Annotated in this window: 47 protein-coding genes, 1 pseudogene and 1 riboswitch (1 of these 49 running past the window's edge); of the genes and pseudogenes, 29 read left to right on the top strand and 19 right to left on the bottom strand. The window is 59.8% G+C overall.

The window, feature by feature from the left end:
- Nucleotides 1-994: the end of a transcription-repair coupling factor gene (mfd, locus tag DCC25_RS06765; RefSeq protein ID WP_233487939.1), read on the top strand. Its footprint begins 2,723 nt before the window's first position; 994 of the gene's 3,717 nt are visible here — the last part of the coding sequence; the start codon falls outside the window, past its left edge; it ends in the stop codon at nucleotides 992-994.
- Here the strand turns inward: mfd and DCC25_RS06760 are convergent.
- The 6 genes from DCC25_RS06760 to DCC25_RS06735 form a co-directional block, all read right to left on the bottom strand.
- Complete coding sequence (locus DCC25_RS06760) at nucleotides 991-2,103, bottom strand: acyltransferase (protein ID WP_110101118.1); 1,113 nt, start codon at nucleotides 2,101-2,103, stop codon at nucleotides 991-993. The two genes, mfd and DCC25_RS06760, sit on opposite strands and share 4 nt — an antisense overlap.
- 75 nt (nucleotides 2,104-2,178) lie before the next feature.
- Nucleotides 2,179-3,327 (bottom strand): acyltransferase family protein, encoded by a 1,149-nt coding sequence (locus tag DCC25_RS06755; RefSeq protein ID WP_110101117.1) that lies wholly within the window; start codon nucleotides 3,325-3,327, stop codon nucleotides 2,179-2,181.
- A gap of 39 nt (nucleotides 3,328-3,366) precedes the next feature.
- A complete protein-coding gene (locus tag DCC25_RS06750) occupies nucleotides 3,367-3,657 on the bottom strand; it encodes a hypothetical protein (protein WP_110101116.1) in 291 nt (96 codons plus the stop codon).
- Between the two features lie 67 nt (nucleotides 3,658-3,724).
- On the bottom strand, nucleotides 3,725-4,465 hold the full coding sequence (deoC, locus tag DCC25_RS06745; RefSeq protein WP_110101115.1) for a deoxyribose-phosphate aldolase: 741 nt from the start codon (nucleotides 4,463-4,465) through the stop codon (nucleotides 3,725-3,727).
- A gap of 11 nt (nucleotides 4,466-4,476) precedes the next feature.
- Complete coding sequence (locus tag DCC25_RS06740; protein ID WP_110101114.1) at nucleotides 4,477-6,318, bottom strand: phospho-sugar mutase; 1,842 nt, start codon at nucleotides 6,316-6,318, stop codon at nucleotides 4,477-4,479.
- Nucleotides 6,315-7,190, bottom strand: a complete 876-nt coding sequence (locus DCC25_RS06735; RefSeq protein ID WP_110101113.1) for a purine-nucleoside phosphorylase — start codon at nucleotides 7,188-7,190, stop codon at nucleotides 6,315-6,317. The genes DCC25_RS06740 and DCC25_RS06735 overlap by 4 nt, the downstream gene beginning before the upstream one ends.
- Nucleotides 7,191-7,281: 91 nt before the next feature.
- Between DCC25_RS06735 and DCC25_RS06730 the strand changes: the two genes are divergently transcribed.
- Entirely contained in the window at nucleotides 7,282-8,721 is a 1,440-nt protein-coding gene (locus DCC25_RS06730) for an NAD(P)H-quinone dehydrogenase (RefSeq protein WP_122548877.1), read from the top strand.
- Between the two features lie 96 nt (nucleotides 8,722-8,817).
- Here the strand turns inward: DCC25_RS06730 and DCC25_RS06725 are convergent, their stop codons facing one another.
- From DCC25_RS06725 to DCC25_RS06705, 5 genes are all read right to left on the bottom strand, one after another.
- The gene (locus DCC25_RS06725) at nucleotides 8,818-10,254 is read right to left on the bottom strand and encodes an MFS transporter (RefSeq protein ID WP_233487938.1); all 1,437 of its coding nucleotides are present in this window, start codon (nucleotides 10,252-10,254) and stop codon (nucleotides 8,818-8,820) included.
- A gap of 177 nt (nucleotides 10,255-10,431) precedes the next feature.
- Nucleotides 10,432-12,267, bottom strand: coding sequence for a biotin carboxylase N-terminal domain-containing protein (locus DCC25_RS06720; RefSeq protein ID WP_110101110.1), 1,836 nt, complete (start codon nucleotides 12,265-12,267; stop codon nucleotides 10,432-10,434).
- 204 nt (nucleotides 12,268-12,471) lie between these two features.
- Nucleotides 12,472-13,119 (bottom strand): nucleoside triphosphate pyrophosphatase, encoded by a 648-nt coding sequence (locus DCC25_RS06715; RefSeq protein ID WP_110101109.1) that lies wholly within the window; start codon nucleotides 13,117-13,119, stop codon nucleotides 12,472-12,474.
- Nucleotides 13,119-13,352, bottom strand: a complete 234-nt coding sequence (locus DCC25_RS06710; RefSeq protein WP_158278482.1) for an acyl-CoA carboxylase epsilon subunit — start codon at nucleotides 13,350-13,352, stop codon at nucleotides 13,119-13,121. The genes DCC25_RS06715 and DCC25_RS06710 overlap by 1 nt, the downstream gene beginning before the upstream one ends.
- Nucleotides 13,353-13,391: 39 nt before the next feature.
- Entirely contained in the window at nucleotides 13,392-15,005 is a 1,614-nt protein-coding gene (locus tag DCC25_RS06705) for an acyl-CoA carboxylase subunit beta (protein WP_233487937.1), read from the bottom strand.
- Nucleotides 15,006-15,165: 160 nt separating this feature from the next.
- On the opposite strand from DCC25_RS06705, the gene DCC25_RS06700 reads away from it, so the two are divergent.
- The 10 genes from DCC25_RS06700 (at nucleotide 15,166) to gatB (ending at nucleotide 25,991) form a co-directional block, all read left to right on the top strand.
- Complete coding sequence (locus DCC25_RS06700; RefSeq protein ID WP_110101108.1) at nucleotides 15,166-16,083, top strand: biotin--[acetyl-CoA-carboxylase] ligase; 918 nt, start codon at nucleotides 15,166-15,168, stop codon at nucleotides 16,081-16,083.
- A gap of 178 nt (nucleotides 16,084-16,261) precedes the next feature.
- Complete coding sequence (locus tag DCC25_RS06695) at nucleotides 16,262-16,861, top strand: PH domain-containing protein (protein ID WP_110098783.1); 600 nt, start codon at nucleotides 16,262-16,264, stop codon at nucleotides 16,859-16,861.
- Entirely contained in the window at nucleotides 16,861-18,078 is a 1,218-nt protein-coding gene (locus tag DCC25_RS06690) for an adenylate/guanylate cyclase domain-containing protein (protein WP_183145586.1), read from the top strand. Before DCC25_RS06695 ends, DCC25_RS06690 begins: the two co-directional genes overlap by 1 nt.
- A complete protein-coding gene (locus DCC25_RS06685) occupies nucleotides 18,078-18,866 on the top strand; it encodes a PP2C family serine/threonine-protein phosphatase (RefSeq protein WP_110101107.1) in 789 nt (262 codons plus the stop codon). The genes DCC25_RS06690 and DCC25_RS06685 overlap by 1 nt, the downstream gene beginning before the upstream one ends.
- Nucleotides 18,863-21,160, top strand: coding sequence for an NAD-dependent DNA ligase LigA (ligA, locus tag DCC25_RS06680; RefSeq protein ID WP_110101106.1), 2,298 nt, complete (start codon nucleotides 18,863-18,865; stop codon nucleotides 21,158-21,160). Before DCC25_RS06685 ends, ligA begins: the two co-directional genes overlap by 4 nt.
- A gap of 5 nt (nucleotides 21,161-21,165) precedes the next feature.
- Nucleotides 21,166-22,068, top strand: coding sequence for an inositol monophosphatase family protein (locus DCC25_RS06675; RefSeq protein ID WP_110101105.1), 903 nt, complete (start codon nucleotides 21,166-21,168; stop codon nucleotides 22,066-22,068).
- Nucleotides 22,069-22,080: 12 nt separating this feature from the next.
- Entirely contained in the window at nucleotides 22,081-22,617 is a 537-nt protein-coding gene (locus DCC25_RS06670) for a GNAT family N-acetyltransferase (RefSeq protein WP_199445893.1), read from the top strand.
- Between the two features lie 55 nt (nucleotides 22,618-22,672).
- Nucleotides 22,673-22,969 carry an Asp-tRNA(Asn)/Glu-tRNA(Gln) amidotransferase subunit GatC gene (gatC, locus tag DCC25_RS06665; protein ID WP_110101103.1) on the top strand — a complete coding sequence of 99 codons (297 nt, stop codon included), beginning with the start codon at nucleotides 22,673-22,675 and terminating at the stop codon, nucleotides 22,967-22,969.
- On the top strand, nucleotides 22,969-24,498 hold the full coding sequence (gene gatA, locus DCC25_RS06660) for an Asp-tRNA(Asn)/Glu-tRNA(Gln) amidotransferase subunit GatA (RefSeq protein WP_110101102.1): 1,530 nt from the start codon (nucleotides 22,969-22,971) through the stop codon (nucleotides 24,496-24,498). The genes gatC and gatA overlap by 1 nt, the downstream gene beginning before the upstream one ends.
- Nucleotides 24,495-25,991 carry an Asp-tRNA(Asn)/Glu-tRNA(Gln) amidotransferase subunit GatB gene (gene gatB, locus DCC25_RS06655; protein WP_110101101.1) on the top strand — a complete coding sequence of 499 codons (1,497 nt, stop codon included), beginning with the start codon at nucleotides 24,495-24,497 and terminating at the stop codon, nucleotides 25,989-25,991. The genes gatA and gatB overlap by 4 nt, the downstream gene beginning before the upstream one ends.
- 114 nt (nucleotides 25,992-26,105) lie before the next feature.
- Here the strand turns inward: gatB and DCC25_RS06650 are convergent, their stop codons facing one another.
- On the bottom strand, nucleotides 26,106-27,710 hold the full coding sequence (locus DCC25_RS06650) for an ABC-ATPase domain-containing protein (RefSeq protein WP_110101100.1): 1,605 nt from the start codon (nucleotides 27,708-27,710) through the stop codon (nucleotides 26,106-26,108).
- Nucleotides 27,711-27,858: 148 nt separating this feature from the next.
- Here DCC25_RS06650 and DCC25_RS06645 point away from each other — a divergent pair, with 148 nt between their 5' ends.
- Nucleotides 27,859-28,959, top strand: a complete 1,101-nt coding sequence (locus DCC25_RS06645) for an FAD-binding oxidoreductase (RefSeq protein WP_110101099.1) — start codon at nucleotides 27,859-27,861, stop codon at nucleotides 28,957-28,959.
- A 10-nt stretch (nucleotides 28,960-28,969) separates the two neighbouring features.
- Here DCC25_RS06645 and DCC25_RS06640 read toward each other — a convergent pair whose 3' ends face one another.
- A complete protein-coding gene (locus DCC25_RS06640; RefSeq protein ID WP_110101098.1) occupies nucleotides 28,970-29,851 on the bottom strand; it encodes a phosphotransferase family protein in 882 nt (293 codons plus the stop codon).
- Between the two features lie 65 nt (nucleotides 29,852-29,916).
- On the opposite strand from DCC25_RS06640, the gene DCC25_RS06635 reads away from it, so the two are divergent.
- Both DCC25_RS06635 and DCC25_RS06630 read left to right on the top strand, forming a co-directional pair.
- Nucleotides 29,917-30,708 carry a CPBP family intramembrane glutamic endopeptidase gene (locus DCC25_RS06635; protein ID WP_233487936.1) on the top strand — a complete coding sequence of 264 codons (792 nt, stop codon included), beginning with the start codon at nucleotides 29,917-29,919 and terminating at the stop codon, nucleotides 30,706-30,708.
- A gap of 84 nt (nucleotides 30,709-30,792) precedes the next feature.
- Complete coding sequence (locus tag DCC25_RS06630; protein WP_110098772.1) at nucleotides 30,793-31,047, top strand: hypothetical protein; 255 nt, start codon at nucleotides 30,793-30,795, stop codon at nucleotides 31,045-31,047.
- Nucleotides 31,048-31,098: 51 nt separating this feature from the next.
- Here DCC25_RS06630 and DCC25_RS06625 read toward each other — a convergent pair whose 3' ends face one another.
- Complete coding sequence (locus tag DCC25_RS06625; RefSeq protein ID WP_110101097.1) at nucleotides 31,099-33,501, bottom strand: ATP-dependent RNA helicase; 2,403 nt, start codon at nucleotides 33,499-33,501, stop codon at nucleotides 31,099-31,101.
- A gap of 108 nt (nucleotides 33,502-33,609) precedes the next feature.
- Nucleotides 33,610-33,725: riboswitch (SAM riboswitch) on the top strand.
- Between the two features lie 79 nt (nucleotides 33,726-33,804).
- On the opposite strand from DCC25_RS06625, the gene DCC25_RS06620 reads away from it, so the two are divergent.
- From DCC25_RS06620 to DCC25_RS06605, 4 genes are all read left to right on the top strand, one after another.
- Nucleotides 33,805-35,145 carry an O-acetylhomoserine aminocarboxypropyltransferase/cysteine synthase family protein gene (locus tag DCC25_RS06620; RefSeq protein ID WP_110101096.1) on the top strand — a complete coding sequence of 447 codons (1,341 nt, stop codon included), beginning with the start codon at nucleotides 33,805-33,807 and terminating at the stop codon, nucleotides 35,143-35,145.
- A 72-nt stretch (nucleotides 35,146-35,217) separates the two neighbouring features.
- Nucleotides 35,218-36,381, top strand: coding sequence for a homoserine O-acetyltransferase (locus tag DCC25_RS06615; RefSeq protein ID WP_110101095.1), 1,164 nt, complete (start codon nucleotides 35,218-35,220; stop codon nucleotides 36,379-36,381).
- A gap of 46 nt (nucleotides 36,382-36,427) precedes the next feature.
- Nucleotides 36,428-37,111 (top strand): alpha/beta hydrolase, encoded by a 684-nt coding sequence (locus tag DCC25_RS06610; protein WP_110101094.1) that lies wholly within the window; start codon nucleotides 36,428-36,430, stop codon nucleotides 37,109-37,111.
- Nucleotides 37,112-37,247: 136 nt separating this feature from the next.
- Nucleotides 37,248-39,851, top strand: coding sequence for a 5'-nucleotidase C-terminal domain-containing protein (locus DCC25_RS06605; protein WP_110101093.1), 2,604 nt, complete (start codon nucleotides 37,248-37,250; stop codon nucleotides 39,849-39,851).
- 130 nt (nucleotides 39,852-39,981) lie between these two features.
- Here DCC25_RS06605 and DCC25_RS06600 read toward each other — a convergent pair whose 3' ends face one another.
- Nucleotides 39,982-40,242, bottom strand: a complete 261-nt coding sequence (locus tag DCC25_RS06600) for an RNA-binding S4 domain-containing protein (protein ID WP_110101092.1) — start codon at nucleotides 40,240-40,242, stop codon at nucleotides 39,982-39,984.
- Nucleotides 40,243-40,438: 196 nt separating this feature from the next.
- On the opposite strand from DCC25_RS06600, the gene DCC25_RS06595 reads away from it, so the two are divergent.
- The 7 genes from DCC25_RS06595 (at nucleotide 40,439) to DCC25_RS06565 (ending at nucleotide 48,590) form a co-directional block, all read left to right on the top strand.
- Nucleotides 40,439-41,821 (top strand): glycine--tRNA ligase, encoded by a 1,383-nt coding sequence (locus tag DCC25_RS06595; protein WP_110098766.1) that lies wholly within the window; start codon nucleotides 40,439-40,441, stop codon nucleotides 41,819-41,821.
- Nucleotides 41,822-42,763, top strand: a complete 942-nt coding sequence (locus DCC25_RS06590) for a GNAT family N-acetyltransferase (protein WP_110101091.1) — start codon at nucleotides 41,822-41,824, stop codon at nucleotides 42,761-42,763.
- Nucleotides 42,756-44,111 (top strand): YibE/F family protein, encoded by a 1,356-nt coding sequence (locus tag DCC25_RS06585; protein ID WP_110101090.1) that lies wholly within the window; start codon nucleotides 42,756-42,758, stop codon nucleotides 44,109-44,111. The genes DCC25_RS06590 and DCC25_RS06585 overlap by 8 nt, the downstream gene beginning before the upstream one ends.
- Nucleotides 44,112-44,245: 134 nt before the next feature.
- Nucleotides 44,246-45,745, top strand: coding sequence for a CoA-acylating methylmalonate-semialdehyde dehydrogenase (locus tag DCC25_RS06580; RefSeq protein ID WP_110101089.1), 1,500 nt, complete (start codon nucleotides 44,246-44,248; stop codon nucleotides 45,743-45,745).
- A 26-nt stretch (nucleotides 45,746-45,771) separates the two neighbouring features.
- On the top strand, nucleotides 45,772-46,848 hold the full coding sequence (locus DCC25_RS06575) for an enoyl-CoA hydratase/isomerase family protein (protein WP_110098763.1): 1,077 nt from the start codon (nucleotides 45,772-45,774) through the stop codon (nucleotides 46,846-46,848).
- Nucleotides 46,849-46,853: 5 nt separating this feature from the next.
- Entirely contained in the window at nucleotides 46,854-47,786 is a 933-nt protein-coding gene (gene mmsB, locus DCC25_RS06570; RefSeq protein WP_110101169.1) for a 3-hydroxyisobutyrate dehydrogenase, read from the top strand.
- 18 nt (nucleotides 47,787-47,804) lie between these two features.
- Nucleotides 47,805-48,590 (top strand): enoyl-CoA hydratase-related protein, encoded by a 786-nt coding sequence (locus tag DCC25_RS06565; protein ID WP_110101088.1) that lies wholly within the window; start codon nucleotides 47,805-47,807, stop codon nucleotides 48,588-48,590.
- A 91-nt stretch (nucleotides 48,591-48,681) separates the two neighbouring features.
- Here DCC25_RS06565 and DCC25_RS06560 read toward each other — a convergent pair whose 3' ends face one another.
- A complete protein-coding gene (locus DCC25_RS06560; RefSeq protein ID WP_110101087.1) occupies nucleotides 48,682-50,454 on the bottom strand; it encodes an AMP-binding protein in 1,773 nt (590 codons plus the stop codon).
- A gap of 116 nt (nucleotides 50,455-50,570) precedes the next feature.
- Between DCC25_RS06560 and DCC25_RS06555 the strand changes: the two genes are divergently transcribed.
- The gene (locus tag DCC25_RS06555; protein ID WP_233242954.1) at nucleotides 50,571-51,764 is read left to right on the top strand and encodes an acyl-CoA dehydrogenase family protein; all 1,194 of its coding nucleotides are present in this window, start codon (nucleotides 50,571-50,573) and stop codon (nucleotides 51,762-51,764) included.
- A gap of 66 nt (nucleotides 51,765-51,830) precedes the next feature.
- Nucleotides 51,831-53,405, top strand: coding sequence for an AMP-binding protein (locus tag DCC25_RS06550; protein ID WP_199445892.1), 1,575 nt, complete (start codon nucleotides 51,831-51,833; stop codon nucleotides 53,403-53,405).
- Here DCC25_RS06550 and DCC25_RS06545 read toward each other — a convergent pair.
- The 3 genes from DCC25_RS06545 to DCC25_RS06535 form a co-directional block, all read right to left on the bottom strand.
- A complete protein-coding gene (locus DCC25_RS06545; RefSeq protein ID WP_110101085.1) occupies nucleotides 53,394-55,121 on the bottom strand; it encodes an AMP-binding protein in 1,728 nt (575 codons plus the stop codon). The two genes, DCC25_RS06550 and DCC25_RS06545, sit on opposite strands and share 12 nt — an antisense overlap.
- A 41-nt stretch (nucleotides 55,122-55,162) precedes the next feature.
- Nucleotides 55,163-56,131, bottom strand: a complete 969-nt coding sequence (locus DCC25_RS06540) for a LapA family protein (RefSeq protein WP_146206431.1) — start codon at nucleotides 56,129-56,131, stop codon at nucleotides 55,163-55,165.
- Nucleotides 56,132-56,200: 69 nt separating this feature from the next.
- Complete coding sequence (locus DCC25_RS06535; protein WP_233242819.1) at nucleotides 56,201-56,980, bottom strand: LLM class flavin-dependent oxidoreductase; 780 nt, start codon at nucleotides 56,978-56,980, stop codon at nucleotides 56,201-56,203.
- A gap of 20 nt (nucleotides 56,981-57,000) precedes the next feature.
- On the opposite strand from DCC25_RS06535, the pseudogene DCC25_RS06530 reads away from it, so the two are divergent.
- A pseudogene (locus tag DCC25_RS06530) lies at nucleotides 57,001-57,518 on the top strand (recombinase family protein); the annotation flags it as partial.
- Nucleotides 57,519-57,671: the final 153 nt, after the last annotated feature.

Below are 57,671 nucleotides of genomic sequence, written 5' to 3'. Positions count from 1 at the left end.
CGCGGTGGCTCACGGCAAAATGGCTGAGTCCACCTTGGAAGAGATCATGGTTAAATTCTGGGAGAAAGAGTTCGACGTGCTGGTCTCGACCACCATCATTGAAACCGGGCTCGACATTGCCAACGCCAACACGTTGATCATTGAAGATGCCCACCGCTACGGGCTCTCCCAGCTGCACCAGTTGCGCGGACGCGTGGGACGTGGTCGAGAGCGGGCCTACGCTTATTTCCTCTACGATCCACATAAACCACTGACCGAGACTGCCCTGGAACGACTGCGGGCGGTGGCCACCCATAACGAGTTGGGATCGGGTCTGAAGCTGGCCCAGAAAGACCTGGAAATTCGTGGGGCCGGCAACCTGTTGGGTGGGGAACAGTCCGGCCACATCGCCGGGGTGGGATTCGACCTCTATATCCGCATGGTCGGGGAAGCTGTGGCCGATTTCAAGGGCGAAGACGATCCTTCGCCGGTGGAGGTCAAGGTCGAGCTACCGGTCAACGCGCACCTGCCGCATGATTATGTCCCCGGCGAACGGCTACGTTTGGAGGCGTATCGAAACCTGGCCCAGGCCCACGATGACCAGGCTATCGAGGCGGTGATCGACGAACTCAAGGACCGCTACGGGGACCTACCAGAACCGGCTGAGAACTTGGTCGCGGTGGCTCGATTGCGCAATGTGGCGCGTGGACACGGGATCTCCGAGATCATGTCGATGGGCAGGAACATCAAGTTCGGGCCTGTGGAAGAGCTCCCCGAGTCACGTGTGATGCGCCTGAACAGGATGTATCCAGGTTCGAGTCTCAAACCGGCTTTGAAAGCCGTAATGGTGCCCCGGCCCAAGGACGCTCAGACGGTGGTCGGTAAGGACCTCACCGACCAACCACTGTTGCAGTGGGCCAGTGAGCTGGTGCGCAATATCTTCCCTCAGGTGGCCAAGAACTCACCGGAAGAAGGTGGATCATCGCAGGAGTCCGGTGTGACTGAGGGTAGTTAGTGTTGGTACTCGCCACGCTGGAGGATGCGACGCCAGAAAGGTTTCATCGGAACCCCAGCTAAGGGGCGGGACAGTGGTGAATAGATGATCAGCAAGCCGAGTGCCCAGCTGGTAAGTACGGTGAGGATAAAGCGCTGATGCAGGTTATCGACACCCAGCCGGGCGAACTCCATGATCAGCCAGCCATGGGCCAGCACCACCACGGTCCCGGTTCGGACTAGTTGCTGTATCACCGGGCGGGCGGGTTGGACCAGAGCGTTGACCCAGGTGCCGAAGATCATCACCATGCCACAGACCATCAGCACCCCGACCACCGGGGTCACCAGGAACAGACCGAATCCAGCGAATTTGATGTTGTGCGGTGGCACACCCATCAGCACCGCGGCCATGCCGATCAGCACGAGGCCAAGACCGAGGAAACCCAGCGTGGTGGAGTCGAAGGGCGTGGTCGTTGATTTGGCTTTGATCCCCGGAAAATCGCTGAGTCGCGGCAGGATGTGATAGCGGAAGGCTTCACCGCACAGGATGTAGAACATACACGGTATAGCGAGTCCGATGCCCAAGGGCAAGATCACGCCCAACTGGTAGTCCTCGGGCAAGACCGCAGCGGCGACAAAGCCCAGGATGGCCACCGTCCAGGCCACCCAGGTGGGGAATCGTTCGAGGAACCGACGGATAAGTACGGCAAAAAAGAGCACCGAGATAAACCAGAAGGCCCACCACGGCGGGTCTTGCTGCGACCCGCCATACCAGCCGTAGAAGAGTGCTTCGAGGAATTCTTCCCAGGTGTCGTTGAACAGCCATGCCACGACCGACATCAGCACCGCCCAGATCAAATAGGGCACGCCCAGAGTGAGCCACCGGTTTTTCAGTTCGGTGGTGAAGGGCCGGCCGGGGGTGAAGAAGAAACCGGACAGGAAGAAGAACAGCGGCATCCGCCAGATTTCCAGATAACTTTTGAAGGTGAAAGCATCCCCGTAGATGTGTCCGACGACCACCGCGACGATCGAGACGATTCTTAACAGGTCGATCCCCACATTGCGACCGATGGTCCCGGTGAGATGGCGCCGAGTGGCGACGTCACCGGCGGGGTAGGTGGGAGTGGCCATGGTGCGCTGAAGGGGCTTCTCTTCTCGGTCGTGGAACAGCTGTTGGCTGATCGGCTGGCTGGTGTCCGTCCCAGTCTAGCTAACCGAAGACCTCGGTGACGAGGTCTTCGGTGTGCGCATTCCGGTCAACAGACGGGCCCACCAGTAGCGGGGTGCCAGGCGGCACAGCAGAGTTCCGACAGCGAAACAGATCACCACAGTCAGCAGGAAACGCAGGTGGAGGTTGCCCAGGTCCCAGCGGTCTAGTTGCAACAGCACGATCCCGTGCAGGAGCACGACAACGGTTCCGGCACGGGCGAGCTGATATACCCAGTGGCGCATGGGCGGTATAGCTCGGATGAGACGGTCTCCCCAGGTGGCGCTGAGCAAGATGAAACCGGCAGAGATGGTGATCCCGGTAAGCGGGGTGACCAGAAACAAACCGAAGTCTGAGGACTGGATGGAATGGGCGGGAACCCCCAGGGCGGTGGCGATGAAGCCGGCGACGACCAGGCCCGACCCGATCAGCGCATAGGGCGTACTTGGGCGCTCAGTGCCGATGGTTGCTTGCAAGCGGGTGTGCACCAGCATGTGCAAGGCACGTCCGCAGAGGATGTAGAACAAGACCGGCAAACACAATCCCACCGAGAATGGGGTACGCGCTAGGAGCTCGTCGTCGAGAATGTCAGACAGCACGAGTCCGCTCAGTGCCACGGCCCAGGGAACCCAGGCTGGGAGATGTTGCAGGCACCGGTAGAGCAGCACGGTGGCGGTCAACACCGACAGAAACCAGAATGCCATCCAGATAATGGTCTGGTCGACTCCGCCATACCAGCCCATGATGAGTAGCTCCGTGAGATGTTTGGGGTCGTGATACCACCAGATCACGGTCACCACCGAGCAGATGACTGACCACCAAAAATAGGGGACGAGAAGAGTGGTGAATCGTGTATTTGTTTCCGCGCGCAGTGACTTTCCCGGGGTCAAGAAATATCCGGAGAGCACGAAGAACAGCGGCATGCGCCACATCGACAAAAACTCGCGGTGCTCTATGGTAGCACCATAGGTGTGGCCGAAGATTACCGCGATCAGGCACAGCACTCTCAGAGCATCGACGCCGACGATCCGCGGTCGCTTCACAGTCGCGGTGTTGGTGTTCGGGGGTGCTGTTGTCATCATGGTGGGGGTCAGACGGCGGTGGGTAAACAATAGCCCGGGCCGTTGTGGGCCCGGGCATGCAGTCATTGAAAACGAAGGTCGCCACCGTCGGAACGGTGCGCGTGGTTAGTACTGCTCGGGGTCGTGACGAAGGTTCTTGGGATCGTGAATGTGATCGTGATCAACCGTATCGGAGCGACCGACAATGGCCTTGGGGATCAGGAAGGTGATCACCATCAGCACCAGCGCGGTGATGCCCGGGAGCCACACAGCGTTGACGTAGTCGGTGCTGTGCTCCCAGAAACTCAGGGCGAACATGGTTCCCAGCAGGAGTACGAACACCACGGCGAACAGGATAATATTGCCGGTGCCGAATCCGCGACCAGAGTGGTCGGTTGGTTTGCCGTTACGAATCACGGGTCTACCTCATCTTTCACAGCTACAGAAGCCTCTGTAGCCAAGCGTGGGTGCGAGTCGAATATGCTTAGTTACGTTCTAGGATAGCAAGAGTTGCGGAACAGCCCAGCCTGTTAGCCCCTGCATGAAGCATCTGAAGGGCAGATTGCCGGGTTTTAATGCCACCGGAGGCCTTCACCCCCAGCCGGTCGGAGACTGCCTGCCGCATCACGGTGACAGCTTGGCGGGTGGCTGGACCGTAGCCGAATCCGGTGGAGGTTTTGACAAAATCGGCGTGGGCTTCCTCGACGGCCTGGCAGGCCCGGGTGAGCAGGTTGGTGGAGAGGTTGCCGTCGGGGCCGGTCAGCGCCCCGATTTCGACAATGACTTTCACCAGCGCAGAATCGTTGATGGACTTGGTGGCCTCGACCACCTGGGCAATATCGGCGATGACGGTGTGATCGTCCCCGGCATGCAACGCGCCCAGATTGATGACCATATCGATCTCTGTGGCCCCGGCAGCGACAGCTTGTTGAGCTTCGGTGGCTTTCGCCCAGGTCGTGGTGGCGCCCAAGGGAAACCCGACCACGCTACACACCGCGACCGGTGAGTCCTCGAGCTGGGTCACCGCGGTCGGGACCCAGAATGGATTCACGCACACCGAGGCGGTGCGGTGGGCGGCAGCCTGGTCACACAGGGCGGCAATGTGTTCGGCGGTGGCGGTGGCCGTCAACAACGTATGATCGATCAACCCCGCCAACTCGGCGGTGGAGAGGGTGTCAATCTGTTCGGTGGTCAGGGCGGCGGTGGGGGATTCAACAACAGTCATCGTTTGGGTGCTTACCGTTCGGGGTTTAGGGGTTGGGTCAAAAACGTTTCGGCATCCGCTTCAAGCCGTGCTAACAGGTCCGCAAGCCGTGAGGCGGCAGCGGTCTTGTCGGGGGTCTCGGTGGGCCGTTGTGGTGGCAGGTGAACTTCCAGATAGCACTTCAGCTTCGGTTCGGTCCCGGAGGGACGGACCTGGACCGACAGGTGTGCAGCCGGAACCTCGGGGTGGGCGGGGTCGGCTTCGGCGCTGAGAGACACCAACTCGGTGGGGTGTAATCCTTGGGCGGAAGCGGTGGCCGGATCGGCGTAGTCAACCAGCGTGGTGGGGCCGATACCGGCTAAGGAGGCTGGTGGGTGCTGGCGCAGGTGCGCCATGATCTGAGGGATCACGCTGAGATCATCCAGCCGCAACGACAGCTGGCTACTGAGCCCGGACCCCACGAGGGTCTGCAACTGCTCACGATACTCCCACAGGCTCGATCCTTGGGATTTCAGTGCCGCGGCTAGTTCGCAGATTAACAGTCCGGCGCTGAGTCCGTCTTTATCGCGGACCACCTCGGGGGCAACACAGTAGCCCAGGGCTTCTTCGAAACCGAAGCTCAGATGGGGCACGCGCGAGATCCATTTGAAACCGGTCAGTGTTGGAATGCATTCAGCCCCCGGGTAGTGGCCGGCCAGCCGGGCTAACGCGGGGCTGGAGACCACCGAGCGGGCCAGCACCTGCGGGTTGGTGGTTGTCGCGTGGGAGCCTGAACGAGCTAAGAACAACGACCCGAGGATTAAACCGAGATCATTGCCGGAGAGTCGTTGCCAAGTGCCGTTCGGGGAACTCGGGCTCGGGATGGCAACGGCCAGTCGGTCCGCGTCGGGATCGTGGGCGATGATCAGATCGGTCTCCGGTTCCCGATTGGCGGTGCTCAGCGCCAGATCCAGAGCACCGTGTTCTTCCGGATTGGGGAAGACCACCGTGGGGAAGTCGGGGTCGGGATCGATCTGTTCGGCTACCGGCCGGAGTGGCCCGTACCCGAAACGGCGCATCATCTCCGGGAACACCACCCCGCCCACTCCGTGCATCGGCGTATACACCACCCGCAGTGACGCCCGAGCCCCGATGGCCTGGTCTGCGGTGAATTCCGTGAGTGGAGACCGCGGTTGCAACGAGTCGGCGAGCGCGAGCCGGTAGCGTTCAGCCACCTCGTCGACGTCCAGAGACTCCACGCCAGCGGCTTGCATGACCGGGATCTGGTCGGCAGTGTGCCAGTGGTTGATGCGCTCGGCGATCTCGGTATCGACCGGGGCAATGATCTGGGCTCCGGTGCCCCATTGGTCACTGAGCCGTCCGCCGAGGTAGACCTTATAGCCGTTATCGGTGGCCGGGTTGTGGCTGGCGGTGACCATAATGCCCACATCGGTGGCCAGCTCCCGGACGGCGAAGGCGAGCAGCGGGGTGGGACACCACGTTCTGAAAAGGTAGGTTTGGCACCCAGCGGCTTGGAACACGGCTGCAGAATCTTCGGCAAAGCTCAACGACCCGTAACGGGCGTCGAAACCGATCACCACCCGCGGCGAGCGAGAGTCCTCGGTCAGCCAGGATTGTGCCCAATCGCTGATGCCGGCTGCGCTACGCCGGACGACGACACGGTTCATACGGTTCAGGCCCGGACCTTCGGCAGCCCGCAGACCAGCGGTGCCGAAACGAAGGGGCCCGGCAAAACGGTCGGCCAGGGTGGCATAGTCGTGGCGGTTGAGTTCTTCGTGCAGGATCTCGTGGTGTCGCGGGTCGGGGTCGATCTGGCACCAATCCTCGACCAGGCGAACGAGTTGGTCGGGGTCAACGGGGTTATGTGTGGTCATAGCTTGTCGATGATCGAGGCGAGTAAGTGGGAAATGCGTGTCTGGGCGGCACGGCCGGCCTCAATCACTTCGTGATGGGAGAGCGGGTGCTGGCTGATGCCGGCAGCCTGGTTGGTTACCAATGACATCCCGAAGACTTCAAGCCCGGCATGCCGGGCTGCAATGGCGTCTAATGCAGTCGACATACCCACCAGGTCTCCACCGAGGAGCTTGGCCATGCGTACCTCGGCGGGAGTTTCGTACTGCGGTCCGGGGAACTGGACATAAACTCCCTGTGGCAAGGAGGGATCCACGCTGCGGGCGATCTTACGGATGCGAGGCGAGTACAGATCGGTGAGATCAACGAACTCCGGGCCCAGGAGGGGAGTAGCGCCGGTGAGGTTTAGATGGTCGCTGATCAGCACCGGCTCTCCGGGCGGCAACGCCTCGTTGACGCTGCCAGATCCGTTGGTGAGCACCACCAGCTCAGCTCCGGTAGCGGCAGCGGTGCGCACCGTGTGTGCTACCGCGTTCACATCGCGGTGTTCGTAGTAATGGGTGCGAGATCCGAACACCAGCACGTGGTCCGTGACCGTACCCTCGGCGGAGCTCCGGGCAATGGAAGACACGGTGGAGCCGTGTCCGGCCACAGACGGAGAAGTGAAACCCGGAATATCACCGGTGGGCAACTCGGTCTGACGGTCACCGAGCAGATCGGTCGCCCCGGACCAGCCAGAGCCCAGTACGACCGCGATGCGGTGCTGTGCTACCCCGGTCGTCTCGGCGATATAGCGCCCGGCATGGCGGGCTAAATCGAACCCCGGATGGTCCCCGGACAACCCCATGGACTCCGCAGTAGGCTCAGAAATGTTCTTGTCAGTCACGTCTGTCATCCTAGCGAGAACGGCCCCAGCCAGCCTAGCTGTGAGGTTCAGCTGTCATCTGCACTACATCTATGGGCCTTGGCAGGGTTTGTACGACAGAATAGGACTCGTGTCTTCTTCAGCATTGATTCCTCACCCCTCATTGACCATTATCGGTGCCGGACCCGGAGGCTACGAAGCAGCGCTGGTGGCTGCTAACCAAGGATCCGAGGTCACCATTGTCGAACGTGACGGTATCGGCGGGTCAGCGGTGCTGACCGACGTGGTGCCGTCGAAGACGCTGATCGCGGCAGCCGACGGCCGTCGGCGCGTGATGAAATCGACCAGTCTGGGTATTGAGCTGGATTCGAACGCAGTGTTCTCCAACCTCAACGAGGTGGACCAGCGTATTATCCAGCTGGCCTCGGAACAGTCCGAAGATATCCGCCATAAGTTACAGAAGGCCGGCGTCAGGATTGTCATTGGTCAGGCTCGCTTCCGGGAGCCTCGCGTGCTGGAAGTGGAAACCATCTCGGGCAAGACCGAAACCATCACTTCCGATGCGGTGCTCATCGCCACCGGGGCCTCACCTCGAGAACTCCCAACCGCCCAGCCCGACGGGGAGCGCATTTTCAACTGGAAGCAACTCTACCGGCTCCGTGAACTGCCCGAACACATGATTGTGGTCGGCTCGGGTGTCACCGGTGCGGAATTCGCCTCGGCTTATAACCTGCTGGGCGCGAAGGTATCGCTGGTATCCTCACGTGACCAGGTGTTGCCCAATGAAGACCCTGATGCGGCGCGAGTGCTGGAAAACGTCTTTATAGAAAACGGTGTCAACGTCGTATCCCGAACCCGCGCCAATGCCGTGACCCGCACCGAGCACGGGGTTGCGGTCGAGTTGTCCACCGGCGAGGTGCTGGAGGGCTCCCACTGCCTGTTGGCGGTTGGCGGGATCCCCAACACCCAGCACCTGGGACTGGACGAGGTCGGGGTGGCCACCACTGAATCCGGACACATTCGGGTTGATGCGGTCTCGCGCACCTCCGTGGAAGGCATCTACGCTGCCGGGGACTGCACCGGTCGGCTGGCGTTGGCCTCCGTGGCGGCGATGCAGGGCCGGATCGCGGTCAACCACCTTATCGGTGATGAGGTTAAGCCCTTCAACCCGTTCCGGGTCTCGTCTAATATTTTCACCTCTCCGGAGATTGCCACCGTCGGTGTGGCTGCCCAGCAGGCCGATCGTACCAAGTATCAGTATGACGAGGTGATCCTGGATCTGACCACGAACCCGCGGGCCAAGATGATGAACGTCGAGCACGGTTTCGTCAAACTCTTTGCGCGCAAAGGCTCCAATAGTGTGGTCGGTGGCATCGTGGTGGCTCCCCGTGCCTCGGAGCTGATCTACCCGATCTCGTTGGCGGTGGCCAAACGACTGCAGGTCGATGATCTGGCCAATACCTTTACCGTCTACCCCTCACTGTCGGGCTCCCTGGCCGAGGCTGCCCGACTGTTGCACGTGCGTAGCAGTGATTTGAACCCGGTCCCCGAAGACGTCTAAATACACCAGAATGCTCGCCCAAGGCCTTTAAAGAGATTCAGGGCTGTCAGGATCGCGATGAGTCCTGACAGCCCTGAACCGTATGTCGGGTTAGCCTCAGGTGCGCTGGACTTCGTCGACAGTGAAGTCATACAGCGAGCGGTACTTGGTTTCCGGGGCCACAACGAGGGCCACCAGTGAGATCGCTGAAGCGATCGAGAGATAATAGCCGACCCAGGCCACTGACATATTTTGCACCAGAGCGGTGGCAATAAAAGGGGTCAGGGCGGCGCCGAGGATCGAGGAGACGTTATAGGCAACGCCCGAACCGGTGTAGCGGGTTTCGGTGGGGAACAGTTCCGGAAGTACCGCCGACATGGGCCCAAAGGTCAAGCCCATCAGCATCATGCCGACGATTAAGAAGGCAGCCATCTGCCAGACCTTCAGCGATCCATCGTCGTGGAGCACTGAATGCGGTGACAGCCAGGGGCCAAAGGTCATCCCGAATAGCACCATCAGCACCGTGATGACGATCAGGGTGGGTCTGCGGCCGAATCTATCGGCGAGGTATCCCGCGACCGGAATGAACAGCGCGAAAAAGACAATGCCGATCAGTTGCAAGACCAAAAACTCCGAGTAGTTTTCGCCCAGACCCTGCCCCTGCTTGGGGCTCCCAATGGCATAAGAGAGGATCCAGGTGGTCATCAAATAGAACATCACGTAGGTGGCGTACATGATGAACGTTCCCAGAAGTAACTCCCACCAGTTGCGCTTGAAGACCTGACCCAGGGGAGCCTTGGCCCGTTTGTCCTGGGCAATGACGCGCTGGAAAACCGGGGTTTCTTCCAGGCTGACGCGGATCCACAAGCCGATGATGACCATCACGGCCGAGAGCAGGAAGGGAAGCCGCCAGACCCAGTCGATGAACACGTGATCGACACCGTGTTCCACCGAGTTGTAGCCGACCGCAACAGTCAGGACCAAGAAAAAGCCATTGGCCAGCAAGAACCCAATTGGAGCACCCAGTTGTGGCCACATGGCCGCCCCAGCACGCTTGCCCTTTTGGGCGGTTTCGGTCGCGAGCAAGGCGGCCCCGGACCATTCACCGCCCAGGCCGAGTCCCTGGCAGAAGCGCAGAATGGTCAGCATCGCCGGCGCCCAGATCCCAATCTGGTGGTATGTAGGCAACAGACCAATCAAGAACGTGGCAATGCCCATGGTGAGCAAGGCGCCGATCAACGTGGCTTTGCGTCCGATGCGGTCGCCCATGTGGCCGAAAATGATCGAACCGATCGGCCGGGCCACGAAAGCAGCACCAAAGGTCGCCATCGAGGCCAGTAGTGCGGCCGACTCGTCGCCTTCGGCGAAGAAGATGAGCGGGAACACCGACACCGCGGCGGTGGCATAGATATAGAAGTCGTAGAACTCAATGGAGGTACCCACCAGGGAGGCGATAATAATCCGCCAGCGCGGGACACCGAGTTCTGTAGCGGTGTGGTCATAAGAATCTGACGTGATTTCGTCAGTGACACCAGGCATAGGCTGTCCTGCCATGATGCTCCTCAACAGGTAGTCAGTGAATAAGCGAATGTGGAACTTTTTCAGGCTACTACCGCGCTGAGGTCAACGCTGCAGAAACAGCAAAAACCGAGGTGATCGTCTCACATCTTGAGATTCTGTGAGAGGGTCACCCCGGTTGAGGCTATAAAAGACGAGATGGTGGCGGGATTTTTAGGAATCGGAGATGGTGGCCAGAACGCCACCGGCGGCGATGGTTTCCCCCTGGGCTACTGTCAAGGAGGTCACGGTGCCGGACTTGTGGGCGGTGATGGGCTGTTCCATCTTCATCGCTTCCAGTACCACGATCAGATCTCCTTCAGAGACGTGCTCGCCTTCGGCGACGGCGATTTTGACCAGCGTGCCCTGCATCGGGGAGGTTAAGTCATCGCCAGAGGCTTTCTTCGGTCCGGTCGCTCCGGCGGCTTTACGCAAACTGCGACGGGGCTTGCCGGTCGCTCGACCGCCCGATTGTTGCACCGAGGGCAACCCCGGCATGGTTTCCGGTAGCGTGACTTCGACACGCTTGGTGTTGACCTCGATGGTGACGCTACGACGTTCGGTCGCCTCGGTCTCGAGAGCGGTGGGGCCATCGTAAGGGGTGATGGTGTTATTGAACTCGGTTTCGATCCAACGGGTGTGGACATCGAAGGACCGAGCGTCAGGCTCGTTGAGCTCCGGGGCGAAGGCGGGATCGCGGACGACGAAACGATGGAAGGGGAGTACCGTTGGCATTCCCACGATCTGCATCTCAGTCAGGGCGCGGTAGGAGCGTTCCAGGGCCTCACGACGCGTTGCGCCGGTGACGATGAGTTTGGCCACCATAGAATCGAACGCGCCCGAGATGGTCTCGCCTTCTTCCACCCCGGTGTCGATGCGCACTCCGGGGCCACCCGGCAGACGCAACCGGGTTAGGGTACCCGGTGCTGGCATAAAGTTTCGACCGGCGTCCTCGCCATTGATTCGGAACTCGAAGGAGTGGCCACGGTTGGTCGGGTGCTGGTAACCAAGTTGTTCACCGCGGGCCACGCGGAATTGTTCGCGGACCAAATCCAGGCCCGTGACTTCTTCGGAGACACAGTGTTCGACCTGCAGTCGGGTATTGACCTCCAAAAACGAGATCGTGCCGTCTTGACCGACCAAAAACTCACAGGTACCAGCGCCGACGTAGTTGGCTTCCTGCAATAGTGCGACCGAGGCATCGTAGAGACGCTGGTTCTGCTCATCGGTCAAAAACGGTGCGGGTGCTTCTTCCACCAGCTTCTGGTTCCGCCGTTGCAACGAGCAGTCGCGGGTCGAGACCACGGCAACATGGCCGAAGGAATCTGCGATGCACTGGGTCTCAACGTGGCGGGGTGCCTCCAAGAAGCGCTCCACAAAACACTCACCACGACCAAACGCGGCGGTGGCTTCCCGCACGGCCGATTCAAACAGCTCGGGAATATCTGCGCGCTCGCGGGCGACCTTAATGCCCCGACCACCTCCCCCGTAGGCGGCCTTGATAGCCAAGGGCAGGCCGTGCTCATCGGCGAAGGCGAGAACCTCGTCGGCGGATTCCACCGGATCTTGAGTTCCTGGGGCGAGTGGAGCTCCGACCTTCTGAGCGATCTGTCGTGCTGCGACCTTATCGCCCAGGGAGTCAATGGCTGAGGGAGAGGGGCCAATCCAGACAAGGCCGGCCTCTAAGACGGCGCGGGCAAAGTCAGCGTTTTCAGCCAAAAAGCCGTACCCGGGATGAACGGCATCGGCTCCGGACTCTTGGGCTACACGAATGATTTTGTCGATGCGCAGGTACGTCTCGGCAGCTGTGTCGCCCTCCAAAGAGTAGGCTTCATCGGCCATACGCACATGCATCGCGTCTCGATCCGGGCCTGCATAAACCGCGACCGCGTCGAGGCCTTCGTCGTGGGCTGCGCGGATCACGCGAACAGCGATTTCACCGCGATTGGCAATTAGGACCTTAGAAAACGGCTTGAGCAGCAGCTCGGTGCTAGCGCGTTGAGCGGTCATACAGGCACAGGCTCCTCAAAAATGACGAAAACTTGGCGAGGGACGTCGGCAAACGGCCAGGAAAATATTCCACCACAGTCCCTTGAAGAATCCTAGGACCCCACGGTGGGAATTCTACAATTTGACGTGAAATTCTTGGCAGATTGGCAGAATCCCTTGGAGGAAGTCTACAAAAATGCTTCGAGTTCCTTCAGCTGTGTGATGTCAGTCCCACCAATCGGAGAGCCGGTATCCCCACGCTTGAAGTGACTCGCGCACCACACGCAGGCTGAGCCCCAAGACGGTATTGGGATCACCCTGCACGGACTGGATCAGCGATGCGCCCCGGGCTTCGAGGGTAAATCCACCGGCACACCCTAGCGGTTCGCCGGTGGCCACGTAGTCGAGGATCGTTTGCTCGTCCACTGCTGCGAACTCCACCTCAGCGGAGTCGGTGACCACTTGTTGCTTGAGTGCACCGGGTTTTTCAGGGTGGAGGAGCCCCAGCCAGTGTCCGGTGTGCAGGGTACCGGACTGTCCTTGTTGGGCCCGCCAGCGCTCGATGGCGATCTCGGGTTCATGGGGTTTGCCGTAAACGCTGGAGTTGAATTCAAAGACTGAATCGGCCGCCAAAATCAGTGTTGGGGAGGTTATCTCCTGAGCTACCTCGGTAGCGACTGCCCTGCCCTTGGCCTGGGCAAGCAACTCGGGAATCTCAACCGGGGTGAGTTCGCGGTTTTGAGAGGCCACCAATGCCGGTTCATCGATATCGGACACACGTTGGGTGAAGGGAAGAGCGGCCCGAGCGAGTACTTGGGCTCGGGCTGAGGAGCCGGAGGCCAGAATAATCTCAGGGTGCTGAGATCGCGCCATTAGTCTTCCCCAGCGGAGATACGCCAGTGTGCCGTGACGTCACGGTTCCAGGTCGAGACCCGGCGACGGTGCGAAAAACGACGGGCACGGGCCTTTTCTCGGTCTTCGGCCGTTTCAGGCTGCGCCATGGCTACGATACCCACTACGGCCGTGGCTGCAGCGATGTCTTCGGCGGTGAGATTGCCACCACGCACGATCATCCCGGTGGGATCGTGGTGTTCCTCAACGCTCATCCAGGTTCCTCCCATATCTCGGCCGGTGTGGTCTTGGGTTTACAGTGGAATATTGCCGTGCTTGCGGTACGGGCGCGACTCACGCTTATTGACCGTGGCGCGAATGGCCTTGACAATTTCGGCGCGCGTTTCTGAAGGCGCGATCACGGCGTCAACGTAACCGGACTCTGCTGCCTGATAGGGGTTGAGCAACTCGGCCTCGTAGTCCTCAATCAATTCCTGGCGACGGGTCTCGACGTCTCCGCCCTCGTCAGCGACCTTGGCCAACTCGCGACGGTAGAGAATATTAACCGCACCCTGGGCACCCATAACACCGATCTGGGCGGTGGGCCAGGCCAGGTTGAGGTCTGCACCGAGCTTCTTCGAGCCCATCACAATATAAGCGCCCCCGTAAGCCTTCCGAGTGATCACGGTGATCTTCGGGACCGTAGCCTCGGCATAGGCATAAATCAGCTTCGCGCCACGCCGAATGATGCCGTTGAACTCCTGATCGGTGCCGGGCAAGAAACCGGGCACATCCACCAGGGTGACAATCGGAATGTTGAAAGCATCGCAAAAACGCACGAAGCGTGCCGCCTTCTCTGAAGCAGCGATATCCAGGGTGCCAGCAAATTGCATTGGTTGGTTGGCCACCACGCCCACCGAACGCCCATCCATCCGGCCGAACCCGACAATCACGGAGGGAGCATAAAGTTGCTGGACTTCTAAAAAGGCCCCGTCATCAACCAGCGTGGCCACCACGTCGAGCATATTGTAGGGCTGGTTCGCCGAGTCGGGCACGATAGTGTTCAGGGACAGGTCGGCTTCGGTGGTCGCCAGAACGGGGTCGACATCGAAGATCTGACCATCGGAGTAGTTGTGCGCTGGCAGGTAATCCAGCAGTTCCCGCACCCAGTCGAAAGCATCGGCTTCATCCTCGGCCAGATAGGCCGCGGTCCCGGTTCGCTCATTGTGACTACGAGCGCCACCAAGAGTTTCCATATCAATGTCTTCACCGGTCACGGCCTTGATGACATCGGGACCGGTGATGAACATGTGCGAGGTCTGATCCACCATGACCACAAAATCGGTCAGGGCCGGGGAGTAGGCGGCACCGCCAGCAGCCGGTCCCATAATGATCGAGATCTGCGGAATCACCCCCGAAGCCAACACATTATTGCGGAAGATGTCTGCGAACATCGCGAGGGAGTCCACGCCTTCTTGAATGCGTGCTCCGCCCCCGTCGTTGATCCCGATGATAGGACACCCATTACGGGCAGCGAATTGCTGGACTTTGACGATCTTTTCCCCGTTGACCTTCGACAGGGACCCACCGAACACGGTGAAATCCTGAGCGTAAACGGCCACCAGACGTCCATCGATGGTCCCGTAGCCAGAAACCAGACCATCACCTTCGGGGTGTTTGGCGTCCATACCGAACGAGGTGGTGCGGTGCACGCGAAGCTGATCGAATTCGACAAATGAGCCGTCATCCACCAGCTCGTTGAGACGTTCACGAGCGGTGGCTTTACCGCGGGAGTGCTGACGGTCAATCGCGACTTGGCCGGAGGGCACCATCGCAGATTCACGCCGATGGAAGAAGTCTTCGAGTTTTCCCGCGGTGGTAGTCAGATCGGGAGTGGTCTGTCCCGCCTGGTCTGGCTCAGTGCTCAACAGCTTCCTCCAACATGGGTTAGGTGTGCTTTGTTGATCCCGCTGGTACTGCTGATTCTAGCGCGGAGAGCACAGCAAGATTCGAATCTCTAGTGTACTCATCTCAGCGCTCTGGCACCATGAAGTGTCCTGCGGGAAAGGCATCCCCTACGCTAGGAGTGTGACTACTTCCTCTGAGCCCATCATCCCAGCTGATCCGCAACGGATTCGTGAACGTTTCTCCACCGGCCTCAGTGATGATACCCGGCGGGGAGCCAGTCGGTTATGGTTGCCCAGCGTGGATTCCACGCAACGCTTTCTGATGAGGGAGGCCAAAGAGCACCCGGAGTTCTGGCCACACGCCAGTGGAGTGGGAGCTAATTATCAAACGGCAGGTCACGGCCGTCGTGGAAACGCCTGGCAGGCTGCTCCGGGCGCCTCGGTGAGTATGTCGATTCTGCTCAAACCCGCGCGGTTAGGACCCGGCCTCCAGGCCCAATATTGGCCCTGGATTACGTTGGTGGCTGCCGCGACGCTGGTCGACTGGTTCGGTGAACTAGGTGTGACGGCTCAGGTGAAATGGCCCAATGACGTGCTGGGATCTGACGGACGAAAACTCGTGGGAATCTTGGCGCAGGTTGTCGATGACGACCGGGTGATACTTGGTCTGGGCATCAACCGCGATTTCGGTGGTTCCGGCCAGCAACGTCCGGTCGACACCGCTGCGGCACTTAGCGATTACAATCCGGTCCTGGCTACTGTGGGGTCTCGAAAGCTTGCTGACGAGGCGATGACTCGTTTGGTGGCCGGACTCGAGACCTTTGCTGAGCGCGTCAATCCGCCCAACCCGGATCACGTCCAAGACGAACTGCGTCGTCTCAGTCGATTGATCGTTACCGAAGGCCAGTACATTAGCGGTGAACTTCCAGGCCAGCGTCGCTTGACCGGCTGGATCAGAGGCCTCGGGGATACCGGTTCACTGTTGGTCGAACCTGACCCCTCTCTGCCAGAGGACACCTTGGAAGATCTCCCGCGAGATCCCGACACCGGGTGGGTTGATCTGACCTCAGCAGTGATTCATCACGTTAGACCCCGGTAGGTTCGCCTCCAGCCAGACAAGCACGACTCCACGTCGGGCTCGACCGGTAGAATGGCAGTGGCCGGTCACATATCTCACGCTGTAAACACTGAGCACACAGCATTTCTTCATCTTTGTCCGGCATACTGTGGTCGACGCAGCACATGCACCCCGTCCGGGTCGGAGAGGAGGAGGATAAATGGCCAAGCTTGTCACCGGAGAACAAATGCGGATCCGTACCCGTGCCGATGCCTCCATCCTGATTGGCCCAGCCATCTGGCTGGTGTTATTGGGCGGGCTTCAAGGCGCTTGGCAAGGATTCTTAACCCGCCCTGATCTGCCCTGGGCGCTGAGTACGTATGACCGTGTGTGGTCGATCGCCGGAACTGTTGTGGTGGTTTTACTCCTGGCAGTGCTGGTGGTTCGCCCAGTCTGGCAATGGTTGACGGAAGTTTATGAAATCACCACCCACCGGGTGGCCCAACGCTACGGCACCTTATCTGTGCGTCGCCGGTGGATGGCGCTATCCAGTATTGTCCACATCCGGATTCGCCAGTCCCGCCGACAAACTCGTCGCGGGGTCGGAGACCTCCAACTCTTCACCGCTCAAGGACAATCCTGGACTTTGACTAACGTGCCACACGTCGATGACTTCACCCACTTTGTGGAAAACGAACGTCTCGCTTATGCTCGCAAATTTGGCACGTTGTCGGCAACCTATCGGCCCGACTATCGCCACGACGGCATGTCGACACAGACGCCGGGGAACTCCCAACCCCACCCGATGGGAGGCTACTGATGGCTCGCGGATCAGAGAACACCGGGCATTCCGAAGACCAGGTTTACCGGGACCCCACACCTACTCAGCCTGAACCAGTAGTGCAGTCTAACCCTTGGGAAGGGCTCAAAGAGCTCAGCGACTTACAGGACCAGAAAGGTGACACCGCTGCCACTCTTGACCCGATCAACGACCCGGAAACCTGGACCCAGGCGATCCGGGTGCTTGATGAAGAGCTCATCGGGGGGCCACGCAAACTTAATCGTCGCCAGTTGGCCCAGAAACTCGGCGTATCGGCGCTCTCCGTTCGCAAGCTCGGCCGAGCCTTGGGCTTCCCGAATGTCTCCGAAGAAGAACCAGTCTTTACCAATAGTGACGCTGACGCCTTCGCCACCATGATCGACTTGGTGCGACGCGGTATTTTGAACGAAGAAACCGCGATCTCACTCTCACGTTCCATTGGGCAGATGACCGACCGGATGGTGGTCTGGCAGATCGAGGCCCTAGTGGAAGACAAAATGAATGCCGAAGGTCTCTCAGATCCGCAGGCCCGCCGTGAAGTCGTCCAGATGTTGCCCCGAGTCGTGGATTCGCTGGAAGAAGTCATGGCCTACTCCTATAAGCGTCAACTGAATTCAGCGTTGCAACGACTGGCCGTGCGGGTTGAAGCAGGGCTCGCCGCTTCAGCCCGGGGTCGCGATGGCACCGAAGACGATGATTCGCTACCGCTGGCCCGGGCGGTCGGGTTTGCCGATATGGTCTCCTACACCTCGCTGTCGCGCACCATGTCCGAACGCACCCTGGCCCAAATGGTGCAACGCTTTGAGAACCGGTGCGCAGAAATTATCTCTGTGGGCGGAGGTCACCTGGTCAAAACCGTCGGCGATGAGGTGTTGTTCAATGCTGAAACCCCCGAAGACGGAGCCGAAATCTCGCTGGCCTTATCAAAGGCGCTGTCGGATGACCCGGTGCTCCCCTCGGCGCGCGTCTCGTTGGTGTGGGGCCGGGTGCTCTCCCGACTCGGAGATATCTACGGCCCCACCGTCAACCTTGCTGCCCGGCTGACCGCGCTGGCCGATCCGGGCACCGTGCTGGTTGACCAGATGGCTTCCAACGCGCTCGCCGATGATGACCGCTATATTCTGATTCCCCAGCCACCGGCTTCGGTGCGAGGATTCGGTGAAATTCGCCCGGCGATGTTGTTGCGGGGCACCGGTGAAGGTATTGAGATCGACTAGTGGGCGACTATTCTGGTGGGGTGAGTTCTTCCTACCGATTCCGTAGTGGCGTCGCCACCGATGTGGGGCACCGACGTGACACTAATGAAGACAGCTATGGCACCGCTGACGACCTGTTCATCGTCGCCGACGGTATGGGAGGACACGATGCCGGAGAAGTCGCCTCGGCGCTGACCGTCAAAGCCCTGCTCACCGGGCGCAAAGAACACGGCGACAAGCTCGTAGAACTCACGGATCTGCAACAGTGGCTCACCACCGGCAACAAAGAAGTCTTTGACTATTCCAATGGGCGAGCTGGCACCACTGTCACGTTGCTCTGCGCGGTCAAACACGAAGGCGTAGAGCGACTGGCGGTGATCAATGTCGGTGACTCTCGCACCTACCTGTACCGCAGCGCCGATGAACAACTTGTGCAATTGACCGAGGATCACTCCGTGGTCCAAGAAATGCTCCGCTCCGGCCACATCACGGCCGATGAAGCACGCCACCATCGGGCCAAAAATATGATCACTCGTGCCGTGGGTTCCCAGCTACGACTAACCGCCGATGTCATGATGCTCGATGCCGCGGTGGGAGACCGGTTCTTGCTGTGTAGCGATGGGTTGAGTAACGCGGTGGATCACCACGAAATAGGTTTAGTGCTCACGTCGGCCCAAACACCGCAAGATGCCGCCGACACATTTGTCGAACAGGCCCTCGACCTCGACGGCTCGGACAATATCACCGCCGTGGTGGTGGAAGTGCTCGATGCCCCACCCGAGACCGACCACCAGAAGGTTCAGCAATGACTTCCTCCGCAGAACATCACGAGCCAGACGTCATCCCCGATTCCGAGCTACGTGAACACTACGAGCAACTCATCTCCCAGGTGCGCCGGCATCGCACCGCGTATTACCAACACGATGAGCCTGAAATCTCCGACGCCGCCTACGACAAGCTGTACCGCGAGCTTGAAGACCTCGAAGCGATGCACCCGGAGATCGTGGCCAATGACTCACCCACCCAAGACGTCGGTGGCGACGTCTCGGCGGCCTTCACCCCGGTGGAACACCTGAACCAGATGTACTCGCTGGAAGATGTCTTCTCCCTGCAGGAGCTGACCACCTGGTTCACTCGCACCGAGACCTCACTGCACACCATCCGCCCCGATATGCGTCCGGCTTGGTTAGCGGAGGTCAAGATCGATGGTTTGGCCATCGCGCTGGTGTATCGCCATGGCGTCTTAGAGCGGGCCGCAACTCGTGGGGATGGCACTGTCGGTGAAGATGTGACTCACAACGTGCGCACCATCAAGGACATTCCCCAACGACTCCGTGGAGACAACATCCCTGAGTTGGTTGAAGTCCGTGGAGAGATCTTTATGCCTTCCCAGGCCTTCCGAGAATTCAACCAGCAACGTGCTGAGTCCGGGTTGGCGCCCTTTGCCAACCCACGTAACGCCGCGGCCGGGTCACTGCGACAAAAGGACCCGGCCCTCACCGCCCAACGTCCCCTATCGATGTTTGTCCATGGCATTGGAGCTCGGGAAGGACTGGAACTCACCAGCCAATACGAGACCTACCAGCAACTGGGGGAGTGGGGGCTACCTATCAGCCCGTACACCACCTTTTTCTCTGCTGAATCCGCCGAAGCAGCGCACCAGGATGTGCTGGATTATATCGCTCAGTATGGCGACCAGCGCCACGAGCTGGTGCATGACATTGATGGCATCGTGGTCAAGATCGATGACTTCGACCTGCAACGCCAGTTAGGCTATACCTCTCGGACACCACGCTGGGCGGTGGCTTATAAATACCCACCGGAAGAAGTCCATACCCAGTTATTGGATATTCGCGTCAACGTTGGCCGTACCGGACGAGTCACCCCCTACGCAGTGATGGAACCGGTCGTGGTGGCCGGCTCCACCGTCTCCATGGCGACCCTGCACAACCAAGACGTGGTCACAGCGAAGAACGTCAAGATCGGGGACACCGTGGTGTTGCGCAAGGCCGGTGACGTGATCCCCGAGATTGTCGGGCCGGTGCTGCCGATTCGTGAACAGATCCAGTCCGGCGAGCGCGATGGTGAGATTCGGGACTTTCAGATGCCATCCGAGTGTCCTTCGTGTGGTGAGCCGTTGGCCCCGGCGAAAGAAGGGGACGTGGATCTGCGGTGTCTCAATGCCGAGAAGTGTCCGGCGCAATTGACCGGACGCATTGAGCACGCCGGCTCCCGGGGGGCCTTCGACATTGAAGCCCTGGGGGAAGAAGCCGCTATTTGGCTAACCAATGGGCCCGGACCTGACCCGGCCCATAACCACGGGCACGTCCACCCCCAAGGCCCGGGCGTGCTGACCTCGGATGCTCAGCTGTTTGACTTGGCAGAAACTAACGGTGACCCGGACCTGAAAGCAGCGCTGGGCGAGGTGAAGGTCTGGCGCGAAAAACGCGTCAAGGACAAGGACGGGCACCTGGTCCCCAGTGGCACGTGGCAGTTACAGCCCTATTTTTACAATCAACGTGGCGAACCCACCGCGAACACCAAGAAGTTATTTGCCGAACTGGACAAAGCCAAAGAACAACCGCTCTGGCGAGTGCTGGTGGCGCTGTCGATCCGCTACGTCGGACCCACCGCCGCCCGGGCGCTGGCCGTGGCCTTCGGGTCACTGCCGGCTATCCGAAAAGCCGCCCAGTCCGGTGACCCTGAAGCCTTTGCTCACGTTGATGGAATTGGCCCGACTATTGCCGAGGCACTGGTCGAGTTCTTCTCCGAACCATGGCGGCTGAAGGTCATCGATGCGTGGGCTGCTCGCGGGGTGCGCACCGAAGACGAACGCAACCAAGCCATCACCAAGACCCTGGCGGGGCTCACGCTCGTGGTGACCGGCACGTTGGAAGAATTCAGCAGGGACTCAGCCAAAGAGGCCATTCTTGCTCGTGGCGGTAAAGCCACCGGGTCGGTGTCGAAGAAGACCGACTATCTCATCGCGGGCGCCAATGCCGGTTCTAAACTCGATAAAGCCGAATCACTGGGCATCACCGTCCTCGACGAAGCGGGATTCCAACGGCTGTTGGAACAAGGACCTGACGGCGTTGAAGGATAGGACCTATGGTCGATGAATGCTCCCATCCGGTCCAGGGCCTGCTCACGGTCGCACGCGCGGCCGCTCGAGCTGGCGCCGAGACGTTGCAACGGCGCCCTGGTCCACTGACGCCTTTGCGCGCCGACCAGCTCGGTGCCGAAAACAAAACCTCGACCTCCGATTGGGTTACCAACTACGACCGTGGTGCTGAACACGCGGTGCGTTCGGTCATTATCGCCTATCGGCCCCACGATGAGATCACCGGAGAAGAATACGACCAGCACGTCCCCGAGAGCCCGTCGGGATACCGGTGGTCCATCGATCCACTGGATGGCACCACGAACTTCATCAGGGGCATCCCACACTATGCCACCAGTGTGGCGGTGGGCTACCACGCCGACGAGGGACGGGCTGTCCAATGGCTAGCCGGAGTCGTCCACGCTCCGGCGCTGGGGTGCACCTGGTACGCCGTGCGTGGGGCGGGTGCCTATCTGGTGCGCGAGGCCGATGTCCCTGCGGGTGAAGCAGGTCAGCGCCCAGAACCGTTGCGACTTTCCGGCCCGGCATCTCAACAGCAGGGGCGCCTGCTGGGAACCGGGTTCAGCTACGATCGGCAACGTCGTCCCTACCAAATTGAGGCTGCCAACCGGCTGATGGAGCACGAAGGATTCGCCGATATCCGCCGTCTCGGGTCAGCTGCCATTGATCTGTGTCTGGTGGCTCAAGGTACGCTGGACGCCTACGCCGAGTACGGTTTGAGCGAGTATGACTGGGCCGCTGGCGCGTTGATTGGTGAAGAAGCTGGTCTTAGCGTGCGTCGGCCTCGCTGGTCTAATGGCGTTGAGACGGGAGATTGGTGTCTGCTCGGGGAACTGGGTCCGACCGGCAACAGTCTCGGGCTGGAACCAGGCCACCGCTGTCACTACTGAAAGGTGGAGCACGTGATTCAGATCAGAACCGCCACCGAAGACGATTTTGCCGCCATTTCCGACCAACGAGTGCGCTCCTACCTTGACGGTGGTCATCTCCGCCCCGAAGACAGCTATGTCGAGACCTTGGCCGACGTGGCTGCTCACGCCTCCGAACTCCTGAAGGTCGCTGTCGATTCAGCGCACCCGGACCAGGTGCTCGGTTCAGTGATCATGGTTCGCCCCGAGGACGATGCCTCGGAAACCGCTCGACCGGATGAACGTGAATTTCGCATGCTCGTGGTCGCCCCGGAGGCACGACGTCGAGGAGTCGGCGCCGCCCTGGTCACTGCTGTATTGGATTGGGCCGAACGTGAAGGCGCTCGCGCGGTGTCGCTGACGACGTTGCAATCTATGACGGAGGCGCACCGGCTCTACGAACGTCTGGGCTTTCGCCGGGCGCCGGAACGCGACTGGTCGCTGTCTGATATCGGCTTAGCTGAGCCGGTCGACGGTGAAGAGGTCTTTCTCGTCTACGTCCGCCCCTTGTCAGCTGAGACAACGGGCTAAACTAGATGCGGACTGAAATACGTGCAGATGAACAGTGCAGTGATAAAGGAGACTCATGTCCGGAATCTCTCGCGAGACGGTCGCGCATCTAGCGCAACTGGCTCGAATTGATCTAACCCCCGAGGAACTTGACCGGTTCTGTGGTGAGCTCGATCTGATCCTGAAGTCCACCGCGATGGTGCAGGAAGCGGCCGGAGACGACGTTCCGCCCACCTCTCACCCGATGCCACTGACCAATGTCTTCCGTGAAGACGAGGTATCCGGTGTGCTCACCCAAGATCAAGCGCTTGGCGGTGCCCCTGATGCCGAAGACGGCCAGTTCAAGGTTCCTTCGATCCTGGAGGCTGAGTAATGACACAGACCACAGATCTGACACGTTTAACCGCCCTGCACATGGCTGAAAAACTCCAGTCCGGAGAGATCACCTCTAAGGAGCTGACCCAGGCCCACCTCGACCGTATTCACGCCATCGATGGTGACGCCGAGTCCGGGGTTCACGCCTTTCTTCACGTCAACGACAAAGAAGCCCTCGAGGTGGCTGTCGAAGTTGACCAGTTGCGCGCGCAAGGTGCTGAGCTACACCCGTTGGCCGGTGTACCCATTGCCATTAAGGATCTGCTGGTTACCGTCGGACAGCCTACGACCGCAGCATCCAAGATCCTCAAGGACTGGATGAGCCCTTACGACGCCACGGTGATCCGCAAGATCCGTGAGGCCAAACTGCCCATGCTGGGCAAAACGAACTTGGACGAATTCGCAATGGGCTCCACGACCGAATTCTCCGCCTACGGGCCCACGCGCAACCCCTGGGACACCACCCGCGTCCCGGGCGGATCCGGCGGTGGCTCCGCCGTTGCGGTCGCAGCGTTCATGGCCCCTCTAGCGATCGGTACCGATACCGGCGGGTCCATCCGCCAACCAGGTTCCTTCACCGGGACAGTGGGTGCTAAGCCCACTTACGGTTCGGTCTCCCGCTATGGTGCGATCGCGATGGCCTCCTCGCTGGACACTGTCGGCCCGGTGGCCCGCACCGTGGCTGATGCAGCGGCTCTGCACGAGCTGATTGCCGGCCACGACCCGCACGACTCCACCTCGCTACAACGCGAGTGGGACGACCTCGCCCCGGCTGTGGTCGCTGGTGAGGACCTCACCGGGCTGAAAATCGGTGTCATCGAGGAACTTGACGGTGAAGGATTCGATGCTGGGGTGCTGGAATGTTTCCAGGCCAGCCTGACGCTGCTCGAAGATGCCGGAGCCGAGATCGTGAGGGTCGCGTTGCCTCATCTGAAAGCCGCTCTGCCGGCCTACTACCTGATCATGCCCTCGGAGGCGTCCTCCAACCTGGCCCGCTACGACGGTGTCCGCTACGGTAACCGGGTGGTGCCTGAGCAGGCCACGATCGACCGGGTCATGTCCGCTACCCGTGCTGCTGGCTTCGGGGATGAGGTCAAACGTCGCATCATCCTGGGGACCTACGCACTTTCGGCCGGTTACTATGACGCCTACTACGGTTCGGCCCAGAAGGTGCGCACTCTGGTCCAGCGCGACTTTGCAGCAGCCTTTGAAAAGGTAGACGCTTTGATCTCACCGACCACCCCGACCACCGCGATTGCCCTGGGCGAGGAACTGGACGACCCGATCGCCATGTACCTTAACGACGTGGCGACCTTGCCGTCGAACCTGGCCGGGATTCCTGCGATTTCCGTGCCCGGTGGACTGGCCTCCAACATGCCTGTCGGCGTGCAAATCCAAGCCCCGGCCACCGAAGATGCGCTGATGTACCGCATCGGTGCCGCCCTGGAAACCGGTCTGAAAGCCTCGCATGATGGCGCCGATTTCTTCTCGTTACTTCCCAACGCTTATGAGAGTGATGCCCGATGAGCCAAGATCTCATGAACCTCGATGAGGCCTTTGAAAAATTCGATCCCGTGCTGGGCTTTGAAGTCCACGTCGAGCTGAACACCGCGACCAAAATGTTCTCCGCGGCGCCCAATGCCTTCGGCGATGAACCCAACACGAATACCACTGAAGTCGATTTGGGGATGCCCGGCGCGTTACCGGCAGTGAATAAAACCGCGGTGGAATCAGCGATCAAACTGGGCCTGGCCCTGAACTGTCACATCGCCGAGAAGTGCGGTTTCGCCCGCAAACAGTACTTCTACCCGGATCTGGCGAAGGCTTTTCAGACCTCCCAGTACGATGACCCGATTGCGTCGGACGGTTATGTGGATGTGGAACTTGATGACGGAGAAATATTCCGCGTTGAGATCGAACGCGCGCACATGGAAGAAGACGCTGGAAAGCTCACCCATAAGGGTGGGTCCGGACGCATTCAGGACGCCTCCTATTCCTTGGTGGACTACAACCGTGCCGGAGTGCCCCTGATCGAAATCGTTACCAAGCCCATCGAAGGCGCCGGCGATCGGGCACCGGAGTTGGCCCGAGCCTATGTGACTGCGATCCGCGATATCGTCAAAGCCCTCAATATCTCGGATGCGCGTATGGAACGCGGTAATGTGCGGTGCGACGCCAATATTTCGCTGAAGCCTCGAGGTGCAGAGAAATTCGGGATCCGCACCGAAACCAAGAACGTCAACTCCACGCGTGCGGTACAGAACGCGGTGAGCTACGAGATTCAGCGGCAGGCTGCGATCCTGGATCAGGGTGGGTCTGTCACGCAGGAGACCCGGCACTGGCAGGAAACCTCAAAGACCACCACCTCGGGTCGTCCGAAGTCCGATGCTGACGATTACCGGTACTTCCCCGAGCCCGATTTGGTGCCGATCGTGACCGATCAGCCCTGGATTGACAAATTGCGCGAAGAACTGCCCGAAGATCCCTTGGTCCGCCGGCGTCGTCTCAAAGGCGAATGGGGTTACTCGGACGAAGAGTTCCGCGATGTGGTCGCAGCCGGGCTGATCGATGAAATCGATGCCACCGTTTCGGCTGGGGCCTCGGCATCAGCTGCCCGTAAATGGTGGATGGGGGAAATCGCCCGACTGGCCAATGAAGCTGAGGTTGCACCGCATGAACTGGGTGTCACCCCCGAGCACGTGGTCGAGATTGAGGCGCTCATCTCCGAAAAAACCATCAACGACAAGATCGCTCGCCAGGTCATTGGCCACGTCGCCGACGGTGAGGGCTCTCCTGGAGAGATCGTTGAAGCCCGTTCTTTGGCCGTGGTCTCCGACGAGGGCGCGCTGAACGACGCCGTGGCCCAGGCAATTGCGGACAACCCGGATGTGGTCGAGAAGATCAAGGGTGGCAAGAAGAAAGCCATCGGTGCCCTGATGGGACCGGTGATGAAGGCCACCCGCGGTCAGGCGGATGCTGCACGTGTTCAAGAACTGATCAACGAACAGCTCGGCCTCTGAACCCCGGTCTATGCCTGGATTCCCGAGTCGTTGACGACACCGAAGCCGGCCCCGTCTTGCGCATCACGGGGCCGGCGTGGTGCTGTCTAGGCGCGATTTTCGTGCTCTGGCGCCTTAGCTGACCTTGAGCGAGCGCAACCTGTTGACCGCTGCCATCACCTCGTGGCGACGGGGCATTGCCAGGTGACCTTTCCACCGTGGCGCTAGCTCACTCAAGCTACGTAGCGTTAGGTTTGTCTCGCGCCTGTTATGGTTGTCACCCTGTTGTTGCGTTACGATGATCTGCTCCAGAATGCCAGCAATGGCCCGGGTCTGTTCCACACTGACCAGCTGGCTGAGGGCGGAGAGATCAATATCTTCGTGCCCGATCTGAATGGTGTGCACTCCGCGTGCCCGAGGCGGTTTCCGGGGAGATTTGATCTGTTGCGGAACACGATCCTTCGGCAACCTCAGGGGTTGCGCAGCGCAGTGGTGTCGTTGCTGGGCACCCAGCCGGTGAGCTTCGGCGGTGAGATCACTGACACGGTAGTTTTCTAAACCTAGGACACGATCGGCCACCGAAAAGAACGCTCCGGTGCCCCCGGCCACCAGCACCGTGGAAATGCCTTGGTCGGCCAGTTCTTTGATGCGTGCGGTAAATGGGGTAATCGGCTCGGTTTTGACTAGCTGACGCATCAACTCATCCCGGACCATGAAGTTCGTGGCAGAGGTATCCTCATCGATCAGCACAGCGCTAGCTCCTGCTTCCAGGGCCTCTACGACGTTAGTGGCCTGCGAGGTGGAGCCCGAAGCGTTCGTGGTGGAAAAACGTGTCGTGTCAGTGCCCTGTGGCAGGTCAGAGATGAAGGAGGAAATATCGACGCCGGCCACTGAACGACCGTCTTCGGCCCGAATTGCCACCGCATCGGGATCCGTGATCACGAACTCACGTCCGTCGCCGGCTCGGTGGGGATACACGCCGTGCTCCAGCGCATTGAGTACCGTGGATTTACCGTGGTAGCCCCCACCGACGATCAGTGTGATCCCGTGGGCGATGCCCATACCGGTGAGAGTTCGGCCACTGGGGAGATCGAAGCTGACCGAGACGGAATCCGGGGACTCGAACGGTTCGGCATATTGCAACGGTGCCGAGGAATTACCGGCAGCGCGGGGGAGCACTGAGCCATTGGCGATAAAGGCCACCAGCCCGCGGCGGGGAAGCTCGTCGCGAATGGCCTGCTGGTCCTTCAATAAGGTGATGGTCTCGTCCAGTTCCTGGTGGTCAATCTCCTTCGTGGCATCCCGGAGTAGATCAGGCAACACCTGGGTGATCAACCGGGCAGCCTGGTGACCTTTGATCCGGCGACCCGCAGCCGGCAAGGACACCAACAGGTGGATTTCCATCACCCACCGACTCGACCCTGGGACGCGATGAAACTGGATGCACGAACGCTCCAACACCTCAGGCCCAAACGTCCCGATGCTGATCTCGCGTGGGGCACGCTGGCGGATCCGGCGTGCCAAGTAGTCTGTGGTGGCCACTGTGGTCAGGTGGTCGGCGAGGTTCTCTAGGTGGTCGGCTGTGGCAAATACTCGCACCGTCGACGGTGGTGCATACGGGTCAGCCTGAATATGGTCCAGGTGTACCGTGAGCTCTCCGAGCTGGTGCTTACCCTTCAGATTGCGATATTTGGCGTAAGACTGCCCGTCCAGAGCGTGTAACTGCTTCGCCAGCGACATGGCACCTCCATCGTCAGCATCGAGACGTCACGCAGGTTTGGCAGTCTAACAGTGCACCCTTAGTCCCGGCTCAACCTGTCCGCACCGGCATGCGGGCCACCACCGTGTGGTCTCCTGTCATCCAGCCGCGCACGTAGACTGAGTGACTATGAAGTATGTGATTATTGGTGGCGGGATAGCCGGAATTTCCCTGGCCGAAGAGCTCACACGGCGTGTGGCCAGCAACGATCAGGTCACGGTGCTTGAGGCCGAAGACCGGTTGGCGTATCACACCTCCTCGCGGGCCGCCCAGCAACTGACACTGTCTTATGGACCCCAGGCGGTGCGAGAGCTTACCGAGTTCACCGTCCAGGACCTCGACAAACGACAACAGGGACTCGACGAACCACTGATGTGGCAGTCCGATTTCTTGCTTTTCGGTACCCAAGACCATGTCGTGGAGGAAATGTATCCGGGAATGACGCCCTTGACTCACCAGGAGGTGCGCGAGCACGCCCCGGAGATCCGTCCCGAAAGCTTCGACGATGGCGGACTGGAACACCGCTCGGTGCGAGTCCGCGCTCTGCCATTCCTGCACTGGTTGGCCGATCAGGCCACCGACCGCGGGGCGAACACCGTGCTGAATGCTCGAATGATCCGGGCTGAACGTGTGGGTGGGCTCTGGCAGCTGACCACTGAGGACGGCCAGGAATTCGTCGCCGACGTGGTGATCAACGCTGCTGGAGCGTGGGCCGATATCGTCGCTGAGGCCTTTGGGGCCCGGCCCTTGGGTCTCATTCCTAAGCGTCGTACGGCACTAGAGGCGGCTCTGGCCACTCCGCTGACTCCCGACCACCCGCTGGTCTGCCGTGCCGGCCACGACTACTACTACCGCTACGACGAACTGGGCATCGTCGCTTCTCCCGGGGAGGATGAGCCCTGGCATGCTGAGGATGCCCAACCCCGCGATGCCGACGTACAACGTCTGATCGATCGCATCCAGACTGAGACGACCTTGGAGATCACTGAGGTCATTCGCTCTTGGTGCGGACTGCGCACTGAAGGCCCCGATGGGGAACCGGTGAATGGATTTGACCCCCAAGTCCCGGGATTGTTCTGGCTGGCCGGACAATCTGGGTACGGATTCCAAACCTCACTGGCTATGGCCACTCTGGCCACCGACCTGCTCATTGATCGCACCGCTGGCAACTGGGTGAGTGCTGATGCCGTCGCTCGGGTCAGCCCGGACCGCTTTTACCAGCAGGGTTGAGCCGACCGACTTACCGCAGTGCCTGCTGGGCCGCTTCGAGTCGCGGGACCGTCTTCCGCATGAGCCGACGGAAGGCAGAGGCTGGTGGCTGACGCCGGAGTGCGTTCTCGATAGATTCCAGTGCCATCGACGCTGACCATACGCGGGCATGCACCAGCTCGGAGGGTGAAGAACAGATCTGGGGGAGCATACCGGCGCCGTGCCACAGACTGAGAATCGCCGGATTCAGGGCCGGGTCCCACCGACTTGCCTGGTCCCAGTCCAGCACCCCGTTCAGTCGCCAGGGATCCTGGAGCCAGAGCATATTGTGTCCGGCGAGATCACCGTGCACGAGCCCGAAAGGGCCTTCTTGGGTCCATGTATGAGTCAGTTCCGCGACGTCTGCAATAAACTGCGCAAAATCCGGTAGCGGTGGGCCGGGCATCTTGGCTAGTCGCGTGACTTTCTGCGGGGTCAGCCCGCCACGCTGGGCAAAGGGCTGGTTCAACGCCAAACCGGTGGTGTCAACCTCCGATAACGTGTGAACAATGTCGCGTAACTGCTCTGGGTCCCCGCTGTGGTTCGGGTGGGCCGTGCCAGCAATATAGGGCTGGATAACTCCGCCGTCGACGATCGACAACGCTACCGGGACCTGCCACGGTAACTGGGGTGCGAGCTGGTCCAGCAACGTTGCCTGACGTTCAAGATTGGTGGCCGAATCCCGTGGAATCCGCACCACAAGGTGGCCCGGAACGATGACCAGACGATGATCTTTTCCTCGCTCGATCAGATGAGCTTGAGACCACGGTGCGGACTCAATCAGGGCGCGGTGTCTAGCGCTGATCCCCTCGCGCAAATGCGCGGCCAAATGCTGTGCCAGGGCCAGGTCGTCGTCGGTGGGCAAAGAAGCCATAGTCTCTAATTTAGTGCCCCTGACAGGTTTACACTGGGGTGGTGGTGCTGAGATTCTCGCGAACGGTGGTCTGGTGGCAGATCCTGATTGTCCTGGGGCTATCCCTGGGACGCTCCGGGGTCTACGCCCTGGTGGACTTAATGGAAAAGCTCACTCAAGCACCTTTAGACGAGCAAACCACCGCGCTCAACCCCTCGCTGGCACCAGATCCCGTGTTTGATCTGATTCGCCAACTCCTCAGCATTGGGTTCGGTCTGGTCCCGGTCGTGCTGGTGCTTCACCTGGTGTGGATCTACGGTCGCAACCCATTGCGAAGCTTCGGTTTGGATTTCCGCCGTCCGGTGAGTGACCTTGGGCTGGGACTGATCCTGTTTGTCACTATGGGTGCTGGCACTCTGCTGGTCTACGCGGTGGGACGATCTCTGGGGCTGACCACCGCGATTATCGGATCGAGCATGAATGACCACTGGTGGACTCCCATCGTGCTGACGCTGGCAGCCGTCCGGCACAGTCTGGTTGAAGAAGTCATGATCTTGGCCTGGTTGGTGGACCGGGTCAGCCTCCTGCGACGCACCCCCTTTCCCCCGGCTGACTTGGGTACAAATACCACCTGGCTGCCAACCACCACGACCGATGTGGTCGCGGTCTTGCTGGTCTCCTCGCTGATCCGGGCCAGCTACCACCTCTACCAGGGCATCGGTCCGGGGATCGGTAACGCGATCATGGGAGTGGTATTCGTGCTGGTATATCTGAAGTATCGAAGGGTGATGCCGATGGTCTGGGCTCATCTCTTCTTGGACGTGGCCGGCTTCGTGGGCTTCCCGGTACTCGAAAGCCTGGGCTGGTTTGGGCACTAACGTCGGGCTCGGCGTGCCACGTGGAAGGTAAGCGGTTGTGCATCGCGATCACACAGCGCGCAACGCATCGTGAAAGGAACATTCATGCAGAAAAATAAGCTTCTGATTTATGGCCCGTTGGGTGTGGGCGCTCTCGCGCTGTTTTCGCTCATGGCGCTACTGTTATACCTGTTTATTTTTGGCACCCTCTTGGGCCATAATGTTTCCTCGCTCGACGGTGACGGACCGCAATGGCCGTTTGCGACCGCATGGGTGCTGGGATGGATTAGTGTCATCTGCGTTCCGCTGGGGGCTCTCTGGGCCGTGATCATGCCACATATTGGCCGGGAGCAGGGCTAAAGAGAGAAGCCAGCTCAGCTGGGGGTCGTTCCATGGCCGGTTTGTCCGCTGTCAGCGGTGCAACCGTTTATTGGTCAGCCGGGTCGCGGTGGCGGTCGTGGGGTCTTCTGGCCACGGGTGTTTGGCGTAGCGTCCTCGGTTCTCGGCACGTACCTGGGGATAGACTTCAGACCAGAAAAACGGCAGGTCTTGGGTGATAGCTAACGGTCTTCCGGCAGGGGAGAGCAAATGAATGCTAACCGGGACATCGGCAATGGTTGGTGTCTCCACGGCTCCGAACATCTCTTGGAGCTTCACTGCCAGCACGGGTGGGTCCTGGGAATAATCCACCCGATAGCTTGAACCTGACGGGACCGTGAGCCGTTCCGGGACTCGTGTCTGTAATTCAGCGTCCTTGTCCCAGCCCACCAGCGTCTTCAGACCTGACAGGAGATCTTGGGCAAAAGGAGCCCATTGTTCGGGAGTGAAACGCTGGGGATCGGGCCAGTCTGGCAGATGGTGATGGGCGAAGCGTAGCCGGTCCCAGTACTGCCAGAATTGCTGACTCGGGTTGAGGGCCTCGAGCCCCTGGACGCGAATGGCCCGAGCGGTGGCCTGCAAGGTGTCGTCACTGGTGGCCGCCACCGGAGTCTGGTTGACAATGATGGCACCGATCCGGGACACCTCGCGGACGTTGACTTTCTGCCCCGACCATTCGGCAACTCGCTCTTGGGTAACGGGTAACAACAGCTCGACGGTGTCTTGATCAACCGGCACTGCCGCGCGGATGATGGGCTTGCCACGCAACAGCCCAACCTCCGTGCACACTAACCAGTCGGTCTGCGGTAGCCGAGAATCTCGGGGTAGTTCGGCGGCGGTTCCGGAGACCAACAAGAATTCTCGGGAGTTGCGGTCTCGGCGACGGGCAATGCGATCTGGGTAAGCCAAAGCTGCTACGGTGGCGAGATCCTGTTCCCGAGGTTTCTCAGCCGGTGCTATACCGGAGGGGGTAGCACCGGTGAGGCCGAGAAATCGGTGCGCCTCGCGTGGAAGCTCACGTGCTCTCACATTGACACCGGGGGCTCTCTGATCGGAATCCAATAACGCTACCGCCGTGGCCGCGGTGGCAGGGTCGAGGAGTTCGGAACCGTCCAGTAAAGCGCGGGCGAGTCGTGGTTCTGTAGGAACTGAGGCTAAACGTCGACCCAGATCGGTCACCACCGGCCACGCACCGGAGTCTTTATCGGGCGGTTCGATAGCTTCCAAAGCACCCAAGACCTCCACTGCGGCGCGATATGCGCGTTGCGGTGGACAGGTCGGGAGACGGGTCGGACCCCAACATGCCAGGAACAACACGGCCGAGGTCAGGTCACTGGTGAGGATCTCCGGGGTGATATCACTGGGGCGGGCAGCATATTCGCGTTCCGTCACACACCGTACGACCAGGCCTGGCCCGAGACGCGCCGCACGACCGGCCCGCTGCCGCATCGAGGCCTTGGACGCGCCCACGGTGACCAGCCCGGTCATGGCCCGCATCGTGTCTAACCGTTGGGTTCGCTCCAGCCCTGAGTCCACTACGGCCCTGACCCCCGGAACGGTCAAGGACGACTCAGCGACATTCGTTGCCAGAATGATGCGCTGATGGTTGGCTCGGGAGAGTACCTGGTCCTGTTCCTCCACGGTGCTTGACCCGGTCAACACGAGGGCTTCAGGAAGCTGGCGTTGTACCGCGCGGATCTCGGCGACACCGGGCAGGAAGACCAAAACGTCTCCCTCGGTGCGGGCACTGGTCTGGGCCGTCGTCTTCGCAACGTGGGCGAGAAAATCTGGAGTGACGCCACGGTCGTCCAGCGCGGTGGGGGGCTGAGAGAATTCTTCGGTGAGGGCATAAATCTCGGTGTGGGCGGTGAATAATGCAGCATCAAAATAGTTCACCCACTGTTGCGACTGCGCAGTTGCTGACATCGCCACGAGTTCCAGGTCATCGCGTCGTGGTAAGAGATCGCGGATAAATGCGGCGGTGAGGTCGGTTTCTACGGAGCGTTCATGGATTTCGTCGATCACCACCGCCGAAACATCATCCAGGTCCGGATCACGCAACAGACGACGGAGCAACACTCCCACCGTGACGAACTCGATCTGAGTCTGCGCTGAGACCTTCGCATCGCCCCGAACGGTATAACCAATGTGGTCCCCCACGCTGGTGCGAGTGAGCTGTGCCAGTCGCCGTGCTGCTGCCCGGGCCGCAACCCGGCGCGGCTGGGTCACCACGACCTTGGGACCGGGCTCGCGGTGCTCGGCCCTGGCCGCCAACAACGGGGGAATGATCGTGGTTTTACCCGTACCCGGAGGTGATTCCACCACCGCGCGTAGCCGGTGCGGTAGCCCGAGAAGTTCTTCGACTAATGACGCGGCCGGTAACCCGTGGCCGATCTGTGGGAGGGCGTCGTGGAAGGACAATGAAGAACTGGTCATCCCTTGTAGTCTATGGACTCGTCGTTGGTAGGCAGAACCAGTGCAGTCTCCGATGTGATCAGACCTGGGATGAAATGACCGCCCAGATCTGGCAGAATACTTTGTATTGGTCACGAGTGTCAGTGAAACAGCCCCGGCTTACTGACCGGCAACCCTCCACCGCGGTGGGGTGCCCCGGGTGAGGACCAGGCGCGAACCACAATGGTTCGCAGCAAGCGCGGGTCCACCGTGCTCTGAACGCTGTCTGCCGGCACGGTGTCAGAACACGAGTTGCGACCCCTGAGACAACAGGAGTCAAACCCCATGGGTCAATCACAGCAACCAGACAGCACCAACCCCAACACCTGGGGGCTAGCCACCAAACAGATTCACGCTGGGATCCCGGAGGTAGCCGACTACGGTTCCACCCAGCTTCCCATTCATGCCACAGCGTCCTATAACTTCCCGACTTTGCAGGACGCAGCCGATCGTTTCGCACTCTCCAGCCTGGGCCAGATCTACACCCGCATTACGAATCCCACCACCGACGCGGTCGAACAGAAGATCGCCGCACTGGAAGGTGGCGTGGGGGCGGTGATGACCTCCTCCGGACAGTCCGCGACCACCCTGGCCGTTCTCAACCTTGCCGGTGCGGGAGATTCGGTGGTGGTGTCCGCATCACTGTATGGTGGCACCCAAAACCTGTTCAAACACACCCTGCCGCGACTCGGGATTGAAACGATCTTTGTCGACGATCCCGATGACCTTGACGCCTGGAAACAGGCCATCAAACCCAACACCAAGGTGCTCTTTGGTGAAGTGCTGGGTAACCCGAAAGCCGATGTGCTCGATGTGGCAGCGGTGGCAGATATTGCCCATCAGGCGGGGCTCCCCTTGATCGTGGATTCGACATTGACTCCACCGCCGGTGTTCCGCCCGTTCGAACACGGTGTGGATATTGTCGTGCACTCGGCGACCAAATACCTGGGCGGTCATGCCGCGGCGCTCGGCGGGTTCGTCGTTGATTCGGGCCATTTCGACTGGACAGCCGACCCGGAAAAATTCCCCTGGTTCAATACCCCCGACGAGTCGTATCACGGCGTGGTGTTCGGCACCGATTTTGGACCCGATGGACCGCTGGGCGCGAATCTCTCCTATATTTTGCGACTCCGCACCCAGCTGTTGCGCGATCTGGGCAGCGCAGCCAGCCCATTCAATGCCTGGATCGTCAACCTCGGCCTCGAGACCCTCTCCTTACGTGTCTCCCGCCATGTGGAATCAGCGCTGACGGTGGCGCACTGGCTGGAAGACCATCCCTTAGTTCAGCACGTGGCCTACGCCGGTCTGGAATCAAGTCCCTGGTATCACCGTGCCCAACGGCTGTTGCCCGAGGGAACCTCTGGCATCGTCTCCTTCAACATCGCCGGCGGTGCACAAGCCGGTCGGATTTTCGCTGAAGCCTTGACGCTTCACAAGCGAGTCGCCAACCTTGGCGACACTCGCTCACTGGTGATTCACCCGGCTTCGACCACTCACGCCCAGCTCAGTGAAGCAGAACAGCGGGCCGCCGGCGTCGAGCCGTCGTTAGTCAGGCTGTCGGTCGGTCTGGAGAACCCCGAGGATATCCTGGCTGATCTGCAACAAGGTTTTGCAGCAGTCGAATAGCGTCGCTAGCGCCACAACCGCGTAGCTACTCGCAGATACTGCCGGGCACAGTATCGACAGCCGGAACTGAGGATGATGAACGTGTCAGTGGATGCAGAACCGATCGTTGCAGGTCGTGCGACCTCACCGGGCCTTCGGACCATCTCAGTGGGTGAACTGACCTTTGAAACCGGAGGTTGGCTACCCGAGGTGCAGCTGGCCTATGAAACCTGGGGCACACTCAATCAGGATGGCTCCAACGCCATCCTGATATTGCACGCCCTGACCGGTGATAGCCACGTGGTTTCCTCAGAAGCGCTTCCGCATCCGGGCTGGTGGGAGTCTCTTGTCGGGCCGGGCCGCCCCATTGATACCCGAAAATGGTTCGTGGTGGCACCTAATATGGTGGGTGGCTGTTACGGCTCGACGGGCCCGTCTTCCCCGGACCCTGACGGGCGACCGTGGGGCTCACGGTTTCCCTTTACCACGATCCGAGATTCGGTTCATGCTGAAGCACGCCTGGCCGACGCGCTGGGCATTGAAACCTGGCACGCCGTGCTGGGCGGTTCTATGGGCGGAGCTCGCGCACTGGAATGGGCAGCCACCTACCCGGAACGAGTCCGGGGTGCGGGTATTTTAGCCTGTGGGGGAGCAGCCAGCGCCGAGCAGATTGCCTTCGCCCAGTCGCAAGTGGCCGCGATCAAACTTGATCCACACTACCGCGGTGGTGACTACTACGGTCAACAGCCGCCCGAGGAAGGGCTGGGTATCGCACGGCGCATTGCTCACATCACCTACCGTTCGGAGGCCGAGCTCCAGTACCGCTTCGCTCGGAAACCTCAAGGGCAGGAAGACCCCTTCGGGCAGATCACTCAGCGTACCGGCCGGTACCAGATCGAATCCTATTTGGACTACAAAGCCAAAGACCTGGCCTCCCGGTTCGATGCCAACTCCTACGCGGTTCTCACCGAAGCGCTGATGTCGCACGACGTTGGACGCAACCGTGGCGGGCAACAAGCCGCGGTAGCACGGATTGTGGCAACACCGTTCATCGCTGCGGTCTCCTCGGACCGGTTGTACTTCCCCTCTCAGTCCCAGCAACTAGCCGACGATTTCAACCGCGGCCGTGGTGCCCAGGATCCTGATCATCCGCAGCATGTCCTCAGTCACCAAATCGATTCGCCCATCGGACATGATGGCTTCCTGACCGCTCCGGAACAGATTGCCGATGAACTCATCCGGGTCCTGGAGCTGTAAAGCGAAGCTTCTGCACTGGTAGACTGGTTCGCTAAGATCATCGACTATGAGCTACAACACTGAGTCGAACCAGCTGGTAGTACGTTTCAGCCACCAGGACCTTTCCTCCCGGAGCGATAGTGATCTGCTCGTGGTGCTTCACGGTTACGGCGCCGATGAAACCGATCTCCTTCCGCTCACGGCCGAGTTGCCCGACACTTTTACCGTAGCCGCGGTGCGTGCCCCCATCTGGCTGACCAACGGGATGAATGGATACGCCTGGTTCCCGATCACTGAAGAGTTGAGCTCCCCGCCCGAAAGCGTTCGGAGTAGCTTGGAACAGTTGGATGCCTGGATCCAGAGCGTGGCCGATGGTTTCCGCACCGTCTCCATTCTGGGGTTCTCCCAGGGTATGGCCATGGCCACCTCCATGTTGCGGATGCGCCCCGAGCAGTATGCTGCGGTGGTTGGTCTGTCGGGCTTTGTTCTTGACGCGAGTAACGAGCCACTCCTGGCAGAGCTGTTGAGTCACGACGAAGAACTGGCAACCAAACAGGTGCCGGTCTTCTGGGGTCGCGACCTACAAGACCCCATCATCCCACCCCAGATGGCCAAAGAGGCTGGCATGTGGCTTGACCAGCATGTCGACCTCACACAGGACACGTACCAAGGTGTGGGCCATGGGGTACACCCGCAGGAAATCTCCGATCTCACCGCATTCCTCGTTCGCCACGTCGCGAACCGGCGTTAACCGTAGGTGAATTTCGGGGTGCATCAGGAGACATGGGTTGTTACCAACCTGTAATCTGTCGCCCTTACAGTGATCGTGTTCTTACTGAGGCTGACCAAGCCTTGTTCCAAGATCACTATCACCGAGGAGAACGCGCATGTCGTCGAATCGTCGCCCGGTTGCTATCGGGCTGATCACTCTGATGGGGTTGCTTGCTCCGACCCCGGCTTTGGCAGCGACTTCCGAGTCCCCTGCCCCTGAAGAAACTCCCGCACCTTCGGCACCGGCTACTCAGCCGTCGGAAGCTCCTGCGGAGACTCAGCCCGCTGACAACGGACCTGAGACTGAAGATACCGAGACGGAAGGTTCTGAGACCGCGGGCTCCGAATCCCCTAATCCGGATGAGGAAACCGCCGAGAACCCAGACGGAGAAACCACCGTCAGCTTGCTGAACATCAATGACTTTCATGGTCGCATGAGTGAAGATATCGCCATGCCGTTTGCCAAGCTGATCACTGATCAGCAGGCTGTGAACCCTGGTAACACTTTGTTCTTGTCGTCTGGTGACGATATTGGTGCTTCGCTGTATGTTTCCTCTGTGCAGGATGACAACCCGACTCTGGATTACCTGAATGCTCTAGGTCTGGATGCTAGTGCGTTGGGTAACCACGAGTTTGATAAGGGCGTTAGCGACTTAGTAGACCGTGTCTTCCCGCGCTCGGATTTCGATCATCTGGCGGCTAATGTGATCGTGAAGGAAACCGGCGAGCCGCTGACCGATCCTTATAAGATCTACGAAACCGAGTCCGGTCACTCCGTGGCCGTCGTGGGCGGTGTGACCCAGGAGACTGTTACCCTGGTGAACCCGGCCGGCATTGAGTCCGTCGAGTTCAAAGACCCGGTGGAATCGGTCAACACCTACATTGAGCAGCTGTCCGATGGGGATGCGTCGAACGGCGAGGCAGACATCATCGTGGCTTCGTACCACGAGGGTGTCAACACCGACAATATTGACAACGACCGCATCGTCAACAACACCCACCCTGAAGCTGACGTGATCTTTACCGGTCACACTCACGAGTTGTACAACGTGGATGCTCCAGTTCCAGGCGAGGAGGGCAAGACCCGCCCGGTTATGCAGACCGGTGAATACGGCAGCAACCTGGCTCGTGTTGACTTCAGCCTCGATGCTGAGGGCGAGATCATTGACGTCGAGCACAAGAACTTGCCTGCCGGCGATGCTCCGAGTGATGAAGAGATCGCTGCCAGCCCGGTGCTGACCGAGGTTAAGCAGATTGTTGATGACGCCGCTGCTGTGGCTGAAGAAGAAGGCTCTGTGGTGATCGGCGACCTCGAAGACTACATCACCACCGGTTACAATCCTGAGGCCACCGATAAGGGTGGATTCGACCAGCGTGATCGTGAATCCACCATGGGTCACCTGGTGGCCGATGCGTGGTTGTGGGCCGGCAATAACAACCCGGCTGGTCTGAGTGCTGACATCGGTGTGCTGGCCGCCGGCTCCCTCCGTGACGAATTCCCCAGTGGCCTGCGTCTGAACAAAGACCTGCAACCTGGTGAAGTCACCGTTGCTGATGCTGTATCCGTGAACCCGTTTGCTAACGACATCTACGTCGTAGAGATCACCGGCGAGCAGCTCCGTGAAGCGCTGGAACAGCAGTGGCAGACCACCGCTGATGGTGAGATTCCTTCTCGCCCCTACCTGCAACTGGCTCTGAGCTCTAACGTTCGTTACACCTTTACCGGTGAAGTGTCGACCAACGCTAACAACCGTGCTGGTCACGAGACTCTGGGTAACAACATCGACCAGATCTGGGTTAACGACAAGCTGGTCACTGGTGACGAGACCTTCAAGGTGGCTCTGCCGTCCTTCTTGGCCGCTGGTGGTGACAACTTCCGTGCTTTTGGTAACAGCCTGAACCAGCAGCAGACCGCGCTGATTGACTCCGACATCTTCGTCAACTACCTGCGTGACGAGCTGGATGGCAAGATTGCTCCGCGTTTCGATCAGCAGGCCATCAATATCTCTGATGTGTCTGATAGCTACGACATCAACGGCGAGCTGACTTTCGGCCTGCAGTCCCTGGGCGTTCCGTCCTACAACGCTCCGATTCCGGAGAACTTCGCGGCCAGCATCGTGACCGAAGATGGCACCGAGGTTGAACTGGGCACCGTCGAGGTGCAAGACAAAGCAGGTAACGTCACGTTCGACCTGTCGCAGTTCGATTTGGCTGCCGGTAACGTTCAGGTCAAGCTGGTGGATGAGACCACCGGTACCATCATTACCCGCGCCATTGAGTTGACTGGTGAGCGGGACGACGAGGGCGGACAGCCTGGTGATGGTGAGACGACCGAGCCTGGTGACGAGGAGACCAGCGAGCAGCCTGGTCAGCCTGGTGATGACGAGACCAGCGAGCAGCCTGGTCAGCCTGGTGATGACGAGACCAGCGAGCAGCCTGGTCAGCCTGGTGATGACGAGACCAGCGAGCAGCCTGGTCAGCAACCTGGTGATGAAGATGAGTCGGGCAAGCCTAGCGAAGGTGGCGAGGCTAGCGAAGATGGCGAGGCTGGCGACAAGGGCCAGGGCGGTGCCGAAGGTTCTGAACAGGGCTCCGAGGGTTCTCAACAGGGCTCCTTGGCTTCCACTGGTGCCACCATTGGTGGTCTGGCACTGCTGGGTGTAGCGGCTCTGGGTGTTGGCGCGCTGTTGGTTCGCCGCCGCGCTAACGCTCACGAGTAAGGGCCCTATCCCCTGAGGGGATAGTTCACACCGACGATCAGGGTGGTGACGGAATCATTCCGTCACCACCCTGAATCGTTGTGGAGGCTGAGTCTTAACCGGGTTAAAGAACGAAAAACACAGGAACAGACTAGACCCCGGGTGATTCTCGTTCGATAGTGACAGCAATGCCTGCGCTCGGGACAGCAATTACGTCCCCGGGGTGCAATTGCCGACCACGGCGAGTTTCGACCTCACCGTTGACCACAATAAGGCCATCCTGGATAATCTCACGGGCCTCCACTCCGTCTTCGACGAGGTTTCCCAATTTGAGGGCCTGGCCTAAACGGATCATGTCATCGTTGATCAATAGTGCTGTGACGTCAGGTGGCTCAGAAGCAGAAATACCCATGATGCCATTCTCACACCCGCCAACGATGTTGTCAGTGCCTGATCTGGGTGTCGCATCCGTGCCCGTGACTCAAACTGCCCGTAGACTAGTCACCGTTAGGCTCGCTTACGCACCATCGAACAGAGTGAGCCTCCACGATATCAAGACACTCATACCACCTTTGTCCCGCGCGAGCCCGCGCAGAAAGTGAAGCTTCATGGCTGCCCCGTCATCTCCTCTGGACCAGGTTATTAATCTCGCCAAACGGCGTGGATTCGTGTTCCAAGCCGGTGAAATTTACGGTGGCTCGCGTTCAGCCTGGGACTATGGACCACTGGGCGTCGAGCTGAAAGAGAACATTAAGAATCAGTGGTGGCAGACCTTTGTTCGTGGGCGTGGCGATATGGTCGGACTGGACTCGTCCATTATTTTGCCCCGTCAGGTCTGGGAGGCCTCCGGCCACGTCGAGACTTTCACGGACCCGCTGGTGGAATGCACGAGCTGTCACCGCCGGCAACGCCAAGACCACCTCGAGGAAGCTTTCGAAGCCAAGCATAACCGTGTTGCAGAATCCATGGCAGAAATCGTCTGCCCCGACTGTGGGACTCGTGGCCAGTGGACCGAACCTCAGTTGTTCTCCGGACTGGTCAAAACCTATCTGGGGCCGGTTGATAATGAGGAAGGCCTGCACTACATGCGCCCGGAGACTGCCCAGGGCATCTTCGTGAATTTCCTGAACGTGCTCAATGCCTCCCGGAAGAAACCACCGTTTGGTATCGGCCAGATTGGTAAAGCCTTCCGTAACGAGATCACTCCGGGTAACTTCATCTTCCGCACCCGCGAATTCGAACAGATGGAAATTGAATATTTCGTCCATCCCGACCAGGCTGGCGAACACTTTGACCGGTGGGTTGATGACTGCTTCAACTGGTTCGTTGATCTCGGCGTCAACTCCGACAACCTGCGTAAGTTCGATGTTCCTGCCGAAGACCGGGCACACTATTCGGACGGCACCATCGACTTGGAGTATCGTTTCGGTTTCCAGGGTTCTGAGTGGGGCGAACTGATGGGTATTGCGAACCGGACCAACTATGACCTGTCGCAACACACCGAGTATTCCGGTACCAAGATGCAGTACTTCGACCAGGGCACCAACGAGCGGTACACACCCTATGTGATTGAACCCTCCTTCGGTCTCACACGCTCGCTGATGGCCTTCTTAGTGGATTCCTACCGCGAAGACGAAGCCCCCAACACGAAGGGTGGGGTTGATGTGCGCACCGTACTGGGCCTGGACCCCCGATTGGCACCGATTAAAGCCGCCGTGCTCCCGCTGTCGAAGAAATCCGAGCTACAGGTCCCGGCTAGCCAGCTGGCAGACACGCTGCGGAAACGTTGGAATGTCGATTACGACGAGTCCGGGGCGATCGGGCGTCGCTACCGTCGTCAGGACGAAGTTGGTACCCCGTACTGCATCACCGTCGACTTTGACACGCTCGAAGACCAGGCCGTGACGATCCGCGAACGTGACTCGATGAACCAAGAACGTGTGAGCCTTGACCAGGTGGAGAACTACCTCAGCACCAATTTGGGTATCTAAATGACACCAGGCGACGATATTCACATCCGGCCTTGGGCAGAAGGTGACGACCTGAAGCTTCTCGAAGTTTTCGCCGACGTCGCCTCGCCCCAGCAAGCTGCCGATCGACTCATTCTTGCCAGGGCCACCACCGAGCCCTTCGGCATCACTTTGGTCGCTGAACGCGACGGTATTGCCATCGCTGCCGGTGGTGTGCGAGAGCAACCCATCCACCCCCAACGGCACTGGGTATACCTCGAAACTGCTCCGCTCGAGCGTCGTCAAGGAATTGCCGGCCTGCTCTTGGAACGGTTGGGTGAGAACATCCCGGCAGGTAGCGAGCTCAAGGCCCGGTCGGTGGCCGGTGATACCGCCACCGAATCCTTTTTAACCCGGCACGGGTTCTCCCGCATCAACACCGCTCGGAGGGTGTTGATTGGACCCGGTGGACTACAAACTCCCACCTTCAGCGAGAATGGTGAGGACGGTGCCCCAGTGTTAGAAGAACTCGGCACCGGTTCCGTTGAGCTCTCTCAAGCGGTCGCGACCTTCTACAATGCCGTGCATGCTAGCTGGGATCCCAGCGAGATCAGCCTGACCAAGGCTCAACAGCTCTTCCTGGCACCTGAAACTGCAGCGACCGGCGCTGTGGTAGTCCGAGACCGCCCCAAAGCGCACTCAGGTACCATTCAGGCATTCGCGATCTCTTACCTGGTGGAGGGACCGGACGGAGCCGAGCACGATGAACGGCAACCGGCCGAGGTGCTCATGGGATGGAACCCGGAGGCTCCCGACCCGCACACCGCCGTGAGAAACTTACTCGCCATGCTCACCGGAACATACCCGATTCAGCTCGAAACCGATGAGTCACTCACCGCGCTCAACCCGGTCATCGACGAGTTGATTGACTCCGGCTATGCCACCGTGGAAGCAACTCATCACCTGTGGGCCACGGATGGCTGATCACCGTCGCCGTTCACGTCGAGCAACCACTGCTGGGCACCCCCGCAACGAGACGGAGACTGGGACCCCGCATGCCGGGCACGGCCACGGCCTACCGGCCGGGCCCAGCGCCGATGGACTGGTGGCTGGCACCTCCAGTCGCAAAAAGCGCCGTGTCATCGGGTGGCTGACCGGAATCTTGGCCCCGTTGACCCTGGTGCTGATCATCGGCATGGTGCTGTTGTGGCCCTCCGGCAGCTACCGGGAACTGGCCCTCGACGACCCCTACGGCACGACCGAGAACTTCACCATCACACCGGCCACCGTCATCGAAACGGCGGAACGAAGCTGTCAAGACCAAAACCAGGTGATGGAGTCAACCACCGGGGCTCCCATGACCCTGCCCGATTCCGAGACCGGGGCTAGCCCAGAGTGCCACACCGCTTGGGTCAATCCCGATGGAGGTGGCAGTGAACGAGTCGAAGTGGAGATCCCGCCCCAGGTCTCGGCTTCGGCCAGCATTGAGGTGGGAGACCGACTGAAAATCCTGCGCCCCAACGCCTCGTCGGGATTTGACACCTCGGTGGCCGATTTCGTCGACTTCGAGCGCACCGTACCGATCGTGCTACTGGCCGGCCTCTACGCGCTGGTGGTCGTGCTGGTGGCCCGGTGGCGCGGGGTGCGCGCGATCATCGGACTCGTCGCCTCCTTCGCGGTGATCTTCTTTTTCATGATCCCGGCACTGCTCGAAGGCGGCCCACCACTGTGGATTGGACTCGTCGGGTGCTGTTTGATCATGGTCGCTGTGCTCTACTTCGCCCACGGTTTCTCTCTACGGACCACCACCGCCCTGCTCGGCACCCTCTTAGGCCTGGGCTTGACCGCAGGATTGGCCATTTGGAGCACCGATGCCGCCTATCTGACCGGGATGGGTGAAGAAGAATCCTTCGTGCTCTCCTCGGTTGTGCCCGATATTCGGCTCTCCGGCATTGTGCTCTGCGGACTACTTATCGCCGGGCTGGGAGTGCTCAACGACGTGACCATCACCCAATCCTCAGCGGTCTGGGAACTGCAAGCCGCCAACCCGCAGGCCAGCGCCTGGGAGCTCTTTAGCGCCGGCATGCGCATCGGTCGGGACCACATTGCCTCCACGGTCTATACCATCGCCTTTGCCTATGCCGGATCAGCGTTACCGGTCATGATGGTGATCTCCATGTACGAAACCGGACTGGGCACCATCCTGGTCTCCTCCGAACTGGCCGAAGAAGTCGTCCGGATCTTGGTGGGATCGATCGGACTGGTCTTGGCCATCCCGGCCACCACCGCCATTGCCGTTGTGGTGGCCAAGGCCGTCAGCAGTGACTCTTAACCTCCAGCCCGTGGTAGTGTGATCCGGGGCACAACTCGTGCTAGATTCAGAGATGAACACTGTCCTGTACGCTCGTACAGTTTGCAGGTGTGTGGCATGAATTGGTAGCACGACGGGAGAAAGAGGTCTCGATCATGGTTCAGCAACTTAGTCACTACCTCAATGGTGCACGGGTACCGGGATCATCTGGTGCCTTCAGTGACGTCTACAACCCCTCCACGGGAGAAGTTCAAGCTCAGGTCCCGCTGGCCAGTGTCGACGAGGTTCGGGAGGCAATCGCCCAGGCCAAACGAGCCCAGCCCGCGTGGGCAGCCACCAACGCCCAGAAACGAGCTCGGATCATTTCGCGATTCGTGGATGTGGCCTACCAGCACGAAGACGAGCTGGCTGAATTGCTCTCGCTGGAACACGGCAAGATTTTGGACGACGCCAAGGGAGATTTGCAACGTGGGCTGGACGTGATGGAATTCGCCACCGCAGCCCCGCACCTGCTGAAAGGCGAGTACTCGACCGGAGTCGGCACCGGCATCGATGTCTACTCCATGCGCCAGCCATTGGGCGTGGTCGCCGGCATTACCCCGTTCAACTTCCCGGCCATGATCCCGCTGTGGAAGGCCGCCGGCGCGATTGCCTCCGGTAATGCCTTCATCCTCAAGCCCTCCGAACGAGACCCTTCGGTGCCCCTGCGGCTGGCGGAGCTGTTCACCGAGGCTGGGCTGCCCAATGGCATCCTGCAGGTCGTTAATGGCGATAAAACCGCCGTGGATGAGATCCTGGACCACCCCGACATCAAGGCCGTGGGCTTTGTGGGGTCCACCCCGATTGCTGCCTCGATCTATTCCCACGCTGCCGCGAAGGGCAAGCGCGCCCAGTGCTTCGGTGGGGCGAAAAACCACATGGTGATTATGCCCGATGCCGATATGGACCAGGCCGCCGATGCACTGATTGGGGCGGCTTTTGGTTCGGCCGGTGAGCGGTGTATGGCCATCTCCGTGGCGGTGCCGGTCGGCGTTGAGACACATCAGATCATTCGCGATAAGGTCCTGGAACGCGCCCAGCGACTCACCGTGGGACACTCGCTGGCTCAGGACTCCGATTTCGGTCCGGTCGTCTCCCCGGAAGCCAAAGAACGCATTGAAGCAGCCATCGCCCGCGGTGTGGATGAGGGTGCCGAGCTCATCCTGGATGGCCGCCATCCCAAGGTCGCCGATTATCCCAATGGCTTCTATATCGGTGCCACCATTTTCGACCACGTCACTCCCGGGTCCTCACTGCACGCCGATGAGATCTTCGGTCCGGTGCTGTCCATTGTCCCGGCCGCCGACTATGACGCAGCGGTGGAGATCATCCACGGCCATAAGATGGGCAACGGTGTGGCGATCTTTACTCGCGACGGTGACGCTGCTCGGGAATTCGCCGCTGGGATTGAGGTGGGCATGATCGGTATTAACGTGCCCATCCCGGTTCCGATCGCCTATTACACCTTCGGCGGCTGGAAAGCCTCGGGCTTCGGGGATCTCAATCAGCACGGCCCCGATGCGTTCCGGTTCTATACCCGCACCAAGACCGTCACCCAACGGTGGCCATCCGGTATCAAAGACGGCGCCAGCTTCGTGATGCCCACCGGCAACTAACACCCCACCACGAAAGGACCACGAAGATGAGCGAGAACCATTCCGAACACGTCATAGCAGAGGTCCGTGGATCACTGGGCATCATCACCCTGAATAAGCCCCAGGCGATGAACTCGCTGTCACTGGAGATGGTCCGCACCATCACCGCGACACTGCAACAGTTCCGCGAGAACTCTGCGGTGGTCTCAGTCGCGTTGCGCGGTGCCGGCGATCGCGGTTTCTGTGCCGGCGGGGACGTGGTGGCGCTGTACCACCAGGTCGTCAATGATCCGCGTGATGCCTCGCCGTTCTTCATTGCGGAGTACCAGCTCGACCACGCCATTTCGGTCTACCCTAAGCCGGTGCTGGCCGTGATGAACGGTGTGGTGCTCGGTGGGGGAGTGGGCCTGGCCGGCCCCAGCTCCCACCGGATCGTGACCGAGACGACCCGGCTGGGTATGCCAGAAACCGGGATCGGTTTCAGCCCCGATGTGGCTGGAGTCAACTACCTAGCCCAGGCGCCTGGACTGCTGGGACGCCACCTGGCACTGACCGGTGCACACATTTCAGCTGCCGATGTCCTACATATCGGAATGGCTGATTATTTCGTCAACGACGAGTCCATCGAGGAACTTTTGGACGCGGTGTCTCAGATCAGCACCGCAGACCAACTGGACCCGACCATCCGGCAGTTTCAGGCTGAGCCGGGCCAGTCAGAGCTGGCCGCCCAGGCGGAATGGATCGACCGAGTCTACGACGCAGACACCGTGGAACAGATGCTGAGCAATGTGAGTGGCTTGGTGGAAAACCACCCCGACCACCCGGCCGGAAAGGCGCTCCGAGCACTACAGCGTAATTCACCGACCGGGATGAAAGTGGCTTTAGAAGCCGTCAAACGGGCCGGAGACCAGACCATTGGTGAAACCCTGGCTCAAGATTTGCGGACCACCATGAATGCTGCCTATGGCCACGACTTGCGCGAGGGTATCCGCGCTCAACTGGTGGATAAAGACCGCAACCCGCGGTGGAAACCGGCTGAGCTCTCGCAGGTCAGCCAACAGCTGGTCAACAGCTTCTTTGACCCTGTCGATGGGGTAGCAGATCTAGAACTCAACGAAGGATGAACCTGATGAACATCGCGTTTTTGGGATTAGGAAATATGGGGGCCCATATGGCCCGCAACCTGCTGGAGGCCGGCTACCAGGTGACCGGTTTCGACGTGGTTCCCGCTGCCGTGGAGCGTGCCGCCGAGGCGGGGATTGCCCCGGCCGAGTCAGGAGAGGCCGCGGTGCGCGACGCCGAGGTGGTGATCACCATGTTCCAAAACGGGCAACAGGTGTTGGATGCCTATCAAGGCTTACTAGCTGCCGCGCCGGAGAACACGCTGTTTATTGACTCGTCGACTATCAGCGTCGATGAAGCCCGTCAGGCTGCAGAACAGGCTCGTCAGGCAGGCCACCGCCCACTGGATGCTCCGGTCTCGGGCGGCATGTCCGGTGCTGAGGCAGGAACCTTGACTTTCATGGTGGGTGGCGATGCCGAAGCGTTTGCCACGGCCGAACCGCTTTTCCAGGCCATGGGACGCAAGATTGTGCACTGCGGTAACTCCGGTGCTGGACAAGCGGCAAAAGTCTGTAACAACATGCTGTTGGCGGTGACCACCATTGGCGCCAGTGAGGCCTTCGCGCTGGGACAGAATCTGGGGCTCAGCGACCAGGCACTGTACGATGTGCTGTCGACTTCGGCGGCACAATGTTGGGCCGTGACCACCAACTGCCCGGTGCCCGGCCCGGTGGGCACGGCCCCGGCTGATCGGGGCTACGCCCCGGGGTTTGCGACCGCGCTGATGGCCAAGGATCTCGGGTTGGCGCATGCGGCGATTGAAACCACCGGGACCTCGGCTTCGTTCGGGGAAGCAGCCTACGAGGCATACCGTCAGTTCAACGAGCTAGATGGTGGTGCCTACTCAGGACAGGACTTCTCAGCGATCATTAAAACTATTCGCCAGGGTTCACCCCGTGATGACGACGAGAAAGCGCAAAACAACGACACCCACCACTGAAAGGTAGATGACGAGACGATGACTGAGTCCAGCGAAGAGATTATTCTGACCGAAGTCCAAGACCGGATCGGAGTGATCCGGCTCAACCGTCCTCAGGCCCTGAATGCACTGAATGCCGAGGTCATGACCGCGGTGGTGGACACCGTCACAGGCTGGGAAAAAGACCCCCAGGTCATGGCTGTCGTCATTACGGGCAACGAGAAAGCCTTCGCTGCCGGTGCTGACATTAAAGAAATGTCGACCAAAACCGCAGTAGAGATGGCACGCAACGACTGGTTTGCCGATTGGGACGCCTTTGCGAATCTACGGATCCCTACCATTGCTGCGGTCAACGGCTATGCGCTCGGTGGTGGCTGCGAGCTAGCCATGATGTGCGATATTCTCGTCGCCGGTCCCTCCACCAAATTTGGTCAGCCTGAAATCAACCTCGGTGTCATCCCCGGGATGGGTGGTTCCCAACGACTCACCCGAGCGGTCGGAAAAGCCAAGGCCATGGACATGGTGCTGACCGGTCGGATGATGCCAGCCGACGAAGCAGAACGCGCCGGTCTCGTTTCACGACTAGTCGACGAGGATGAAAAGGTTTTTGACACCGCGATCGAGGTGGCCGGAACCATCGCCTCGAAATCGCGTCCGGTGGTTCTGGTCGCCAAGGACGCGGTGTCTGCTGCCTTTGAGACCACCTTGCAACAAGGTGTGCTCTTTGAACGCCGGACCTTCCATAGCCTGTTCTCCCTGCAGGACCAGAAAGAGGGCATGGCCGCCTTTAACGAAAAGCGCAAACCTGAATTCACAGATCACTAAAAATCCCCACACATACAGGATCCGCCGGTTGGTGTCCTACCAGCCGGCGGATCCTGCTGTGCTGAGGGCTGAAGTCCGGGAAATCGGTCAGTTACGCGGTGACATCCGTGTCGGAAAACTCGTGGTTGTACCCTTCGGTGCTGGTGCGCGTGGCACGAGCTTGATCCGTGAGTTCGCCTTCCTCACCGTGGAATTCCCGCTCTTTTGCACGCAATTCAACACGGCGGATTTTGCCCGAAACCGTCTTGGGCAACTCGGCGAATTCCAGCCGGCGAATCTTGGCATACGGAGGCAACACCGTGGAAGTGTGAGCGAAAATCGATGCCGCGGTCTCAGCAGTCGGCTCGTGCCCGGCGGCCAACACCACATAGGCTTTCGGCACCGAGAGTCGAATCGGATCTGGGGATGGGACCACCGCCACCTCGGCCACTGCCGGATGCTCAATCACTGCCGATTCCAATTCGAAGGGGGAGAGCTTATAGTCAGAAGCTTTAAACACGTCATCGGCTCGACCAATATAGGTGAAGATTCCCTGCTCATCTCGCTCCATGATGTCACCGGTGTGGTAGTAGCCACCGCGGAACGCTTTGTCGTTCTTCTCCGGGTCCTTATAGTAGCCCTTCATCAGCCCTACCGGCCGAGGGGCGGCAACCAGGCATACCTCGCCCTCTCCTGCCCCTTCGATGAGCTCATCGGTGGCCGGATCGATCAGGACCACCTCAAAGCCGGGGAGGGGCCGGCCTACGGAACCGGGCTTGAGCTCCTGGCCGGGAGTATTAGCGATCTGCAACGTGGACTCGGTCTGTCCGAACCCGTCGCGAATGTCTCGATTCCAGTCTTCGCGGACTTTATTGATCACCCGGGGGTTCAACGGTTCACCGGCAGCAACAACTTTGTCGGGTGGATTCTTCAGTTTGGTCAAATCCGCCTGAATCAGCATCCGCCAAACCGTCGGCGGAGCGCAGAAACTCGTCACCCCTTCGTCATCCATAACCTGCATCAATTTTTCGGCATCGAAGCGTGAATAGTTGTAGAGGAAGATCGTCGCTTCAGCGATCAACGGGGCAAAGAAATTCGACCAGGCGTGTTTTGCCCACCCTGGCGACGCGACATTGAGGTGAACATCTCCGGGTTCTAAACCGATCCAATATACCGTGGTGAAATGCCCAACCGGGTACGAGAGATGGGAATGAGCCACCATTTTGGCCCGTGATGTGGTCCCGGAGGTGAAATACAACAGGACCGTGTCATCAGCAGGAGTTGGTTGATCCGGTGTAAAGGCGATGTCCGCATCGAACGAGGCAACGTAGCTGAACCGGGGGTGGGCCACATTCTGCGCTTCGGTGTCCGACCTCGTGGTTCCGGTGGTGATGACCGTCATCTCACCGGTGACGGCCTCGAACTTCTCTGCGTTATCTGGGTTGACCACAACCCAGCGAGCCTCGGAACGATCAATGCGCTCCTGTAGATCATGGGGCGAGAGCATCACCGTGGTTGGTAACAGCACCGCCCCCAATTTGATGCCAGCCAGCATCGTTTCCCACAGCTCCACCTGGTTATTGAGCATCACCATCACGCCATCGCCACGCTGTACACCCAGAGAACGCAACCAATTGGCAACCTGCGAGGAGCGGTCGGCCAGTTCTCGATATGTCAGTCGCGTCGAGGAACCATCCTCTTCAACGATGACTAACGCGTTGTGATCCCCGCGTTCGGTCTCATAGGCCACGTGGTCGACCCAGTCTAGGGCGAAATTGAAGTGCTCAAACTCTGGCCACCTGAAGTTCTCTCGGGCGCTCTGGATATCGGTGCGGTAGCTAAGAAGTTGATCGCGGGCTGCGCGAAATGTCTCGGTAGCTGACATGAGGATTGTTCTCCTTGCCAAGGATGGAAACAGGGGGATGGAATCACAGGCTGTACAAGTGTATAGTTCCAGCTGGAGTGATACAGCTCACTTTATAGTTTCGAGAGAGGATGTCAATGACTTCGACCGTGGACTGCGACCCTGAGCTTCGTCTCCCTTTCCCTGATGCGGATCTGCTCGATGTTGCATCGTTGCTGACGGCTGATGAACGTCAAGCTTTGCGTGCCGTGCGATCCTACATGCAGGACGTGGTTCGCCCGGTGATTGTCGACTACTGGAACCGTGAAGAGTTTCCTTTTGAGTTGCTTCCGGGGATGGCTGAGGTTGGGCTCGCCGATGTGGCTTTACAGGACCGGTCCTGGCTCTACCGTGGGCTCGTCTACTCCGAAGTGAGTCGTGTCGATGTCTCGCTCGGGGCGTTGGTGGGTATTCATAATGAACTCATTGTCGGTATGGTCAACCAGTTGGGCTCTGAGGCTCAACGACAGCAGTGGCTACCAAAACTCACCCGTTTTGAGGCGGTCGGGTCGTTTGGAATGACCGAGCCGGATCACGGGTCCGACATCGCCGGGGGTTTGGAAACCACTGCCACCCCGGTTGAGGGTGGATGGGTTATTAATGGTGCCAAGCGCTGGATCGGCGCCGGGACTTTCTGTGATTTTCTCTTGGCCTGGGCCAAGGATGCCGCTGATGGTTCGGTGAAGGCTTTCCTGATTGACTCATCGACCCCAGGGTTTTCGGCCGCAAAGATTGGGCATAAGATCGGTCTGCGCGTGATGCAAAACGCGGACATCACCCTCGATAACGTCTTGGTTTCCAGCGATGACATGCTCCCCGGAGTGGTCGGCTTTGACTCCGCGAACGAAATGTTGCGCAATTCCCGGGTCTGGGTCGGCTGGCAAGCCGTCGGCGCCCAGCTGGGTGCCTTTGATGTGATGCGAAACTATGCGCTGAATCGACAACAATTCGGTCGTCGGTTGGTGAAGTTCCAGCTCATCCAGCAAGGTCTTGCAGACCTGATCTCCAATGCCCATGCATGTCTGGGCATGATGATGAATATTGCTCGCTTGCAAGAAACTAACCAGATCGAAATGGTCCATGCCGCCATGGGTAAGGCGACCGGGTCTCGGCTGTTGCGAGAATCGGCGGCGATTGCGCGCAACGCGCTGGGTGGTAACGGGATCCTATCGACCTATGAAGCAGCCAAGATCTTCGGTGATGCCGAGGTGATACACACCTATGAAGGCACCTATGAGATCAACTCGCTGATTGTGTCTAGGGCGGTGACGGGGCACTCTGCTTTCGTGTAGAGTCGGCCGTGTCACACCGTGTTTTCTCTCACATAGTATCCCAAAGAACCTCATAAAAAGGGCCCCATGAAAACCAGTGAAATGATTCAACGTGCCCGCTTGAACACCATTGGGCAAGCTTTGCACCGGGTAGCTGTCGGATCGCCCGATAAGCCAGCTCTGAAATATCTGCAACGCGAATTTAGTTATCGAGATCTAGACGATGCGGCCACCATCACCGCTCGTCTGCTGATCGAAGCCGGGGTGAAACCGGGTGACCGCGTGGCTTCCTATGCCAAGAACTCCGATGCCTTCGTGTTGGCATTCTTCGGGTCTTTACGGGCCGCTGCAGTTCACGTGCCCATTAACTTTGCCCTCACCGGTGAAGAGCTGGTGCATGCGTTGATTGACTCCGGGTCCACCTATGTCTTTTGTGATCCAGACCAATATGACAAAGTCGAGGAAGTTCGTGGCGATACGGCCGTGCAACAGGTGACCTTGCTCCACGGGGACATGGACTCGCTACTGGCTCGGGTGCAGTTGATTCTCGAGGATCCTGAGCAACGCCAGGCCTACACCTCTGGTGAGACACCGGATAGTCAGGAACAATCTAGTGACGTAGTGCAACTGCTCTATACTTCCGGAACCACCTCGCGCCCGAAGGGTGCGATTCACACGCACGAATCGTTGATGACCCACTATGGTGCGGTGCAACAGGCTCTGGATTTTACGCCCCAGGATCGTCCTGTGGTGTGTATGCCGCTTTATCACTCGGCCGGGCTCCACGTGTTTTTGACCCCTTATCTGCTGATGGGGGTAACCGTTCGACTCCTAACCGTTCCGGATATCTCAGAGATCTTGGCGAAGGTGGAAGAAGACCGGGCCACCAGCTTGTTTTTAGCCCCGACCGTGTGGGTGCCGTTGTCGCAGCATCCAGAGCTGGAACACCGGGATCTCTCCTCGCTGACGCATGCCTACTACGGAGCCTCTATCATGCCGGTCACGGTGCTCCAAAGACTGCGGGAGGCTTATCCGAAGATCGGGTTCTACAACTGCTTCGGTCAGTCTGAAATGGGGCCGCTGGTTTCTGTCTTGCGTCCAGAAGACCATGATGAACGGCCGAAATCCGCGGGTCTACCGTTACCCACGGTGCAAATCCGGGTGGTGGACCCAGAAGGACAGCCGGTCCCTGAAGGAACCCCGGGGGAGATTCAGTATCGTTCGCCGCAGCTGTGTCGGGGCTACTGGAATCGAGATGAGGCTACTGCCGAAAGCTTCACCGATGGCTGGTTCCACTCCGGAGATCAGGTCGTGCTCGATCAGGATGGCTACATTGAGGTGGTCGACCGGATTAAAGATGTCATTAACACCGGCGGTATCCTGGTTGCCTCCCGCGAGGTCGAAGATGCCATCTACCGTCACGACGCCGTTGCGGAAGTTGCGGTCATTGGACGCCCCGATGAGAAATGGATCGAATCCATTACCGCCTATGTGGTGCTCAAGCCCGATCAGCAGCTCGACGCTGACGAGCTCAAAGAGTTCCTGCGTCCCATCTTGGCCGGGTTCAAAATTCCTAAGAGTTACGAGTTCGTTGACGAGCTACCCCGGAATCAGTCCGGCATAATTCTCAAGCGTCAGCTCCGGGGGGGCCTAAGACCGTAACTGGGCCTCAGCAAACTCGACGTTGAACCCTTCGGTAACCACGGGCGGAGTCTTCTGCCCATCGTCACCGTGGAGTTCTTGTTCTTGGCGACGTAATTGCACCCGTCGGATCTTGCCGGAGATCGTCTTGGGTAGCTGCGAGAACTGGAAGCGACGAACCCGGCCGTATGGTGGCAGTGTCTCACGACCGAACTCATAGATGGACCGCGCGGTCTCTTCGGTAGGTTCATAGCCTTGAGCCAAAACGATATAAGCCTTCGGCACGGCCATACGAATGGCATCCGGTGAAGGCACCACGGCAACTTCCAGCACCGCGGGGTGCTGGATGAGCCCGGATTCCAGTTCAAAGGGCGAGAGCTTGTAGTCGGAGGCCTTGAACAGATCATCGGCGCGGGACACGTAGGTGTAGACCCCAGATTCATCGCGCTTCATCACGTCCCCGGTGCGGTACACGCCCTGTGAGAAGGCTTCGGCATTACGCTCATCATCCCGGTAGTATCCCGGGGTTAACCCGCCCGGTCGTGGGTCGAGGCGGAGAACGACCTGGCCTTCACCGGGGCCGGAAATGATGTCTTCGGTGTCCTGATCCATCAGCTCGACCTGGTAGCCCGGCAACGGGCGACCCAAAGCGCCCGGGGTGAGCTCTTGGCCGGGGGTGTTGGCGATTTGGAGCGTGGATTCGGTCTGCCCATAACCGTCGCGAATATCCACGCCCCAGTCACGCCGGACGTGTTCGATGATGCTGGCGCTGAGTGGTTCCCCGGCCGAGAGTGCAACCGTTGGAGGAGTGGACAGTTGGGTCAGATCTGCCTGGATCAGCATTCGCCACACGGTCGGAGGAACACACAGGGAGGTGACCTGCTGGCGATCCATTAACTCCATCAGCGCCTCGGGATCAAAGCGACGGTAGTTGAATACCAGAATGGTGGCCTCGGCAATCCAGGGTGTAAAGAAGCTGGACCAGGCGTGTTTGCCCCAGCCCGGGGAGGCGATATTCAGATGGACGTCTCCGGGACGCAACCCCATCCAATACAGAGTGGAGAAGTGCCCTACTGCGTAGGAGTACTGCGTGTGAGTAACCATCTTCGGTTCCGAGGTGGTCCCGGAGGTGAAATAGATCAGCATCGTCTCCGCCGCATCGGTCAGCCCCGGATCGGTCAGCTCGCCGGTGGCCTCGCGGGTGAACCCGTGGGCCTGATCTGTGGCCTCCCCAGTGGTGATCAAACCATCGAGCTGGTCGGCACAGTTGGCGAATTTGTCGAGATTGTCCGTATTGGTCATCGCCCAACGCACTTGGGCGCGTTCCAGACGAGAGATAATGGCCTGGGGAGCCAGCATCGTGGTGGTGGGCAGAACGACCACACCGAGCTTGATCGCTGCCAGCATGGCTTCCCACAGCTCGACCTGGTTGTCCAGCATCACCATGAGCTTATCGCCACGGCCCATGCCCAGGGATTGGAACCAGACCGCCACGCGGGCAGCGCGCTCCGCGAGCTCGCGGAAGGTCAAGGAAATGTCTACGCCGGCCTCGTTGGCAATGATCAGAGCTGGTTGATCGCCACGGACGGGGTCGGCGGCCAGCTGGTCGAACCAGTCGGAGGTGAAATTGAAGTGGTCGATCTCAGGCCACGAGAAGCTCTTGCGTGCTTGGTCGAGATCCTCACGTAAACGTAGCAGGTCATCTCGGTAGGCTCGGTAGGTCTCCGTGACTGTCATCAACACACACCTTTCGTGGCTTCAATCTTGGCTCGAGCTGATCAGATGTCGTGCACCACTCGGCGGTAGCCCGACTCAAAGTCCTTCCGGCCACGGGCAATGTTCTCACCAACTAACCGCAACCTGTCGGTACGCAATCCCACGGTGAGTGCATTTTGGAGCACTTCACGATTTTTTGGTGTAAAGAACAGAAAGCCCAGGATCCGCTGTGCCCGATGGAAAAGGGACTGTGCGTCGAGATCGTCGTCGCCGAGCGCCTCATAATAAACATTAGCAATCTCCACCGGGCTCAGATCCTTCAAACGCCCATGTGAGCCCAACATCACGGTGCGGTATACCGCCCATTGATCGATGTTGACACTGGCGGGCCAGAGGAAGCCGTACTCGTCGGTGATCCAGGTGCCGTGAGCGAGCCGCTCACGGATGACCTGGCTGGCCGCGGAGCTGACGCGGGTGACGAACCGTGGCCGGCAGGGCCAGAGGTGATCGAGCAGATATTCCGCCCGGGGCCGACCGGACATCCCCGACGTATCGGGGTACCGCAACCGCTCGCCCCAGCGTGGTTCCAAATACTGCTGCAACTGAACATTGTCGACCTCGGCGCCGGACTGTGTGAAGCGCATAATGGTCTCCGTCTCCCGGAGCACATCCTCCAACTGCGAGGTAATCGTTTCGATGCGGTTCAGATCCCGAATCGATAAGCGGGGATTTGTGGCTACATCAGAACTTGGGTCCACAGGTGACACCGCCGGTGCCCAGAGTCGCTGGGCGCGCGCGTACTGTGTATGGAGACGTTGAATCGCTGGGTGCTGGCCGGTGACCCATTCGGGGTGGTCCAAGGCCTGAGCGGGGTTGGTTTCTCGCAGTGCCAGTTCCGACTGCAACCGCTTGATCTTGTGTTGTAAGGCGTTCAATCGGGCACGCTGGACACGACGTTGATATAAGAACACGGCACAACAGCCCACAGCGATCACCAGGGCCACCAGTAAGAAGAAGATCACAGGCTCCACGATGCTCACTCTATCTTGTGCGCTCGGTGTGGTGAGATGAAACTGTGGGACGCACGGCGGGCTGATCCATCACTTCCACCTCAGGTGCTCAAATACCCGGACCCAACTGGCAAAGAGGCGCCGGTTGGCAACCACGCCCCACTGGTTGGGGTTGGCCACCAGGAGCAGGTCAGCCTCTCGCGCCGCCTGATCTGCGGCCAGCTGCTCCGCGACGCTGTCTACGGTGCCCACCACCGTGGGCCCGGACCGAGCTCGAGCACCATCGAGCATCCCGACAGAATCTGTCTCCCCCGAGATCGGGGCATAACGGAGCTTGTCTTCGGCCGATTCGATCACGTAGATAGACCGAGTGACCGCCGTCTGTCCGCCTGTCGTGTGGCCCGAGGCAGTATAAGCGGCACGATACTCGGTGAGTTGGTGAGCCTGCTGGACATGGAAGGGGCGTCCGTCGTCTTCCAACAACAGGGTAGACGAGACCAAGTTATATCCCTGTTCGCCGGCCCAGACCGCCGACGAGGTGCTTCCGGCGCCCCAATACAGGCGGTTAATCAAGGTCGAGGAATACGGTTCGATGCGCAACCGGTCCACCCCCACCGGCGCCCAGGACGACTCCGGGTCAGCGTGAGCGATGGGCTCACCGGAGACTGCCTGTCGAATGCGTCCTCCGGTGTTGCGGGCATAGTCGGACCAGGACTGGCCCTGGTCACGGTGATAACCGAACTGGTGTTGCCCATCTAAGGCCGCCTCAGGGGAACCACGGGAGATCCCCAGGTGTAGACGCGCATCGGAGATGAGATCGGTGGTGGCGGCTTCCTCGGCAAAGTACAGCGGATTCTCGTAGCGCAACATTCACCCGTAACATTGGATTCATGACGAGTCGCGTAGCCGCCTACATGCGGATCTCCCAGGACCGCACGGGCGACGGATGGGCCATCGACACCCAGCTCCGCAAGATCAGCGACCTGGCCACGCTGAGGGGCTGGCGGGTCGTCGCCGAGTACGAGGACTCCTCCGTCTCGGCCTCCAAGCCGCGTGGTGCCGGCACGGACTGGGCCAGGATGCTTAAGGACGCCGACGCCGGTCAGTTCGACATCGTGGTCGCCGTCGACATCGACCGCCTCCTGCGCAGCACCAAGGATCTGAACACGCTGATCGACCATGGGCTGCAGGTCGTCACGGTCGACGGCGAGATCGACCTCGCCACGGCCGATGGGGAGTTCCGGGCGACGATGCTGGCCGGCACGCGCGCTTCGAGGCCAGGCGCAAGGCGGAGCGGACGATCCGCTCGAACGAACGCCGTCGTACCGAGGGGATGCCGGTGCTCTCGGGCTGGACGCCGTTCGGCTACACGAAGGACGGGGCGCAGATCCCGGAGCAGGCCGAGGCGGGTGCGTACCTGATCCGGTCGGGCGGGGGGGGTGTCCCTATGGTGTTTGTCAAGCCGCGGTCGGGGTGCGGGGTTCGTATAGGGTGCCTGTTTTCATCATCGCGTACATGACGTTTAGTCGACGCCGGGCTAGGCACATGATCGCTGCGTTAT

It is taken from the genome of Auritidibacter sp. NML120636 (assembly GCF_003185945.1).
GTDB lineage: Bacteria > Actinomycetota > Actinomycetes > Actinomycetales > Micrococcaceae > Auritidibacter > Auritidibacter ignavus.
The sequence above is the reverse complement of the archived record's forward strand: the minus strand, read 5'-3'. Positions and strand labels throughout refer to the sequence as shown.

Bases quoted from the DNA above. Each gene is read 5' to 3' on its own strand.
- DCC25_RS06760 (WP_110101118.1), bottom strand. From the start codon at position 2,103: ATGGCCACTCCCACCTACCCCGCCGGTGACGTCGCCACTCGGCGCCAT.
- DCC25_RS06755 (WP_110101117.1), bottom strand. From the start codon at position 3,327: ATGACTGCATGCCCGGGCCCACAACGGCCCGGGCTATTGTTTACCCAC.
- deoC (WP_110101115.1), bottom strand. From the start codon at position 4,465: ATGACTGTTGTTGAATCCCCCACCGCCGCCCTGACCACCGAACAGATT.
- DCC25_RS06740 (WP_110101114.1), bottom strand. From the start codon at position 6,318: ATGACCACACATAACCCCGTTGACCCCGACCAACTCGTTCGCCTGGTC.
- DCC25_RS06735 (WP_110101113.1), bottom strand. From the start codon at position 7,190: ATGACAGACGTGACTGACAAGAACATTTCTGAGCCTACTGCGGAGTCC.
- DCC25_RS06725 (WP_233487938.1), bottom strand. From the start codon at position 10,254: ATGGCAGGACAGCCTATGCCTGGTGTCACTGACGAAATCACGTCAGAT.
- DCC25_RS06720 (WP_110101110.1), bottom strand. From the start codon at position 12,267: ATGACCGCTCAACGCGCTAGCACCGAGCTGCTGCTCAAGCCGTTTTCT.
- DCC25_RS06715 (WP_110101109.1), bottom strand. From the start codon at position 13,119: ATGGCGCGATCTCAGCACCCTGAGATTATTCTGGCCTCCGGCTCCTCA.
- DCC25_RS06710 (WP_158278482.1), bottom strand. From the start codon at position 13,352: ATGAGCGTTGAGGAACACCACGATCCCACCGGGATGATCGTGCGTGGT.
- DCC25_RS06695 (WP_110098783.1), top strand. From the start codon at position 16,262: ATGGCCAAGCTTGTCACCGGAGAACAAATGCGGATCCGTACCCGTGCC.
- DCC25_RS06690 (WP_183145586.1), top strand. From the start codon at position 16,861: ATGGCTCGCGGATCAGAGAACACCGGGCATTCCGAAGACCAGGTTTAC.
- ligA (WP_110101106.1), top strand. From the start codon at position 18,863: ATGACTTCCTCCGCAGAACATCACGAGCCAGACGTCATCCCCGATTCC.
- DCC25_RS06675 (WP_110101105.1), top strand. From the start codon at position 21,166: ATGGTCGATGAATGCTCCCATCCGGTCCAGGGCCTGCTCACGGTCGCA.
- gatC (WP_110101103.1), top strand. From the start codon at position 22,673: ATGTCCGGAATCTCTCGCGAGACGGTCGCGCATCTAGCGCAACTGGCT.
- gatA (WP_110101102.1), top strand. From the start codon at position 22,969: ATGACACAGACCACAGATCTGACACGTTTAACCGCCCTGCACATGGCT.
- gatB (WP_110101101.1), top strand. From the start codon at position 24,495: ATGAGCCAAGATCTCATGAACCTCGATGAGGCCTTTGAAAAATTCGAT.
- DCC25_RS06650 (WP_110101100.1), bottom strand. From the start codon at position 27,710: ATGTCGCTGGCGAAGCAGTTACACGCTCTGGACGGGCAGTCTTACGCC.
- DCC25_RS06645 (WP_110101099.1), top strand. From the start codon at position 27,859: ATGAAGTATGTGATTATTGGTGGCGGGATAGCCGGAATTTCCCTGGCC.
- DCC25_RS06640 (WP_110101098.1), bottom strand. From the start codon at position 29,851: ATGGCTTCTTTGCCCACCGACGACGACCTGGCCCTGGCACAGCATTTG.
- DCC25_RS06630 (WP_110098772.1), top strand. From the start codon at position 30,793: ATGCAGAAAAATAAGCTTCTGATTTATGGCCCGTTGGGTGTGGGCGCT.
- DCC25_RS06625 (WP_110101097.1), bottom strand. From the start codon at position 33,501: ATGACCAGTTCTTCATTGTCCTTCCACGACGCCCTCCCACAGATCGGC.
- DCC25_RS06620 (WP_110101096.1), top strand. From the start codon at position 33,805: ATGGGTCAATCACAGCAACCAGACAGCACCAACCCCAACACCTGGGGG.
- DCC25_RS06615 (WP_110101095.1), top strand. From the start codon at position 35,218: ATGATGAACGTGTCAGTGGATGCAGAACCGATCGTTGCAGGTCGTGCG.
- DCC25_RS06610 (WP_110101094.1), top strand. From the start codon at position 36,428: ATGAGCTACAACACTGAGTCGAACCAGCTGGTAGTACGTTTCAGCCAC.
- DCC25_RS06605 (WP_110101093.1), top strand. From the start codon at position 37,248: ATGTCGTCGAATCGTCGCCCGGTTGCTATCGGGCTGATCACTCTGATG.
- DCC25_RS06600 (WP_110101092.1), bottom strand. From the start codon at position 40,242: ATGGGTATTTCTGCTTCTGAGCCACCTGACGTCACAGCACTATTGATC.
- DCC25_RS06595 (WP_110098766.1), top strand. From the start codon at position 40,439: ATGGCTGCCCCGTCATCTCCTCTGGACCAGGTTATTAATCTCGCCAAA.
- DCC25_RS06590 (WP_110101091.1), top strand. From the start codon at position 41,822: ATGACACCAGGCGACGATATTCACATCCGGCCTTGGGCAGAAGGTGAC.
- DCC25_RS06585 (WP_110101090.1), top strand. From the start codon at position 42,756: ATGGCTGATCACCGTCGCCGTTCACGTCGAGCAACCACTGCTGGGCAC.
- DCC25_RS06580 (WP_110101089.1), top strand. From the start codon at position 44,246: ATGGTTCAGCAACTTAGTCACTACCTCAATGGTGCACGGGTACCGGGA.
- DCC25_RS06575 (WP_110098763.1), top strand. From the start codon at position 45,772: ATGAGCGAGAACCATTCCGAACACGTCATAGCAGAGGTCCGTGGATCA.
- mmsB (WP_110101169.1), top strand. From the start codon at position 46,854: ATGAACATCGCGTTTTTGGGATTAGGAAATATGGGGGCCCATATGGCC.
- DCC25_RS06565 (WP_110101088.1), top strand. From the start codon at position 47,805: ATGACTGAGTCCAGCGAAGAGATTATTCTGACCGAAGTCCAAGACCGG.
- DCC25_RS06560 (WP_110101087.1), bottom strand. From the start codon at position 50,454: ATGTCAGCTACCGAGACATTTCGCGCAGCCCGCGATCAACTTCTTAGC.
- DCC25_RS06555 (WP_233242954.1), top strand. From the start codon at position 50,571: ATGACTTCGACCGTGGACTGCGACCCTGAGCTTCGTCTCCCTTTCCCT.
- DCC25_RS06550 (WP_199445892.1), top strand. From the start codon at position 51,831: ATGAAAACCAGTGAAATGATTCAACGTGCCCGCTTGAACACCATTGGG.
- DCC25_RS06545 (WP_110101085.1), bottom strand. From the start codon at position 55,121: ATGACAGTCACGGAGACCTACCGAGCCTACCGAGATGACCTGCTACGT.
- DCC25_RS06535 (WP_233242819.1), bottom strand. From the start codon at position 56,980: ATGTTGCGCTACGAGAATCCGCTGTACTTTGCCGAGGAAGCCGCCACC.